We start from the raw sequence: 52,274 nt of genomic DNA on the forward strand, positions 1-52,274 counted from the left end.
ATATTAACGGTATCGAATCTTTCTGGAGTTTCGCAAAAAGACGTTTGGCAAAATTCAATGGCGTGCCTGAGCATACTTTTTATCTTCACTTGAAAAAAACCGAATTTCGTTTTAATCATCGACATGATAAGCTCTATCTTCAAATTCTTAAATTATTACGTCTAAACCCGCTTTAACTTCCTAAGACCCTTAATTATTAGATTCTGACTGATTTCCAATATGTGGATTTCCAGTAACGATCATCTAATCTGGATATCGTTACTCCTCTGGATCTGGAAGCATGAATAAATTTTTTATTTTCAAGATAAATACCTACATGATTTGATCTTTTATTAGTTCTAAAGAAAATTAAATCACCTGGTTTAAGATCATTTTTATTTATTATTTTTCCTAACTTCGATTGCTGGGTTGCTGTTCTTGGTAATTCCTTACCTAATCCTTTTTTATAAACAATATGAACGAATCCTGAACAATCGATTCCGTCTTGACTTAGCCCCCCAAGCTGGTAGCGCACTCCCTGCCATTTTTTATAATTTTCATACAAAATATTTTTTACAGAGTGTGAATTTATTTTGCCATCATTTTGGATGTGAGAAGGCTGTCTATTAAAATTTGCCTCCTTTTTTCCTATTGATCCACAACCAGCTACTAAACATGCGTAAATAAATAAAATGACAATGTTCTTAGCAGACATGTTTTTAATTTATGCTTACATGATACATTAATAAAAAGTATATCAAGGAATAATATAAATGGAAAGTATTGTTTATATTAAAATTTCATGAAACTTTTCTTATCTGAAAATTTTTATGGATAAATTAGTTCTAGAGATTAAATATTTTTTTACATAATACTATATGGTAGAAAAAAAGTAGGAGCCAGACATTTCCATCATCTTTTTTACTCATTTGGATCTATAAAAAGCCACAAACATAATATTGTAGAAGCCTTACGGTTGAATGAAAAAGTCACTCAATAGGGAAATTGGCTTTGTGCGGAATTTGAGCAAAAATTACTGGTAAATGTAATAGGTGCGGCTGTGCAGGAGATAGCACAATTTGAGGAGAAGTTGCGTTGTTCATCCCCGGTCGCTGAATTCACATATGCTGTGATCAAGGTAAGAAGGATACCGAGAAGGGGATTAATGTTAAAACTAGAACGAGCGTTGATCGATTGATGAACTTATTACATTTCAAACTAAAACTGACTTTGTCGGCTTCACCTTACCGTATGATTGAACTGTCTGCGGCTCGCCTTTGCGCCATTTGTGATTTATAAATGGAGCGGTTATTTGAGTACTTTGCGAGAAATTATATTAGTGGTTGCACAAAAAGCGGTTATTGATCGCATAAAAAAGAGAGGAATTTCTCGACTCTTTTAGGGTTAGTAACAGACAATCTTCTCTTTTATTGGATTAATTTTTTTCAATTTATTATAGCTGGACCATTTCAATCTCATGGTTTAGCTGTTGAAGCATTAAGAGAGGGTCATTAGATTGTGTAATAGGTCTACCAATTACCAAATAATCAGCACCATTTTGTATCGCTTCCTGGGGTGTTGCTACGCGAGCCTGGTCATTTTTATTACTATTCAGAGAACGAATTCCTGGCGTTACCAAGCAAAAATCTTTTGAAATGATTTTTCTAAGCTGCGGGGCTTCCATGGCTGAGCAAACTACACCATCCAGACCACAATCGCTGGCAAGTAAAGCAAGGCGTTGTACAATATCGATGGGTTCTTCATTCAAGCCTATCTCATAGAGATCGTTCTTATTTAAGTTGGTAAGTAATGTTACCGCGATGAGCTTTGTTTTTTTTGTGGAGAGTGCTTCTTGAGCAGCAATAAGCATTTTTCTCCCTCCCAACGCGTGAACATTAACCATCCATACGCCCAGATCTGACGCAGCTCGACAAGCATTTGCTACCGTATTCGGAATATCATGATATTTTAAATCAAGAAAAATATCAAAACCGTAACTCATCAATTGTTCAATTAATTGCGGGCCAGCACTAGTAAAAAGTTCTTTACCAATTTTTATTCTACATAAATTCTTATCCAACTTGGATGCAAACTCAAGCGCCTGTTTTTTATCAGAAAAATCAAGCGCAACAATAATACGTGGATTATTCATGTGGTTACGTTAGGAGCATTATAATTTTTTTCTTAATCTTTTGATTAAACAAAAGAAATATCCCAAAATAATACCTAATGCAAAAAATGCTAATAGAGCTACTATTAGTGGAGCTTGCCATTCAAAGCCAAAATAATAATGAATAGTTATTATTTCAGTATTTTTTGCAGCAAAGCTAACCAGGAATAAGAAAAGTATTATATTTAAAAGCCAAATAAAAAAATACATAAGCTTTACATTATATAAAATATGAAGATGCTCTCTTCGACCAATAATTGCTATTAGTTCAAAAAGAGCATCCTCTATATTTTAAATGGATTTATTATGCTCTATCTTTTTCTTTAAAATCAACGCGTTCACGCATTTTTTTTCCAGCTTTAAAATGTGGAACATATTTTTCAGGCACATGAACCTTCTCTCCTGACTTTGGGTTGCGGCCAACACGAGCTGGCCTGTAATTTAAATCAAAACTGCCAAACCCGCGAATTTCGATACGCTCCCCTCTAGAGAGGCTATTAGCCATCGCATCAAGTATCATTTTGACGGCTAATTCAGTATCTTTTGCCAAGAGCTGAGGGTATCGAGCAGCAAGCTTGGAAATCAATTCAGATTTCGTCATCGATGTCCTTTATTGTTCTTCAGAGTTTTTGCTATCCATTTTAGCTTTGAGCAATGCTCCCAGATTGGTAGTACCTGTACTGGCAGGAGTTTTAGTGGTCACCATCTGTAATGCACTATTTTCTTCATATTGATCTTTTGCTTTTATGGAAAGATTGATATTACGATTCTTACGATCAATATTGATAATCATCGCTTCAATCTGATCCCCTTCTTTGAGCTGAGTCCGTATATCTTCAATTTTGTCACGAGATACTTCAGAAGAACGCAAATAGCCTTCAACTTCTTCAGTTAAAGCGATGACTGCACCTTTGGCATCAATTGATTTTACAGTACCCTTGACAATACTATTTTTATCGTGTGCTGCGACAAATATAGTAAAAGGATCTCCTTCTAACTGTTTTATTCCCAGGGAAATACGTTCTTTCTCAACATCAATTGATAATACAACGGCTTCTACCTCATCACCTTTTTTATAATTTAGTATGGCTTCTTCACCTGGTTGAGTCCAAGAAAGATCGGATAAATGAACTAGGCCGTCAATATTGCCCGGTAAGCCGATGAATACCCCAAAATCAGTGATAGATTTTATTTGACCCGTGACCTTATCACCTTTTTCATGGCTCATTGCGAATTCTTCCCAAGGGTTGGGTTTGCATTGTTTCATTCCAAGAGAGATACGGCGGCGCTCCTCATCTATCTCAATAATCATGACCTCAACTTCATCACCTAATTGTACTATTTTGGAAGGATAGACATTTTTGTTGGTCCAATCCATTTCAGAAACATGCACTAAACCTTCAATTCCCTGTTCAATTTCTACAAAGGCACCATAGTCTGTGAGATTAGTTACTTTACCAAAGAGGCGTGTGCCTGGAGGATAACGTCTTGAGAGACCGACCCATGGATCTTCGGTTAATTGCTTCATGCCTAAGGAAACTCGGTTTTTTTCTTGATCAAATTTAAGCACCTTGGCTGTTACTTCGTCGCCAACATTAATGATCTCTGAAGGATGTTTTACACGACGCCAAGCTAAATCTGTGATATGAAGGAGTCCGTCTATTCCACCTAGATCAACAAACGCACCATAATCAGTAATATTTTTAACAATACCATGCACGATAGCGCCTTCTTGCAAGTTTGCCAATAAAGATTCTCGATCTGCTCCTTGAGTTTCTTCTAGCACTGCGCGTCGAGATATAACCACATTATTGCGTTTACGGTCGAGTTTAATGACTTTAAATTCCATTTCCTTATTTTCATAAGGAGTAGTGTCCTTGACGGGTCGGATATCTACTAATGAACCAGGTAAGAAAGCACGAATACCGTTGACCATGGCAGTTAATCCACCTTTTACTTTACCATTGACCATGCCATTTACTATAGTACCTTTTTCCATAGCTTCTTCCAGGTCATGCCAAGCATTTAATCGTCTAGCTTTATCTCTGGACAAGCGCGTTTCACCAAAACCGTCCTCGAGCGCATCAATAGCAACACTGACAAAATCTCCTACTTTAACCTCAATCTCGCCTCTGTCATTTTTAAATTCCTCAATAGGAATATAACTTTCGGATTTGAGGCCTGCATTGACCACTACAAAATTATAGTCAACTCGCGCAACTTCTGCGGTGATGACCTCACCTACACGCATTTCTTTACGTGTAAGGCTTTCTTCGAAGAGTTTGGCAAAATTTTCTGAGGAAGGGGTTACGTTGGAAGCAATAGTCATTATAGAAAAATACCCGATTTTAATTTCATCCCATAAATGAGATGGTTAGTTAGTTAAAAGTTAATCAAAAATTACTTGAATTTAAAATGTGGTCTTATTTAAAAAATAAAACCTCTTCTCATTAAATTTAGTTCTTGCAAGCCGCATTGTGCAACCGCAGTACTTCATTAACAGCCTCCTCAATACTGAGAAAAGTTGTATCTAACAATTTTGCATCAACTTGTTGCTTTAGAGGAGAAATATCTCGATTGCTATCACGCGTATCGCGTTCATAAATATCCTGCAATATGGATTGCATGTTAGCATTTATTCCTTTCTCTATCAACTGCTTATAGCGTCGTCGTGCTCGCTCTTCTGCACTGGCAGTAAGAAAAATTTTAAGGGAAGCATCTGGAAACACAGCTGATCCCATATCTCTGCCATCTGTTACTAATCCAGGTGATTGACGAAATGCACATTGACGCTGCAGTAATGCTGATCTTACTGCGGGTTGGCCAGCAATTATAGAGGCCAGTTTACTGCATTGTTCGCTACGTATAGCATCTGAGACATCTTCTCCATTTAATAGAATAGATGAGCCATCGAAAGTTGCATCTAAATGTGAAGCAATATTTGCTATGGCCGACTCATTCGCACAATCAGTATTTGATCGTATTGCTACCAACGCCACTAGACGATAAAGTGCGCCACTGTCAAGATAATGGTATGCGAGTTTTTGAGCAACCATTTGTGCGACTGTACCTTTTCCAGAAGCTGAGGGACCATCGATAGTAATGACTGGAATAATGTCACTTTCCATAAAAACCTCTTGAGTAAAAATATGAGAACTCGTAGTGTCAGGAATGCACAATCACCGCAAATTTTTCAAAATAATCTGGGAAGGTCTTAGCGACACAGCCCGGATCATTGATGCGTAGAGGGACACCTAGCGATACAAGAGAAAAACACATCGCCATCCGATGGTCATCGTAGGTATCAATGATTGCATGAGGAGTCAAGGCGGTAGCAGGTGGTGTAATCCGTATAAAATCCTTGTCTTCCTCAACCAGCGCGCCAACTTTACGCAATTCCTTTGCCATCGCTGAAATACGGTCAGTTTCCTTGACCCGCCAACTCGCAATATTTCTGAGTGTAGTCGTTCCTTTTGCAAACAAAGCTGTTGTGGCTAATGTCATGGCTGCATCGGGGATATGATTGCAATCGAGATCAATAGCTTGCAGAGGCTGACGAGAAGTGTTACTAATTGGCGAAGAAGACTCAATCCAATTTTTCCCTTTTCTGATATGAGCACCCATTTTTTCTAACGCATCAGCAAAATGAATATCACCCTGCAAACTCTCTGTACCCACACCTTCCACGCGCACGGGTCCCCCACCAATCGCTCCAGCAGCCAAAAAATAGGATGCTGAGGAAGCATCTCCTTCTACAATTATTTCACCTGGACTCTTGTATGCTTGTGGGGCAGGTACTGTAAATTGTTGCCAATTTTCTTGTATGACTTGGACACCAAATCGTGCCATTTGAGCCAGAGTAAGTTCAACATAAGGTCTTGAGATAAGTATGCCATTAACCATAATTGTGGTAGTTTTACCGGTTAAGGGTAACGCCATCAGGAGTCCGCTGAGAAATTGACTCGAAACATCTCCCTTGATTGAAATGGCTTTGGTTTGTATCTCAGCCGGCTTAATCTCTAAGGGAGGAAAACCTTCATTACCAAGATAAGCAATATTGGCATTTAATTGACGTAGCGCATTTACTAAATCCGCAATAGGGCGTTCATGCATGCGGGTTACGCCAGATAATCGATAATGCCCCTCCATTATGGCAAGCACCGCCACGAGAGGGCGAAAAGCAGTACCAGCATTACCTAAAAATAAATCAGCTTGTTTGACTGGGAATTTTCCTTCAGCACCTTCCACGCTGTAATCATTTTTATTAATTTGATTGATTTTAACTCCGAGCGTTTCAAGTGCCTTCAGCATTTGTGCTGTATCATCGGAAATCAGCAGATTCCGAACTAGGGTTTTACCGTTTGCTAATGCTGCAAGTAAAAGGATCCGATTAGAGATGCTTTTAGAACCTGGCAGTTGAATGATGCCACGTGCAGCATTAGCAACAGGAAGATCAAGCCAATCCATAAATTTTCCGAAAAGTAAATATACTATAGGTCTTCATGCCTTTTTTATTCATGTCTTTTTTATAATGGCAGATTAGATGAGCAGGTCAGGGTAGTTTAGGATAAACAAAAGATATGATATAGAAGCAGAACGTAAATTTGTAGTGCCTGCTATAATAATAAATTTTCTAGTGATACGACTAGCTAAAAACTAGATAGCTAGGATTCATATTTAATTAAATTATAATTGATAGGTAATGGGACTGAGCAATGGAAGATGATTCTTTAAATTCACTAATTATTTCTGTACTGGCTATTCCATTTGTCATTGCAATCCAGCTCTGGGTAAAAGATCGGAGAGATCGCCGACGCAATAGCGATGGTGAAGTAGAGTTTAAGACCACGCGTGAAGCACTCTTTTCATTTTTGATAGAAGGAATAGCGGTAGTTGGAGGATTGGCCATTCTTATTGCTGCAACATCTGGAATTGCTAAGTATATTATTAATATTTATGGCTAATTGAGCCTCAAAAAGCCTATTAAGGCTATATAGTGCGAATACTGTAATTGAAAGAAAATTTCATTACAGTATTCACTTTTTAATGTGAGAAATAAAGAGATATTAAAGGATAAATGTAGAAGATAATAAGTTTGATGAGCGTACAGTTGGACTCTTATGCACGTTTTTTCTTACTTGAAGACGGTGATGCTTTAACTTCACTTGTATTTTCTATTTTTTCTTTGGAAGCCTTCTGCTCAAATTCAAACTCTATTTTACCTCCTTTTCCGATTACTAAATAAGCCGAGAATGGTCGTCCTTTCTTGGAAATAAATTTAGTTAACAAATCAGTTTTCCCTGTCTGTAGCAATTTAACGATTTGCTCCTGTTCAATAGCTCGGCTGAGAATGATTTTTCCGGTTTTAAAGTCGCATGTGTGCGTTGCACCTACTGCCTTTTCGCAGACATAATATAATCCGTGCTCATAAACAGAATTGCTGCATTTGGGGCATTTGCCAAGAGGGTGTTGGTTGGAAAAATCAATTGCATCAGCTTCTTCCATATCGTTGCTACCAAACTCAAATTTCATCTCGAAGGTATCATTAAGCTTAATGATAGCGTTAAATAAACGTCCCATTTTGCTGCGAAACCCTTGCAATGGACCAATTTCACCTTTTGAAATGAGAGCTTCCATTTCTTCTATTTCAAATTGCCGTCCAGCCAGAATTTTCCATAGAGCAAAATCACACTGTTGGCATTGAAACTTCTTGTATGTTTCTTGTATCACTCCCCCACATTTGGGGCAGGGAACTTTGAGTGTTGCAAAATCGCCACTAATCGTTTTTCCACGATGATTTTTCGCTTGCTCGACAATATGCTTCGTCATGTCAGCAATTTTAGCCATGAAAGCTTCACGCTTTAGTTTACCTTGCTCGATCTGACGTAATTTGAATTCCCAATCACCTGTTAGTTCCGGAGAGATCAACTCAGGTATTTTTAGCCCGCGCAATAAGGTAACAAGCGAAAATGCTTTGGCACTCGGATATAATTCTCGTCCCATGCGCTGTATATAATTTTCTGAGACGAGGCCTTCAATGATGGCTGCACGCGTGGCCGGTGTGCCAAGCCCTTTTGCACTCATTGCTGCTCGTAATTCTTCGTCTTCAACTAGTTTCCCCGCTCCTTCCATAGCAGATAACAGAGTTGATTCATTGAATCTCGCTGGTGGCCGAGTTTGATTGAAAATGACCTTGATTTCCTCAGTAGTAGCTGATTTATCCGCGCTGATCGCAGGTAAAACAGTGCCATCATTCTTATCATCATGTATAAGAGATTTGCCGTAAACCACTTGCCATCCAGAATTAATCATAATTCTACCTTCTGTTTTAAAGGGCTCCCCTTCAACGCGCGTAATACGAGTTGTTACAAGAAATTCTGCAGCTGGATAGAAGATTGCAAGAAAACGTTTGGTTACCAGATCGTAAAGCTTTGTTTCCACATCATTTAATTTTTTTGGCTCAAGTGAAGTTGGAATAATGGCAAAGTGATCGGAAACTTTCGTGTTGTTAAAAATACGCTTATTAGGTTTTACCCAATCAGAATCCAGAATTTGCTTGGCGAATTGGCCGTATTGAGTGGTTGCCAGTGCATGTAGGGTATCTTTAACAGGCGCAATGTAATCTTCCGGAAGTGCACGTGAATCAGTGCGTGGATAAGTTAATACTTTATGTTTTTCGTAGAGCGCCTGTGCCAGCCCTAATGTTGTTTTAGCAGAAAAACCAAAGCGACTATTGGCATCTCGTTGCAAGCTTGTGAGGTCATATAATAACGGACAGGTTTCTTTTGCTGGCTTGCTTTCTTCGCTAACTATGCCTGGTTTGCCTTGACATTTGATCTTGATCGCTTCTGCTTTATTTTTCTCCCATATACGTTCTGCTCTGGCTTCACTATTTTCTTTATCTTTTGAAAATTTTTCATCAAACCATTTTCCTTTGTAGTGATCATGATTACTAGAAAAAATAGCGTGGATCTCCCAGTAATCTTTGGGCACAAATTTTTTGATGGCTTCTTCCCGTTCAACCAATATGGCTAACGTTGGGGTCTGAACACGTCCCACAGTGGTTTTATGGAAGCCACCTTCTTGAGAATTAAACGCCGTCATTGCACGGGTACCATTAATCCCAACTAACCAATCTGATTCAGAACGACTGACAGCGGCTTCTGCTAATGGCTGCACTTCACTATCATCAAGTAATTTAGAGAAAGCCTCTCGAATGGCAGCAGGTGTCATGGATTGCAACCATAGGCGTTTAACGGGTTTTTTTATACCCGCGTAGCGAGTGATGTAACGAAAAATTAATTCTCCTTCTCGTCCAGCATCACAAGCATTAATTAGCGTATCCACATCTTTTCGTTTGATCAATTTTATCAATAATTTCAATCTATTAGCTGTTTTTTCGATGGGAGCAAGATCAAAATAAGGAGGGATAACTGGCAAATGATCAAAGCTCCATTTGCCGCGCTTGACCTCATAATCTTCCGGTACAGTCAGCTCAAGCAAATGGCCAACTGCAGAGGATAAAATGTATTCGTCACTTTCAAAATAATCAGTTTCTTTAGTGAAACTACCTAATGCACGGGCAATATCTGTTGCCACGGAAGGCTTCTCGGCGATGATCAATTTTTTGCTCATGAATTTTGGCTAGATAATGATATTTTTTATTAATTACAAAATTGAAATGTTCAGATTATTCAGGAAGTCAAAGGTATAATTTTTGTACATCTAACACTCTTTATTTTAAGGGCAGGTATTACCCATTAATAAAGAGTTTATATAAAGTCGAACAGAGTAATTGTTTTGCAACAATTAATTAATGCCGGTATCGCGGATTACTCGCTATGAATAATGTCTCCAGAACATTGGGGTCGGTTAATTGATTTTGTATCCATAGATCAAGCAAAACGACAAGTTTAATCTTTTCCAGACTGGAATTATTTCCATTCATTTTAAGGACACGGTCAATTAATAATTCCCGTTGTAGTGGATTAAGAATACCTGCCTGCTCAAGAAAAAGAATAAATCCAAGTCCTTCCTTATCAATTGCTTCCATTTCAGAAGGCATGAACCATCGTAGTGATTTGCTTTGAGCAAGCGTTGCAGGATAGTGATCATTATCACCTTTTGTAAGATCTGATAACCAATTAAGTGCTTGGTTAATTTCATCCTCTCCAAAGCCAGCTATAGTTAATTTATGCGTTAAGGTTGCAGAATCTGGGCAACCTCCTCTGTCGAAATAATTTTCGAACAAGTAAATTAAAATTTCGTACATATAGACGCTCTCTTTCGCTGGATGCACATTAGCAGATTTTTTGTTGGATAAATTTTATCAATGGCATTAACGAACTCTCTGATAACGGCCGCCAGGTAAGCTGGCAACCATTCCATTTAGCTCTAGTGTCAATAGCATGGCGGATACTGCTTCGACCGTCAAGCCACTTCGCATACATAAGGTATCGATATCGATCACGTCATAGCCCAAGTGGGGCAGCAATAGTGAATCCTCTTGCGAACCACTAAAATCAAGTGCTATGTTGGTATTTTCATGGGATAACGCAGTCTGACAGTTAAGTTCATCCAGGATATCCTGAATATTTTCTATCAATTTGGCCCCTTGCTTAATCAATGCATGACAGCCTTTGGACAAAGGTGAATGTATGGAACCGGGTATGGCCATCACCTCGCGCCCCTGTTCTAATGCTTGTTTTGCAGTAATAAGTGAGCCACTGTGCAAAGTGGCTTCAACGACTAAACAGCCAAGACTCATACCGCTGATAATTCTGTTGCGACGAGGAAAATTTTTGCCCAATGCAGGCATTCCCAGGGGAAATTCCGAAATGATTGCACCTTCTTTTGCCAGCTGGTGTGCTAGCTCTCGGTTTCTTGCAGGATAAACAATATCGAGCCCCGTCCCTACCACAGCAATGCTCGCTGAAATCCCGCGTAGGCCACCTTGATGTGCGGCAGTATCAATTCCTTGAGCCATTCCGCTAATGATGCAAAATCCGGCATTACTTGCAGCTTCAGCAAAGGCACTCGCATTGATGATGCCTTGGGGCGTCGCATTACGACTTCCAACGACAGCAAGGGCAGATGAATTGAGAAGTTTGCGTTGCCCTTTTAAGTAAAGCAAAGGAGGAGGATCGGCAATATTAAGCAGTAGCTTTGGATAATCATGATCTGCAAGGGTAATGATGTGGTTAGAAGGGTCTTCCAACCATTTAAGTGCACCATCAACTTTACTCTTGTCTGCACGTCGGCCGAGGTTATGAGCGGCTTGCTTTTTTACGATACGTTCCAGTTGATAGGTATCCGCTGAAAGAATTTCTCTTGGGCTACCAAAGGCAATAAGTAGCTTTCGAATGGATTCACTACTTAAGTTATCTATTAAAATAAGATTAAGCCAGGATTCAACATCTGGCGGAGCTTTCATGGTAAAGAATAATGCTTATCGTGATATAAAAAAGATAATAAATACAGCTTATCATGGAAATAAGAAAGGCTATTGTGTATAAAAAGTCTGCGAATAATTTTCACTCATTTTGATACGAACAATTTTAGTCTTATATATGGCCTATCAGGGCGTTTTTACTGCATCCAATACTTTGATTGCTTGAGAACTTTGAGTAATTAATGCATAAGATACTTTATCAAATACACGAAAAATAACTACTAAGCCAATGCGTTCATCGGGTAATGCTATCATTTCGTCGGAAGGAGATTTTACTTCACTTTTCCGATAAACGGCGAGGACATGACCTTCCTTTAACCCGTCATGAGTGCCTCGATTAAGCGTGATAATAGCATTTTCACCGATCTCAGTTAATCCACCATAGACAGAGATAATACGTCCCTTGATAGCAAAATGTGGTGCATGAGGCATATAGTAGATGTCTTTATCAGGAGGGGAAGGAAGCAAGCGATCGCCTTTTAATATTTCTTGGGCAGAATGTGTTACCGTAACAGAGCTGATCTTAGCAAAATTTTTTACTTCAACATCCCCTAAATAAATTGCTTCATACCCAAGGATGCGATTATTATCATCCGGATCCATCAATGCCTTACTCGTACGAAAAACTTGCCATAAGGAACCTTTATCATGAGGCAAATCCTGTACATAGATGATTTCTCCCGTGCTCAATATTACTCGGTTGTCACTAGAGCCTAATATAAGGGGGGCTTTATCTAGAGCGTGTCTTTCAATAACTAATGGCTGACTCAGAAATGGTTTGATTTTGTGGATAGGAATAGTTGGGATACCATGCACTCCTAATTTTTCTATTCGCATTTTAGGAGATAATTTTATGATTGCTTTTTCCTCGGAAAGTTTTAATTGAATCCCTCTGGCTGTTTTTTCGAGGACAATGATATCGCCTGGATATATCATATGTGGATTTTTCATGGAATCCCGATTCTGATGCCATATTTCTGGCCACCGCCAGGGATCTTTTAAAAAGCGAGAGGCAATACCCCATAACGTATCACCTTGAACAACAACATAGCGATCAGGCGCATTATGATGTAGCTGAATTTCTGCTGCCTTAACGGTCTCATCAGAAAAAACGAATATAAGTAAAATCGCGGATATAATCACACGCATAGATTTAGCCTGGGTTTCTCATTTGGGCGACGGAATAGTGTATGGTTGCGCAAGTGCAGGGTAAGGCGCAACATCGCAGAAGGGTTGTTCCATTCCAAGGAACTGCAACGCAGCCATATAATCCGCACCGGAAGGGAAACACCCGAAAGAGAAGAATAAAACTTATCAGAAAGATTTTTATATTCATAATATTAATACTAGAACGAGCGATCAACTGAGGAATCCAGGTTTCGTTTCTAATAGTTAAAGAGGTCTTTATTAAGATGCAAATCTTTAAATTGAATTGAACAGCATTCAAAGCTTACGATCTAACAGCAGAATTTATTAAACCGAATTAGGCTAGTTTGCTATGGCAATTCTGAAAATATTACAATATCCGGATGAAAGGCTGCATAAGGTTGCAGTTCCTGTATCGACCATTACCGATGAAATTCATATGCTCGTTCAAAATATGACGGAAACGATGTATACCGCAGTGGGAATTGGTCTGGCGGCGACTCAGGTTAATGTGCATCAACGTGTGATTGTTATTGATGTTTCCGAAACTCGTGATCAACTTCATGTTTTCATTAATCCGGAAATTATTGCAAGCGAAGGAGAATTTGATTATCAGGAAGGATGCTTGTCACTGCCTGGAATTTTTGAGAAAGTAAAACGAGCTGAAAATATTTCTGTTAGAGCAATGAATCTGAATGGCGATCTGTTTGAACTGGATGCTAGCGGTTTATTGGCAATATGTATTCAGCATGAAATGGATCATTTGATGGGTAAGGTATTTATTGAATACCTCTCACAACTAAAGCAGTCACGAATTCGATCAAAATTAAGAAAGCGACAACGTGATGCTAAATCCTAGTTTACTGGGTTTTGCCTGAATCTTTTTCTTTCCAAGCAATAAATAGGTTGATCTGAAGTTTTTTCCATGAGAATTATTTTTGCTGGTACACCAGTTTTTGCCGCCAAAGCATTGCTTTCTTTGCTGAGCGCTGAATATCAGATCGTATTAGTATTGACTCAACCAGACCGTCCAGCAGGGCGCGGGATGAAAACTCAGGTGAGTGATGTAAAAAAAGTTGCACAAGCACATGATATTCCTTTGTTGCAGCCGCTTACATTAAAAGCGGAAACTGTTCATACTCAATTAAAAGTATTTAATGCGGATGTGATGGTGGTCGCGGCGTATGGATTAATTCTACCCAAAGAGGTTTTAAAAATTCCACGTTATGGTTGCTTGAACATTCACGCTTCCCTCTTACCTCGCTGGCGAGGTGCAGCGCCAATCCAACGAGCGATATTAGCAGGTGACCAGGAAACGGGTATTACCATTATGCAAATGGACGAGGGGCTTGATACCGGTGATATGTTGCTGCAGCGTGACATTCCTGTTGACGCTGTGGATACGGCACAAACCCTTCATGATAAGCTTGCTGATTTAGGCGCGCAGAGTATTGTCGAAGCATTAGGATTAATGCAGCTTGGTAAATTGAGCGCAACTCCCCAGGATGAAACACTGGCTAGCTATGCTGCAAAGATCCAAAAAAAAGAAGCAGAAATTGACTGGCGAATGGATGCGGATCAAATTGATCGGAGTATTCGTGCTTTTAACCCTTACCCGGGAGCTTATACGTACTTTCAAGGTAGTTTATTGAAAATATGGCAAGCTAAAGCTGTAAAAAATAATTCTGGTAAAGCAGGAGAAATCATTATGACCGGTAGTGAGGGGGTCGTAGTAGCTTGTGGAAGAGGAGCGCTGATTCTAGAGGTTGTGCAAAAACCTGGAGGAAAAAAAATGCCTATCGCAGAATTTCTGGTGGGGCATTCTTTACAGCCAGGCCAGCTTTTTTCTACCGTGGCGGATGGCTAATTCGGAATATGATTAAAGCTCAGCACCTCGCTGTCATTGCTATAAGACGTGTTCTTGCAGGTAAAAATCTAACGGAAGTTTTACAGGAAATATGGCAATCGAATCCGCTTCTTTCTCATCAACAGCAAGGCGCCATTCAGGATTTGAGCTATGGAGTGCTGCGTTATTACGGGCAACTTAATGCATTACTTAATTTATTATTAGATAATACGCTACAAGATCTTAAACTGCGTTACTTACTATTGGTAAGTTTATATCAGCTGCAATACAGCAAAGCACCTTCCTATGCAATTGTTGATCATGCTGTTTCTACTGCCCGTATTTTAAGTAATAAACGAGGCGCACCAGGATTAGTTAACGCTGTCTTGCGGAATTTTATACGTAATAGCTCTGCATTATGTGAGCAAGTTAGTAGTGATATTGGGAAATATTCCCATCCACAATGGTGGATTAATAAACTACGTAAACAATACCCCAACCATTATAAAACTATTCTGAATGCAAGCAATCAGCATCCTGCAATGACCTTACGCGTTAATGTCCGGAAAATTGGAGTTAAAGCCTACCAAGAAATGCTGGAGGAGCACGGTATTAAAGCTGATTTAATATGGGATGCCGCATTGAAGTTGGCGCAGCCATTGTCAATAGAGAAACTTCCAGGATTTAAGGATGGTTTGATGTCAATACAAGATGCAGGCGCTCAGTTGGCTGCACCTTTACTGGATGTGCATGAAGGTATGCACGTGTTAGATGCTTGTGCAGCACCAGGGGGGAAAAGCACTCATTTAATGGAATTAGCCCAAATAAAATTGACTGCGATTGATAGTAATGCGCAGAGACTTAAACGTGTAGCAGAAAATTTTGAGCGTCTCGGGAATGAACCTCATCGTCTGGTATGTGGTGATGCGCTTTATCCTTCAGAATGGTGGGATGGCCAAGCATTTGACCGAATTCTGGCTGATGTACCCTGTAGCGCATCGGGCGTAGTCAGTCGTCATCCTGATATTAAATGGTTGCGACGACAAACCGATCTATCCCTATTTGCAAGCAACCAAGAGAATATTCTCAACGCTTTATGGAAAATTCTGAAAAGAGAAGGAAAATTGCTGTATATAACTTGCTCTATTTTTCATGAAGAAAATTTGATTTTAATTAAGGAATTTCTAAAATCGCATCAAGATGCTCGTTTATTACCTCTTTCGCATTCTGATATGGTTAATGGGCAGTTGCTGCCAAGTTCTTTACATGACGGTTTTTTCTATGCCTTGCTTTGTAAGACTTGATAGAACACTACGACTTAAAATATTGTTGCAGATGATGGCGACAATATTGCTGATTTCATTGATATTATTAGCAGTACCAGCTCGGGGCGAAGGGGGAGGGGGAATAGAGATAAAATCGGTTACGCTGGAAGCAGTCGATAAAGGTTACCAAATAAATCTTGATGCTGATATCACACTCAACAATACTTTAGAGCAGGCCTTAGAAAAAGGCATCATACTTTATTTTGTATCCAAATTCACACTCATAGATAGTCATTGGTATTGGCTAGATGAAGAGGTGGCTCGCAGTAAGCAGCGTGTAGAGTTGAGTTATCATGCGCTCACTCGGCAATATCGTTTGAGTGGTAATCGAATGATGCCACAAGGCTTTGACACGCTGCAAGAAGCACTCCAGACATTGGGAAAACAGCATAATATTCCTATTGAAATGAAGTCTACGCTGAAACAGAATGTAGAATACATCGCCACATTGCAAGTATGGCTGGATATTTCTCGATTAGCCAAACCATTTCAATTGGAATGGTTTAGTTCAAAAGATTGGAATTTAAGTTCAGAAAAAAAGGAATGGCGTATTAAATTGCCTGCGCCCCCTAAGAACCTACTATAAAGAGCATCTATGAAGTACCTCATCATCATAGTTACGGGGCTTAGCGTAGTCATGCTGTTTTTACTGGCAACAGCCGGTGCTAATACTGAATTTCTTGAGCGTGTTTACCGCTGGCTGATTGGCTTTAATGTAATTTTTGTATTATTTTTGCTGGTAGTTGTGGGGCTCTTGCTATGGAGGCTAAACAGGAGGCTAAAAGCAGGCGTATTTGGCTCTAAACTTGCAGTTCGCTTACTGATGGTTTTTTCACTGATGGCCATCCTTCCAGGGGTTCTGGTGTATGGTATTTCGGTCCAGTTTTTAGGGAAAAGTATCGAATCCTGGTTTGATGTCAAAGTCGATGAGGCATTAGAGGGCGGATTAAATTTAGGGCAAACCATGCTTGACAATTTACTTGAAGAGCTCGAGAAAAAAGCCAAGGCTACTGCATTAACATTATCTGAATCACCTATAATGCCATTGTCAGCATTGAATCAGCTATTGGTTCAGTCGCAGATACAAGAAGCCACGTTGTTTAACCAGGATGGTAAAGCAATTGCTTTTTCTAGCATAGATGACATGGCACTGTTTCCAGAAATACCCAACGCCGCCGCTATGCGGCATATCCGCATGCAGAAGAGCTATAGTGCAGTGGAATCTATTCCTGGTAATGGGCTATATTTGCGAGTACTCGTTCCTGTGAATGTATTAAATCTTGATGATGATATCCGTGTATTGCAGGTTTTGCAGCAAGTGCCCCGATTACTTGCGGAGAATGCCGAGATTGTTCAAACAGGGTATCGCAATTACCAAGAGTTAACATTATCTCGTCATGGGTTGACTCGACTTTATGGCATAACACTAACATTAGCATTATTTTTAGCGCTTTTTTCTGCTCTTGCTGCCGCCTTCCTTATTAGTGAAAAATTAAGCGCACCGTTGGGTATGTTAGCTGAGGGAACAAGAGCTGTAGCACAAGGGGATTTTAGTAGACGCCATTCTGTACAAAGTAACGACGAACTTGGCATACTGACAGAATCCTTTAATCTTATGACTGAGCAGCTTGAAGTAGCGCGTGCTACCACGCAACGGAATCAGCAGGAGATTGAAAATGCCCGGGCTTATCTTGAAAGTATACTGGCAAACCTTTCTTCTGGCGTGATGGTACTTGATGAAAAGTTACGCATCAGTACTGTCAATCATAGTGCTGAGCAAATTCTACAGACTCCGTTAACCAATCTGGTAGGGTTAACGATTGAAGAGTGTGCCGAAAAAGAACCGAAATTGCGTGTACTCGCAACAGAAATACGGATAGGATTCAATTCCGCGGAAATGGGAGAGTGGCAACGTCAAGTGTTACATTTTAGTGAAAATAAAGATCAGGTTTTGCTTCTTCGAGGGTCACACCTGCCTCAAGTGGCCGGAGGAGGTGTTGTGGTATTTGATGATATCACCAGCTTACTACAAGTTCAGCGCACGGTTGCATGGGGTGAGGTTGCCCGTCGACTTGCTCATGAAATCAAAAATCCTTTAACACCTATCCAACTTTCCGCAGAACGTATGCAGCATAAATTAATGGAAAAATTAACTGGGCAGGATGCAAAAATTTTACAGCGCTCTACTGAAACAATTGTCAATCAGGTCGAAGCACTTAAGAAGATGGTCAATGAATTTAGCGAATATGCGCGTATACCTGAACTGGAATTATACCAGCTCGATTTTAATAGGTTGATACGTGAAGTACTTGCGTTATATGAGACTGCAAATACTCACTCAAGTCGCAGTCACGGCCCAAAAATTAATTTAGAATTGAGCGCTGAGCCTTCATTAATTCGCGGAGATCCAACAAGGTTAAGGCAAGTTATACATAATTTGCTGCAAAATGCTCAGGATGCTTTAGTTGATGTAGTAGAGCCTACGATCACCGTGCGAACCGAAACGCTTTCTAATAGTGTTCAGTTCAGTGTAAGCGATAATGGCAAGGGATTTGCAGAACAGATTAAAGCACAGGCATTTGAACCCTATGTAACGACCAAAGTAAAAGGCACGGGTCTCGGGCTGCCAATTGTCAAGAAAATTATTAATGAACATAATGGTACAATCCAAATCGAAAACATCAAACCGCACGGAGCTAAGATCATCATTGTATTACCAAGATTATTATCTGATCACCCCATATCCATTCCTCTTCAAGTAACATGATAGAGAAAATAGTATTTGCGTTGTTGACTTGATAATAATGCTACAAAGCGTTAGTTGCATTCCAGTTCTGGGGAGGGTAATTACAATATAATGGCCAACAATACGATTCTTGTTGTTGATGATGAAGTTGGCATACGCGAGCTCTTATCCGAAATCTTAAATGATGAAGGGTATCAGGTAGCTTTGGCAGAAAATGCAGAACAAGCTCGCAATTGGCGTAATCAAATTCGCCCCGACTTGGTACTTCTGGATATCTGGATGCCAGATACAGATGGTATAACATTACTTAAAGATTGGGCCAATAGTGGATTGCTTACCATGCCAGTGATAATGATGTCTGGACACGGTACCATTGATACTGCAGTCGAAGCAACGCGTATTGGAGCTGTGGGTTACCTTGAAAAACCCATACCTTTGCAAAAATTACTTAGTACTGTTGGACAAGCTTTGCGTGGCGGGCAAAGTAAGCCAATTCCGACTTTTTCCCTGGCGAGTCTGGGTCGGGGAGTTTTAATTACAGAATTAAAAAAGAAACTCGAGCAAATAATTAATTTGAAAGTGCCTGTGCTGCTCATGGGGGAGCCAGGTGTAGGAATAGAGTATTGTGCACATTTCTTGCATCATATCAATACTCCATGGGTTGAGCCGGAATCATTTTCTTTTCTCGCAGAAAATCCACTCAATTTACTCGAGCAAGCAAAGGATGGTTTATTATTTCTTAGAGAAATTGGCGATCTCAATAAATTAGAACAAAAAGGGTTGCTTCTGCTCTTGAATAAATTAGAAAAATATAATGTGCGCCTAGTATGTGCCACGACTTTGCCCTTGGCAGAATTAACCGCGCAAGGTATTTATAATCCTAAGTTATACGAGGTATTAAGCAGTCTTTGTATCAGTGTCCCCTCTCTTAGAATGCATCGTGAAGACATTCCCGAGCTAGCTAATCAAATACTCTCAAATTATATTGAATCAGGTGAAGCACCCTTCATTCACTTTAGTACAGCTGCATTGAATACACTACGCAACTATGATTGGCCGGGTAATTTGGCTCAATTGACAAGTGTGGTACATTCGCTAGCTTTAACTTGTACCAGTAGTGAAATTTCAGCAGAGCTTGTGCAACAGACTTTAGCCCCTCCTTTATCGACAGCTATATCAATTGCGCCGGATATACCTTTAAATGTGTCTTTGCGTGAAGCACGAGATTTATTTGAGAAAAATTATTTTGAAAAACTGATTGACCAAGAAGGCGGTAATATGACGCGTGTTGCCGAGCGTGCAGGCTTGGAGCGCACGCATCTTTATCGTAAGATAAAGGCGCTGGGTATTAAGTTGCGCAACCAGAATAGTTGAAATAACAACAAAAACTATGTTTGAGTAATCAATAAATCGATGTTGTAGAGCACTTCGTCTTAGGAGATAATATTGGTTTTTGCCAACTTTTGTTGTCATGTGGCGCGGAAGATGGATATTCTATTTTTTGATTTTTTTAAGGGATAGTGAAGATGGGAGCATTTGAGGATTTTAACGCGCCAGTATTCAAGAATTTGACGAGTGCTATTCGTGCCTTGGCGATGGACGCAGTAGAAAAAGCTAAATCGGGTCATCCCGGCATGCCAATGGGTATGGCGGAAATTGCGGAAGTGCTTTGGATTCATCATTTGCGTCATAATCCAAATAACCCCGGATGGGCTGACCGTGACCGCTTCGTTTTATCCAATGGGCATGGTTCCATGTTGATTTATGCGCTCTTACATTTGACTGGTTATGATGTGTCAATTGAAGATATTAAGAATTTTCGACAACTTCATTCCAAAACTCCCGGACATCCAGAATATGGCTATACGCCAGGAGTAGAAACAACAACAGGGCCTTTAGGTCAGGGTATTACCAATGCGGTTGGTATGGCACTGGCTGAAAAAATTCTTGCGCAGGAATTCAATCGTCCTGGTTTTGATATTGTTAATCACTATACCTATGTGTTTCTTGGTGATGGCTGCTTAATGGAAGGTATTTCACATGAGGCCTGTTCTCTGGCGGGCACACTCGGGTTGGGTAAGCTCATCTGTTTTTATGATGATAACGGTATTTCAATTGATGGACATGTGGAAGGCTGGTTTACTGACGATACACCTAAACGCTTTGAAGCATACGGATGGCATGTTGTGCCAAATGTAAATGGTCATGATCCAGATGCCATTGAAGCTGCTATCGAAGCCGCTAAAAATATCCCAAACAAACCTTCTATGATTTGCTGTAAAACTGTTATTGGAATGGGCTCTCCCAATAAAGCCGATACACATGCAGTTCATGGCGCAGCATTAGGGGAAGAGGAAATCGCGGCTACACGACCTCATATTGGGTGGCATCATCTTCCCTTTGAGATTCCTCAAGAAGTCTATGATGCATGGGATGCTCGCGCAAAAGGTCAAAAGCTAGAAAGTGAATGGAATAACAAGTTTGCAGAGTATGAAAAGAAATATCCTGAAGAAGCAACCGAATTTAAACGCCGTATGGCTGGGGAATTACCAGCTAACTGGCCAGAGCATGTTAACAATGTTATAAATCGCGTTAACGCAAAAGAAGAGACGATTGCGACGAGAAAAGCATCACAGAATGCAATTGAAGGATTAGCCCCTAATTTACCGGAATTGATTGGCGGGTCGGCAGATTTAGCTGGTTCAAATCTGACGCAATGGTCTGGCTCAAAAGAAGTAAGCGCAGAAACCGGCGGGAATTATATTTACTATGGTGTGCGTGAATTTGGTATGAGCGCTATTATGAACGGTTTATCGTTACATGGCGGTATCATTCCTTACGGTGCCACATTTCTGATGTTCTCAGAATATGCCCGCAATGCTTTACGCATGGCAGCTTTAATGAAAATCCGTAACATTTTCGTATTTACTCACGATTCAATTGGTCTGGGTGAAGATGGTCCGACACATCAGCCGATAGAGCAAACGGCAACGTTACGCTTGATACCTAATATGGATGTATGGCGACCCTGTGATACAGTTGAATCAACTGTAGCCTGGGCACGTGCAATTGAACGCACAAATGGACCAACGACACTTATTTTCAGTCGTCAAAATTTGCCATTTCAGAAAAGAGATGCGGCAACTATCAAACTCATCGATAAAGGAGCTTATATCTTATCTGAAGCCGCTGATGGCAACCCACAAGCAATTATTATCGCAACCGGATCAGAAGTGGCACTGGCCATGGCTGCGCAGAAAGCATTAGCTGCCGAAGGTATTCAGGTACGAGTAGTATCTATGCCATGCACTAACCTGTTTGATCGCCAAGACCAAACCTATAAGGAAAGTGTACTACCAACAGGCATTAACCGAGTTGCAGTAGAAGCGGGTGTGGCAGATTACTGGTATAAATATGTCGGGTTTGAGGGAGAAATCATTGGCATCGACACTTTCGGGGAATCAGCTCCTGCTGAAGTGCTATTTAAATACTTTGGTTTCACTGTCGAGAACGTCATTGAGGCTGTGAAAAGAATAATATAAATCGTGTCGCCCATTTAGTAGACAGAAGAGACACACTTAGTTATGGTTTTTTTTTGTTTTGAGGAGCTTATGTAATGACAATAAAAGTAGGAATCAATGGGTTTGGTCGTATTGGCCGCATGGTGTTTCGTGCATCTGTTGAAAAATTCAACGATATCGAAGTGGTGGCTATCAACGATTTGCTTGAGCCAGACTATCTGGCTTACATGCTGACACATGATTCTGTGCATGGTCGTTTTAACGGCAGTGTTTCAGTGGAAGGGAATACTTTAGTAGTAAATGGTAAACGAATACGCTTAACTGCGATTAAAGATCCTGCTGAGCTAAAATGGAACGAGGCAGGGGTTGATGTGGTAGTGGAGTCAACCGGGCTTTTCCTTACTAAAGAAACTTGCGAAAAGCATCTTGCAGCAGGCGCCAAGAAAGTTATTATGACCGCACCATCCAAAGATGATACGCCCATGTTTGTCTATGGTGTTAATGATAAATCTTATAATGGACAATCGATTGTTTCCAATGCTTCTTGTACCACCAACTGCCTTGCACCAATCGCGAAAGTGTTGAATGATACCTGGGGAATCAAGCGTGGATTAATGACTACTGTTCATGCGGCAACGGCTACTCAAAAAACAGTAGATGGTCCTTCTAATAAGGATTGGCGAGGAGGGCGGGGAATTCTTGAAAATATTATTCCTTCTTCTACAGGAGCGGCTAAAGCAGTGGGTGCCGTTATTCCGGAACTAAACAAGAAACTCACCGGAATGGCCTTTAGAGTACCCACGTCTGATGTATCTGTGGTAGATCTTACTGTGGAATTAAATAAAGAAGCTACTTATGATGATATCTGCAATGTCATGAAAACTGCTTCAGAAGGTCCACTGAAAGGTGTGCTTGGCTATACTGCCGACAAGGTAGTCTCTACCGATTTTCGCGGTGAAAGCTGTACCTCTGTTTTCGATGCTGAAGCAGGAATATCATTAGACAAAAACTTTGTTAAAGTCGTTGCCTGGTACGATAATGAGTGGGGATACTCCTGTAAAGTGCTAGAGATGGTTCGCGTAATTGCCAGCAAATAAGCATTCGAAGAATCAAGGCAAGCATACGATTTACTCCGAGTAAAGGTTCAAAATTTTAAACTTCTTAATGAGATGTTAAAAGAACAAGGTTATGAATTTACTCGGAGCTATTTTTTTCTTATTTCATCTTGACTAGTGTATTTCTTTGAGTAAGTAAAACAATCAATACTGCAAGTTATCCCTATTAATATTTAGTATATATATTGGAGTTAATGTGTCTGTTATCAAACTCACCGATCTGGATTTGAAAGACAAACGCGTTTTTATACGCGCTGATCTTAATGTACCCATCAAAGATGGCAAAGTTACATCCGATGCGCGCATCACAGCATCAATGGCCACTATAAAATATTGTTTAGATCGTGGCGCAAGAGTTATGGTAACCTCCCACTTGGGTCGTCCGGAAGAAGGCGTGTGGAGTGAGGAGAATTCGCTAAAACCTGTTGCCGATAATATTGCAGAACGTCTGGGTAAACCGGTCCGTTTGATCAAGGATTGGGTGAATGGTGGGTTTGATGTTGCGCAAGGCGAGTTGGTTATTCTCGAAAACTGCCGTTTTAATAAAGGCGAGAAAAAGAACGATGATGCTACTGCCCAGAGTTATGCTAAATTATGTGACATATTTGTCATGGACGCTTTTGGTACCGCGCATCGAGCAGAAGCATCCACGCATGGGATCGCAAAATATGCTCCCGTTGCCTGTGCCGGCATACTTTTGACAGAAGAACTGGAAGCCTTGACTAAAGCTTTACACAACCCAGCACGACCTATGGTTGCGATTGTTGGAGGTTCAAAAGTATCCACCAAGCTGACAGTACTTGAATCACTTTCTGAAAAAGTAGATCAACTGGTGGTAGGGGGTGGCATTGCAAATACTTTCCTTAAAGCTGCTGGAAAAAATATTGGTAAATCCTTATGCGAGGATGATTTAATTCCAACGGCAAAGATGTTGATAGAAAAAATGAAAAAGCGAGGTGCAATCATTCCAATTGCTGTAGATGTCGTGGTTGGTAAGAAATTTGATGCTAATGAGACAGCTGTATTAAAAGATGCTGATGATGTATCAGATGATGACATGGTTTTCGATATTGGACCAAAAAGCGCGCAAGAATTGGCTGATATCATAATGAAGGCAGGGACGGTTGTTTGGAATGGACCAGTCGGTGTATTTGAATTTGATCAGTTCGGTGCAGGCACACATACCATCGCAAAAGCAATTGCTGACACCAAGGCTTTTACATTGGCTGGAGGTGGCGATACTATTGCTGCAATTCAGAAATATGGAATATACGATAAAGTGTCATATATTTCGACAGCAGGGGGGGCTTTTCTTGAATTCCTGGAAGGGAAAAAGCTTCCAGCGGTTGAGATTCTTGAATTGCGTGCACGTTAAAATTTAATCTGAAAATTCTTTTGGAATGATTAGAAGAACAAAAATCGTTGCTACGCTGGGACCTGCTTGTAGCGATTCTACTGTTCTGCGACGTATGATTCTTGCAGGTGTTGATGTCGTGAGAATAAATTTTTCACACGGTACTCGCGAAGAACATATCGCTTACGCTGACCTGACTCGTAATCTTGCACGCGCTACTGGTTATAAGGTTGGGATATTAGCTGATTTGCAAGGGCCAAAAATTCGTATTGGTAAATTTGATCATGGGAAAATCTGGCTCAAAGCAGGTGATGAATTCATACTGGACGCTGACTGTGAATTAGGCAATGAAGAGAGAGTAGGACTTGACTACAAGGAATTACCTAATGACGTGGAAGTTGGTGCGACATTATTATTAGATGATGGCCGCATTGTTCTTAATGTCACTAAGGTGGTAGGAAATGAAATATATTGCCAAGTCAAGCAAGGAGGGGTGCTGTCAAATAATAAAGGCATTAATCGAAAAGGGGGTGGATTAAGCGCACCTGCACTGACTACTAAAGATAAACAGGATATCCAGACCGCTGCAGCATTGAAAGCAGATTATTTGGCGGTATCTTTTCCTCGCACAGGTGAAGACATCCGTCAAGCACGAACCTTAATGCAAGAGGCTGGGGGTAATAGCCTGATTATGGCGAAGATTGAACGCTCTGAAGCTATCTTGGCATTAGATGACATCTTAGACGCATCAGATGCGATCATGGTTGCGCGTGGTGATCTGGCCGTTGAAGTGGGAGATGCTGCCGTACCGGCATTGCAAAAGCGGATGATACGATCTGCTCGTGCTAAAAATAAACTCGTGGTAACTGCAACACAGATGATGGAATCCATGATCATTAATCCGATTCCCACTCGTGCGGAAGTTTCAGATGTAGCCAATGCGGTATTGGATGGAACGGATGCGGTTATGCTATCTGCGGAATCTGCAGCAGGACAGTACCCGACCGAGGCAGTAGAAGCCATGGCAAGAGTATGTCTGGAGGCAGAAAAAGAATACATAGTAAATCAGAGCCTTGAGCGTTCTCCCGAAACTCAACTTGTCAGTATTGAAGAGGCTATTGCTCGGGCAGCGATGTATACTGCCACCGGTCTCAAAATTCGTGCTATTGCAGCACTTACTCAAAGTGGTGTAACAGCATTACTTATGTCACGAAGAAGCTCAAAAGTGCCCATATTTGCCCTTAGTCCCCAAGAAGATACCCTTGGTAAGATGACTCTATTTCGAGGCGTTTACCCCATAGAATTTGGTCAGGGTTTATTTGATCCAGAAGTTATTTTAGGTCTGGCAGAAGATGAGTTATTCAAGCGTGGAGCAGTCCGTGATGGTGACCTGATAGTGATGACTATAGGAGAGCCTGTTGGCAAAGCGGGAGGGACTAATACCATGAAAATTGTTCGTGTAGGTGATCACAGAAAATTAAGAGATGTACAAAGTATTGAAACCAATTCAGTATCGATAACTTCTTAAGTTTTCTTATCGTAAGTCAATTTAAAAGATTAATAATACCCTTTATCGAGATACTTGCTTCGTATCAACTAATTTTTTTAATAAATCCGATACAAAATTTAAAATGAAGGAGACTTAAATGGCACTTGTATCATTACGACAACTGTTGGATCATGCAGCAGAAAATGGATATGGACTACCGGCATTTAATGTGAATAATCTCGAACAAATTCACGCGATTATGCAGGCAGCGGATGAATGCAATAGCCCAGTGATCATGCAAGGCTCAGCTGGTGCGCGTAAATATGCTGGAGAGCCTTTTTTGCGTCATTTGATTGAAGCCGCGGTGGAAGCCTACCCGCATATTCCTATTGTGATGCACCAAGACCATGGCGCTTCACCTGCAGTGTGTGTAAATGCAATTCGTAGCGGCTTTTCTAGCGTTATGATGGATGGCTCTCTTGAAGAAGATGCCAAAACACCTTCATCCTATGAATATAATGTTGATGTTACCGCAAGAGTTGTTGCAATGGCTCATGCCGTCGGCGTTTCTGTTGAAGGTGAATTAGGCTGCCTTGGATCACTTGAATCCGGGATGGGCGAAGCAGAGGATGGTCATGGTGCGGAAGGTGTGCTGTCGCATGATCAACTACTGACCGATCCAGAGCAAGCTGCTGACTTTGTGAAAAAAACTAACGTGGATGCGCTTGCTATTGCCATTGGTACGTCACATGGCGCATATAAATTCACACGCAAACCAACCGGAGATATTCTGGCTATTGAGCGTATCAAGGAAATCCACAAACGGATTCCTAATACTCATTTAGTCATGCATGGCTCAAGCTCTGTCCCTCAAGAATGGCTTGAAATTATTCGGGAATATGGCGGCGAAATGAAAGAAACTTACGGTGTGCCTGTCGAGGAAATTCAGGAAGGTATTAAAAATGGTGTGCGTAAGGTCAATATTGATACAGACATTCGGTTAGCTATGACTGGAGCCATCCGTCGTCATTTGGCTAAAAACAAGAGTGAATTCGATCCAAGAAAATATCTAAAAGATGCGACTGCCGCAGCTAAAGAAATTTGTAAAGCACGATTTGAAGCATTTGGTAGCGCAGGGCAGGCAGGTAAAATCAAACCTATCTCGCTAGAAGGAATGGCTAATAGATATGCAAAAGGTGAACTAAAACCTATCATTGCTTAATCAGTAGAGACAGGGATAAAAAGGCTGCTCGAAATGGGTTGATGATCTTCCCAAACACCAGCAGCCTTAATTTTTTGCTATGCTTTTTTAACTATATTTTCTTAATATTGATATAAGGGTGGCTCTAAAAATTCAAAGTTCTAACCAGGACAAGGCGAGAACAAAAAATGTTGATGCGACATATAACTGAATATACCTGATAGGTAAAGGAAACATTTTTTGTGAATACCGAAGTATTGTGACGAGACGGGGTAAGCAGGCAATCCACGAAGCAGATGCTCGCAGACATGAATTTTCAGAGGTACCTATAAAAGCAAAATGCGGTGTAGCAGCTCAGCATCTCAACAAGCTTCCCAGAAAAGGGGAGTGTCGTAGAAAAGTTGCAAGGCTTCCTTTATTTCTGTATTCATTCGCTGAAGTTGCTGCATATTCCAACCTAGAATAATTCCAACCGCTTCCCGCGATACTAATGTCTTTGTCTTCGAAACTGGAATTTCTTTAAGCCGTCTTTGAGTATTTATACTGTCATTAATGATGCCAAGGATATCTTGTAGCTCAGATAATGAATGGATATATTTTTTAACCTCGACAGGGACGAAAAGCGCTTGAAAAAATTCCACGGTATAACGTTGTTTTTTTATGCTGATACGAAGCGAATGGAGTGATGTGAGATCAAATTCTTCAACTTTACTCATAGTATCAATAATGTGCTTATGGCAATTGATCAACACAGATTTCGTGAAATTAATCAATGTCATGTTAGTAACTGCTTTTTTCAAGGTTCTCGGTTGGGCTGGATATTTAAATGCTTCTTCAAGATATAAATTTAACTGCAAAATCAATTTGGTATAACGTTTCGATTTGATACTATTGCGTGCAGCTTTATTGTGTTTTTTGCGTAATATTTCACATGTTTTTATGAGCGCAGCTACTCCTGCATGTTCTTCAAAATTCTGCTGAATTTTGGGAAGCTGTTCTGTAACAAAAACATCCCAGTCACGTGCTGGATTCAATTGGTGCATTAACCATTTAAGCTCATGTATGAGTGATACCTCATTTGGGATAGCAGCAGCAAAAACATCAAAAGCTGTGCGGAGCCGACGCAGCGCAATACGCATCTGATGGAGATATTCAACATCACTACGCGCTATCACGCCATGTTCATTTCTGGTCAATTGATCAAGGCAGTTTTGTGCAATCAGAATAAAAGCTGTCGTTAAGCCCATATCAGCTTTAAGCTCGACAGGCAAGGCTTTAACAGGAGGATTTTTATGTCCCGTATAAAGCATATAGCCTCGTTCAGCCTTACTTATGTTTTCCAGTCTGAGTGGGAAAGGAAGTATCTGGACAAGCGTAAGGGCAAGCCGGAATAGTTGAGTGGGCTTGCCCGACTTTAATTCAAGTTCGATTTCAGTAAAAGATTCCTTGGTGTGGTCGATGATAATTTTGCCATGATCAAAGCAGAACTCGATTTGACTACCTTCTTCCGTTTGCAGGAGATACATATGCCGGGTAAATCGCGTAATGAATACCTGCCGTAGTTGCTTCCTTAACTCAGCATCCTTCAATAATTTGATCATTCCAGGATCGCCTAATTGAGTGAAATCAAGCTGATTACTGGGAACGGATACTTCCCATTCATTGCGCTCATGTAATCCAGATGCAACACTCCCTTCTGTCTTAATGGTTTGTAACCAGTTTTTGCCCATTTGACGTAGGCGTAGCGCACAATTTTGCCGTTTTAAAGCTAAGTCAGGTGTATCGAAATAAATGGTATAAAGCTTTTGTTTAGTTGGCCGGGAAATACCCAAAGTCTTTAGTAGCGGTAAGTGCTGCAAATGTTTAATGCAGCTTCTGGGTAGCGATAGCTTGAGCTCGATTTCTTTAGGCATAAATACAGGTCCAGTCGATCTAGCTTTGTTTGGCGGCAGCGAGCTTAGTAAGTAATGCCTCTTGCGCACTAAAACGCCTACTCGGGCGAACGGATTTACGTTTGTAACGCCCACTGGCATCCATTTCCCACGCGTTAGTGTTATCTCTAAGATAAGGTTTTAATCCTTCAGTAATCACGCGTTTTTTTAGGCGCGGCTCTAAAATTGGAAAGCAGATTTCAATCCTGCGGAAAAAATTACGATCCATCCAATCAGCACTCGATAAATAGATATTATGATTGTTATTGTTACAAAAATAAAAAATACGCGTGTGTTCAAGAAAACGTCCAATAATGGAGCGCACTGTAATATTCTCTGATATGCCAGGTACGCCTGGACGCAAGGCACAGGCACCTCGTACAATAAGCTGAATTTCTACGCCAGCTTGCGAAGCAGCATAGAGGGCCTGAATGATATTAGGCTCCAATAATGCATTCATTTTGGCAATGATCCCAGCAGGTTTACCTGCTTTCGCATTCTCCATTTCGCTGGTGATAGCAGCTAGAATTTGGCTATGAAGAGTAAAAGGGGATTGCCATAGATATTTCAATTTGCTGGCTTTGCCAAGGCTAGTCAGTTGTAAAAATACTTCATTGACGTCAGCACAGATTTCTTCATGACAGGTGAGCAAGCCGAAATCAGTATAAAGCCGGGCGGTACCCGGATGATAATTACCGGTACTAAGATGGGTGTAGCGACAGAGTTTACCTTCTTCACGTCGCACAATCATTGCCATCTTGGAATGAGTCTTATGACCGACAACACCATAAACCACATGGGCGCCGACTTCTTCGAGGCGGCTAGCCCAATTGATATTAGCTTCTTCATCAAATCGCGCCAATAACTCGACAACCACAGTCACTTCCTTTCCCCGGCTGGCTGCGGCAATGAGCGCTTCCATGACAGTAGAGTCTGAGCCTGTGCGATAGACCGTTTGTTTGACCGCTACGACATTCGGATCCACTGATGCTTGCTGGATAAACTGGATGACTGGTTGAAATGACTGATAGGGATGATGCAATAAAATGTCATTCTTGCGAATTAACTGGAAAATATCGGAAGTTTTCTTTTTCTGAGTGGAAAACGGCAAACCAGGAATGAACAGAGGAAATTTCAGGTCGGGGCGATCAATTTGTGCAGGAACTTGCATAAGACGTACCAGATTGACCGGTCCATTAACCTGATATAAATCATCCAGAGTCAGGCCAAACTGGCTAAGTAGAAATTCTGTCATATGTGGTGAGCAGTTATCCGCCACTTCGAGGCGTACCGCATTACCAAGATGCCGTTGAGGTAATTCGCCTTGCAAAGCCAGGCGCAAATCTTTGATTTCTTCTTCGTCCACGAACAAATCGCTATTGCGAGTGACGCGAAATTGGAAACAACCAATCGCTTGCATGCCTGCAAACAGCTCGCCGACATGCGCATGAAGAATCGAAGATAAGAAGATAAAATTATATTCTTCGGTACTGACTTCTTTCGGGAGTCGTATAATACGCGGAAGAATACGTGGCGCTTGAACTATTGCCATACCTGAATTTCGCCCAAAGGCATCTTTTCCTTCTAGTTCTACCGCAAAATTCAGACTTTTATTCAATACGCGTGGAAAAGGATGGGAAGGATCCAGGCCGATCGGTGTGAGCATGGGCATAAGCTCACGAAAGAAAAAAGCTTTAATCCACTCTTGCTGGCAATCATTCCAATTATTTCTGCGAAGGAAACGAATCCCGTGTAGTGCTAACTCAGGGAAAATAGATTCATTAAGTAACTTATACTGTTCATCTACAATTTGATGTATTTTTTCGGAAACCAGCTTGAAGGTCTGGCGAGGTAGCATGCCATCTGGCCCAAAACCTGGTGTATCCAGCTTGATTTGTTCTTTTAATCCAGCGACTCGTACTTCAAAAAATTCATCGAAGTTGCTGCTCACAATACATAAAAACTTCAATCTCTCCAGTAAGGGTGTATCTTTGTTTCGAGCTTGAGCAAGCACACGCCGGTTAAACTCGATTTGGCTAAGCTCTCGGTTGAGGAATGGAGTGGAGCTAGTCACATCACTCATAATGGCTGAATCTGGCATTTCCGGCTTATCTTGTTTAATGGTTGCAATCCATGATCTGTTAAGATAAAAAATTATGCTTTTCTTTCCAGTTTACTTATCAGGTTGAACATACCCTGCTGGCTGATCAGCACCCTCACCAAAAAAATAAGCCTCCATTTGCGCTATGAGATACTTACGTGCTTTGATATCAGCAAGATTGAGACGATATTCATTAACAAGCATAGTCTGGTGCTGGATCCATTGGCTCCATGCTTCTTTAGATACACTCTCATAAATTCGTTTCCCCAACTCACCTGGAAGAGTTGGAAAATCCAACCCTTCCGCTTCACGACCCAGCTTGATGCATTTCACGATTCTTGTCATATTGTTACCCAAACAAGTTAATTGAAGAAATATTTTTCTCAATTATAAGTCATATTAAAACAAATGGTTGCCATGCCACTTCCTCCAACTTATATTTCTTTCATGAATACTTTTGAGCGACGCTGATAATTGTAAAGATTCTGCTTGCTCTCAGGCAGCCTATCAGGTGTAGTCTCTGTGAAACCTCTTTCAATGAACCAGTGGGCTGTACGCGTGGTTAAGACAAATAGCTTGAGATAACCTTGCGCTAAGGCCTGCTGTTCGATATGTTTAAGTAACGTACTGGCACAGCCAGTCCTGCGATAGTGCGGATGAACAGCAAGGCAAGCCAGCTCGCAGGCGCCTTCATTTGGGAAAGGATAAAGTGCAGCACAGGCAATGATCATGTTATCGTGTTCCAGAACGGTAAAATGATCAATCTCAATCTCTAATAATTCGCGATTGCGTCTAACCAGCACACCTTCATTTTCTAATGGCTCAATTAATTGCAAAATGCCGCCTATATCTTCTATTTCAGCTTTGCGTATAGTTTGCAGAGGCCCTTGTGTGATCATGCTGCCAATACCCTCATGGGTAAATAATTCCTGCAACAAAGCACCTTCTATATGACGGCTAATCAGATGAACTCGCGCAACACTATTCTCGCACGCATGTATTGCGCAGGGGAGATATAACTGAATATCATCTGTTGAATCGATGGGTGTGATAAATTTTTTTTGTACTGTTTTTGCTTCCGCAACAGTCAATTCACGCCATAAAGTGCTACTCTGGGCCGTAGATCCGCGCATGACACCAAGTGGGTTCATCAGAAATATAAGTTTTTCTGCCTGAAGCGCAATAGCGACTTCGGTAGCAACATTTTCCAGTGTGAGATTGAAGATTTCTCCACTGGGTGAGTAACCAAGTGGGGAGAGTAAAACGATTTCTCCCTTTTCCAAACGTGAGCGGATAACTGAGGTGTTAATTTTTCGTACTTCCCCGCTATACATAAGATCAATGCCTTCAAGCACACCGATAGGGCGGGCTATCACAAAATTACCGCTAGCAACATGGATAGCAGCATTAGCCATGGGTGAATTGGGTAATCCCATAGACATCAAAGCTTCGATTTCAACACGAACTTTCCCGACTGCTTCTTTAACACATTGAAGCGTGGGATTATCTGTCACGCGTATTCCGTTTACATACATTGCTTCCAAATTATGCTGTTGTAATCGGGATTCAATTTGTGGTCGTGCGCCATGCACCAGAATTAACTGGATTCCCAAGCTTGCTAACAGGTTGAAATCGTGAACCAGTTCAACAAAATTTCCATCAGCTACAATTTCACCCCCGAATGCAACCACAAAGGTTTTACTGCGAAATACGTTAATATAAGGTGCAACGGAACGGAACCAAGTGACAAAATCAGCATTTTGTGCCATGTTCAAGTAATGTTGTTATGAGTTTAATGATCACTTAGAGCTTTTTCATGAGAGCAAGCTGATCAGTAGTAGATATTTTATTAGAAGAAAAGCAATTTCATGTATTTTGAAACTATACTCATAGCATTTTAAAATCCGATTGTTATCATTCCTCATTCAGCTTTCTTTCTTCAGGTAAAAATATGAATACCACATTTTGGAGGGGGATGAGAATGAAAAGCTTTTGTCTATGGATACAAAATTTATTCAATAATCCCCCCATAAAGTCTGCATAGTGGCTATCGCAGCGAGTGCAGCAGTCTCAGTTCGTAAGGTGCGCTGACCTAAGCAAATTGATTCAAAACCCATCATATGAGCCGCTTTTTCTTCTTCTATGGTAAAGCCCCCTTCCGGCCCAACAAGCAGTAACAGGGGGGTATCCATGCTTGGCAGCAAGAATTTTGATAAGCGCTTATTTGCTATGGGTGAAAGCATAAGTTTATAAATGGATTGATTCTCTATGCTATTTAGTTTACTTTCAAATTGTTGATTGAACCAATCTGATAGTGTTAGTAAAGGGTGTAGTTTTGGAATACGGTTTCGACCACATTGCTCACAGGCAGCAATGATGACTTGATGCCAATGCAATAGCCGTTTATTTGCACGTTCTTCTGAAAGCCGTACAACACTGCGATTTGCCGTAACAGGCTGGATACAGCTAACACCGAGTTCTACTGATTTTTGTATGATCCAATCCATTTTCTCATTAGAGCAAACCGCTTGCGTCAAATTGATAGAAAGCGGTGATTCACGTTCGATTGCGTGAAATTGTGAGAGAATCACTGTGTTGGCTGATTTAGCAAGATGATGGATTGATCCAGAGAATTCGCCCCCTTCTCCATTGAATAAAATCACTTTGTCGCCTTGCTTAAGACGTAGCACGCGCGTGGCATGATGGCCTGTATTTATAGGCAAAGTAATAATTTGACCCGGTAGCATAGCGCCAGGGTAATAAAAGCGTGCAGTCATAGTGAATAAGGGCCTGAGAGCAGCCGAGTTGTGATTCCATGATAATATAGCAAAGACAAACCAGACCTACGATAAGGAGAATAAAATATGGCAAGTCTTGAAACACCTGTTTGTGATTTTGGCTGGAAAGCAATTGATTTTGATTTGCCTGGAGTAGATGGCAAACGTTATAGCCTGGCTGCTGCAAAAGGTGAGAATGGGTTGCTGGTGATGTTTATTTGCAATCATTGCCCTTATGTCAAAGCAGTACGCGATCGTATTATACGGGACGTAAAAGAGTTGGCGGGATATGGTATTAGTGCAATCGCTATCATGTCGAATGATCCTCAGGATTATCCAGAAGATTCTTTTGATAACATGGTTAAAGTGGCTAAAGAGTATACCTATCCTTTTCCCTACGTATGGGATGAAACCCAGGAAATTGCCAAAGCCTATGGGGCAGTTTGTACACCGGATTTTTTTGGTTTTAATAATCGCCTGGAACTACAGTATCGTGGACGGTTAGATGCCTCTCGCAAAGAGGCGGCGCCAAATGATGCGCGCCGTGACTTATTCGAGGCAATGGTACAAGTGGCTCAAACAGGTCAGGGCCCTAAAGATCAAATACCGAGTATCGGCTGCTCGATTAAATGGCGAGCTGATTAAATATGCTGGAACAACTCATTGCGGTCGTAAAAGACGTTGCACAAGAGGAGATTATGCCTCGATACATGCAAGTGGTGCGCCAGCGTAAAGCGGATGGTAGCTTTTATACTGAAGCTGATTTAGTCGCACAGAAAGTTTTGCTGGATAAACTCCAGAGAATTCATCCTGCTGCAGTAATGGGTGAAGAAATGTCCATACAGCAACAACACGCACTGTGGGAAGCGGGAGATGCCGGGCTCTGGAGCGTTGATCCAATCGACGGCACCTCCAATTTTTTTAATGGCCTTCCCTATTTTGGAGTTTCCGTCGCATTGATGCGCAAGGGACGAAGTATTTTGGGTGTGGTCTACAACCCTGTCACAAAAGAATTGTTTTACGCAGAGAAAGGTAAAGGTGCTTATCTTAATGGCATTCGATTACCGTTGAGAAATCGTCAGACTCATTTACGAAATGCCATAGCTAACGTCGATCTTAAACGCCTTGATCGTAAACTGGCTGCGAAGATAGCTGCCTCTCCTCCCTATGCGTCACAGCGTAACTTTGGTGCATGTACTCTAGAATGGTGTTATACCGCTGCGGGTTACTTTGATTTGTATCTCCACGGTGGCCAGAAACCATGGGATTACGCTGCCGGCTGTCTGATTCTGGAAGAATCAGGTGGCTCTATGTGCAGCTTTGAGCAGGATGATTATTGGGCAGGATCACCCTGGCAACGCTCAGTAATTGCTGCGCTTGATCCTGCATTATTTAGGCAATGGCGTGATTGGGTAAGAGCACACTATCAAAATGACGGGATTTCTGCAGTGTAGGATGTTTTATCCTAAATTCCTCAGTTGAAATTTTTTAAATTGCTCAAGAACCCTACTGATTAAGGCACTTTGAGAGATGCATGGCCTCACCAATCGGTGAGATTTTAGTAAAATAATCTAAATTTTCTCAAAGTATTGTCACACCTTGCTTTCAGCTTGTTTACTGTAACTTAGGAGCAGTTAATCTTTTTGGCCGGGAACGGTTGATTGAATTAGATTACAGCTATTTTCATCCTAAATTCCAACAGAGGAACTTAGGTTTATAGTTATTAAAAACTCAAAAGAACAGATTGCCTCTATGAAAATTCTTATTCTGGGAGCTGGGCGAGTTGGTTCTACTGTTGCCGAGAGCCTGGTAAGTGAGGCAAATGACATCACGGTGGTCGATATTGCCGAAAATCAGCTAGCCTTACTGCAGGATCGCTTTGATTTAAGAACAGTTGCCGGAAATGCTTCTCATCCTTCAGTACTTAAACGAGCAGGGGCTGAAGATACTGATATGGTATTGGCTGTCACCGAAAGTGATGAAATCAATCTTGTGGCATGTAAGATTGCCGCCAGCTTATTCAATATTCCTACCAAAATTGCACGAATTCGTGCAATTGATTTTCTAAAGCATCCTGATATTTTTTCACAAAAGAATTTTTGTGTTAATTATGCGATCTATCCAGAGCAAATATTAACTGAATATATCGAGAAATTAATCGAATTTCCAGAAGCATTACAGGTACTTGATTTTGCTTCTGGTAAAGTGAGTCTGGTCGCTGTGAGGGCACTACAAGGTAGGCCATTAGTAGGACATCAACTACAGACATTACGGAAGCATATTCCCAATATCGATACCCGAGTTGCAGCGATATTTCGCAAAGATCGCCCTATTATTCCCGAAGGAAGTAGCACCATCGAGGAGGGCGATGAAGTCTTTTTCATAGCGGCTACTCAGGATATTCGTGTTGTGATGAGTGAGCTCCGCAGCATGGATAAGCCGGTCAAACGGATCATGATTGGGGGAGGCGGGAAAATTGGCAGGCGTCTGGCGGAAGCCCTGGAAAAAGAATATCAAATCAGAATCATCGAACGTGATGGCAAGATATGCGAGCTTCTGTCTCAGGAACTACATTACGCGCTGGTGCTGCATGGAGATATTACGGATGAAGAATTACTGGAGGATGAGAGTGTAGCTGAAATGGATGTATTTTGCGCATTAACCAATGACGATGAAAATAATATCATGGCATCGCTGTTAGCTAAGCGTCTGGGTGCACGAAAGGTCATTGCTTTAATTAACAGAAGTGTATATGTGGATTTAGTTCAAAGCAGTGGAATTGATATCGCAATTTCACCTGCACAAGTGACGATTGGCTCATTACTTGCCTATGTCCGGCAGGGAGACGTCGCTGCAGTCCATAGTTTGCGCCGTGGAGCAGCTGAGGCGCTTGAGTTGGTCGCGCACGGTGACTCCCAATCATCCAATATAGTCGGACGCAAAATCGAGGATATCAAATTACCTAAAGGTGCGACGATCGGTGCCATCGTGCGTGGCTTACCATCCCAGAATAAGCGATGGTTGAGTATAGGCGCTATTGACGAAAGTAATAATGTCAAAGTTTGGGATAAAGCACGCGTCATTATTGCTCACCACGATACAGTCATCGAGTCAGAAGATCATGTAATCCTGTTTGTCATCAATAAAAAGATGATTCGACAAATTGAAAGGTTATTTCAGGTTAGTGCATCCTTTTTATAATTGACCGATCCATGAATCAATTTTTGTCGGTTACCAATGTACTGAGCAAGATCATACTGGTATTCGGATTTACGATGCTGGTACCTTACGGTGTCGCATACTGGTCAGAAGATGGCTCATCAGTTGTTTTTGGTGAGGCTATTCTGATGACAATGAGTTGTGGCGCAATTATCGGATTAATGACCCGCCGTTACAAGCGTGAACTACAGATTCGCGATGGTTTTTTATTGGTTGTTCTAGTTTGGCTCCTGCTTCCACTTTTTGGCATGCTGCCTTTATTACGTTTTTTTCCTGACATCAGTTTTGCTAAAGCATACTATGAGGCAACATCTGGTCTGACAGCTTCTGGAGGAACAGTCTTAACCGGTCTCGATATCCTGCCTCATTCAATTAATTTGTGGCGTGGTGAAATGGTATGGTTAGGAGGTATGGGGTTGATTGTATTGGCTGTTGCTATTCTGCCTATGCTCGGGGTAGGGGGTAGACAGATATTTAAAGCAGAGATACCCGGCCCCATGAAAGAATCTAAATTGACACCTCGTATTGCTGAGACCGCGAAAGGATTATGGTTAGTGTATGTATTGCTCACCTTGATTTGCATGATTGCATACAAGCTGGCGGGGATGAACTGGTTCGATGCAGTCATGCATGCATTCACGACTTTGGGGTTAGGAGGATTTTCTTCTCACGATGGAAGTTATGGATATTGGAACTCGCCAATAATTGAATTGGTTGCGATCATATTCATGATAATCAGCGGAATAAATTTTGCAACCCACTTTATGGTCTGGCGAGCCAAAAGCTTCTCATCTTATTATCATGATCCTGAGATCAAACCTTATTTTGTAATTGTATTAGCGAGCTGTATAGGGCTTGCTGGCTATTTATGGTTAACAGGAGTGTATACTGATCCGTTAACAGCGCTGCGCTATGCTTCCTTTAATGTTGTCTCCGTTGCGACTACTACCGGTTACAGCAATACTGATTATAGCTTGTGGCCGATATTTGCTCCGCTATGGATGCTATTTTTATCCGGTTTTTGTACTTCCTCTGGATCAACTGGAGGGGGAATTAAAATGATCCGTGTGAGGATTTTGTATCAGCAGTTTTTTCGTGAATTGATCACAATTATGCATCCGCAAGCAGTTTCGCCTGTTAAGTTAGGTAAAAATATAGTCGCCAATCGAATTATCTTTGCAGTATTCGTATTTTTATTTGTTTATTTAGCAAGTATGATTCTCTTGACTTTGGTGCTGACGTTAAGTGGTCTGGATGAAATAACAGCCTTCTCGGCTGCCGTCGCAAATATCAATAATCTGGGGCCCGGGCTTAATCAAATTGGACCAGCGACAACCTATGCTTCTTTGACAGATTTCCAGATCTCGCTCTGTAGCTTTGCTATGCTACTGGGAAGACTAGAGTTTTATACTTTTTTAATCGTATTTACGGCTGCTTTCTGGAAAAAATAGATTACTCACTATTATGTCAATATTTTGGTAATATTATGTTAAAAATATACACATGAGTAAGTTTTGCATATAGTATTATTACAGGAATGATGGTTATATTGCAAATTTAGGTAATAATTTACAAGATTTATATATACTTAGAGAACTTCAGAAAGAATCGCTTGTTGCCTCGTTTCAAGTTCACATCGTAGTGCTGTGTATCTACGCATTTTTCAAAAGCTATCCTTAGGCATATATTATTCGGGCAACTAACATTTATTTTTAACTGCCAATTACTTTTAGTAATTTATGAGATTAGCCATCTCCTTTTGAAGATTATTTGGATAGCTTTGATTTATGGATGAAACTAATCTTAGCTTGAAAAATTGAATAGCTATGAGAACGATACTTGCATAACTCGATTCTTAATATTTTAACTTTTGACCTACTCCATACATTCACTGTAAGTAGTTATGGTCTTTTAGAGATAACTAAATCTAAGTTGGTAATTTGGTGTAATTTGGAAAATAGTGCGCTATACACAAACTATGAATAACGAAAAAAAATATGATATCAATATATTGGTCCGCACAACATACTTGCCAGAACAATCAGACGAAGAAGCGGATCGCCATGTATTTTCTTATACTATTACTATTTCCAATACAGGAAATGTGGCATCCCAATTAATAAGTCGCCATTGGATCATTACGAGTGGTGATGGTAATATTCATGAGGTACGAGGTTTAGGTGTGGTAGGAGAACAACCCCTTATTAAACCTGGCGATACTTTCGAATATACCAGCGGTACAACGATCCCTTCTCTAGCTGGCACAATGAAGGGAAGTTATCAAATGGTTGCTGAGGATGGCTTTCATTTTACCGTAGATATTCCTGAATTCATTTTGAGTGTTCCAAGAGTGCTTCATTAAATATTTAACAAATCAGATTAACCTTAGACTTCTACGATTAAGATACTTTCAAAGATGCTAGTTAGATCATTCCTAATAGCTTCATAATTTGACAGAGAAATGAGTTGTAGACTGTCTGTATATGCATCCTGGCACACTATTTCTTATACCAGCTCCATTAGGAGAGGCAGAGTTTGCTGATATCATTCCTGCAAATGTTCAGCAGCGTATTACTTGTCTCAAATATTTTATTGTTGAGCATCCAAAGACTGCTAGATATTTCCTGAAGCAGGTTGAAGGGATGCGGCCTTTACAAGAAATTGAGATGCAGGTATTAAATGAGCATACCCGGTTTAATGAGCTAGGTCGACTACTTGAACCTTTACTTGCAGGAAATGATATAGGACTGTTATCTGAAGCAGGTTGTCCAGCGGTTGCTGATCCGGGGGCAAATCTTGTACGGGTTGCACATCAAAAGCATGTGCCTATTGTTCCGCTTGTGGGACCATCCTCTATTTTATTAGCGTTGATGGCCTCTGGACTGAATGGGCAAAACTTTCACTTTCATGGCTATTTACCCATAAAGTACGAACTGCGTCTCAAAACAATTACCCAATTAGAGCAAGAATCAGCACGATTTAATCAAACCCAAATCTTTATAGAAACACCATATCGGAATCAGAAATTGCTGGAGTTGCTCATCCAGAACTGTAATGAAGAAACTGATTTATGTATTGCCAGTAATCTTACTTTAAAAGATGAATATATTGCTACCAAAAAAATCAAGGAATGGAGAAGCTATTTACCCCAGATCAACAGGAGACCGACAGTTTTTTTATTGCACAGATAATTTGAAGGGGTTCTCTTTTCTCTTATCAGCTAACGAGAATAAATACGAATTCTGCTGTTACCATCATTTTATAAATCACAGTTAATTATTTGCATAGACTAAACATCATTTATATTATTCTTAATCCTGGTAACAGCATTTTCCTGATAAAGCCTATCAGCTATATTGATATTGCTTCATTTATCTTTTTTTTGAATAAACTCAATTTTATACCCATCTGGATCTTCAATAAATGCAATAACAGTAGAACCGTGTTTCATTGGACCAGCCTCACGCGTTACTTTTCCTCCTAAGTTTTTTACTTTTTCACACATTTCGTATGCATTGTCTACTTCTATTGCAATATGGCCAAATGCTGTTCCAAGTTCATATTTTTCTATACCCCAATTATAAGTTAATTCTAAAACAGCATTTTCTGATTCATTCTGATAGCCTACAAATGTCAGCGTGAATTTTCCATCCGGGTATTCTTTCTGGCGCAAAACTTTCATACCCAGAATTTTGGTATAAAAATGAATAGATTTTTCGAGATTTCCTACTCTCAGCATCGTGTGAAGTATGCGCATTATATTTTCACCATCTCAAAATCTTCTTTACGTGCGCCACATTCAGGGCAAGTCCAATTAATTGGTACATCTTCCCATCGCGTTCCAGGAGGAATTCCTTCTTGGGGTGCACCTTCGGCTTCATCATAGATATAACCACAGATCAAACACATGTATCGGTGATAAATCTGATTTTCATCGGTATGCATGATAGATCGAAACGTCCTTTTAAGTTAAAATTATATTTTACGGTATTATTGCATGTCACAACCACCCCCCAAAGTATTATCATTTGCTGCAAGCGATCCAAGCGGCGGAGCAGGTATACAGGCTGATATTCTCACATTAGCAAGTATAGGATGTCATCCACTTTCAGTTATTACCGCGGTAACCATCCAGGACACTGTTGGCAATGAAAATATAATGGCGCTAGATTCTGAGTGGATTACAGATCAGGCTCGTATCGTGCTAGAAGATATGCCAGTAGATGCTTTTAAAATAGGCCTGCTCGGCAGTGTAGAAACTGTCGTTGCCATTGCGGAAATAATTGCTGATTATCCTGATATTCCAGTGGTTCTTGATCCAGTGCTTGCTTCTGGTCGTGGTGATCCACTTGCTAATGAACAGATAATTACAGCCATACGTGATTTATTAATTCCACAAACCACCATTATTACGCCCAATAGTCTAGAAGCAAGGCGGCTGATACTTGAGAATGAGGACGAATTAGAGATTATTGATTTAAAGCAAAGTGCGGATCGGTTATTACAGATAGGTTGCGAATATGCCTTGATCACGGGTACTCATGAAAATACAGGGAAGGTAATTAATACATTGTATGATATCAACGGGGTTATCCGATCTGATGAATGGCAGCGTTTGCCCGGGTCTTATCATGGATCGGGATGCACGCTCTCGTCAGCAATTGCCGCCTCTCTCGCACATGGATTGCCTATCGCTGAAAGTGTTTATGAAGCACAAGACTATACTTGGCATGCACTTAAATCAGGGTTCCGTCCCGGGATGGGGCAATATTTACCAGATAGATTCTTCTGGGCGTCTGATGAGAATGATTTAGAAGAAAAAAAAAGCTGATTTTAATGATGTCTCACCACATTAATGGCTTATATGCCATTACACCTGATATTACGGATACAACACAACTGTGTGAGATGACGCTTCAGGTGCTCGCAGCTGGCGTTCAATATGTTCAATATCGGAATAAAATCGCCGATTACAGATTGCGTTTGGCTCAGGCAAATGCGTTATCCAAGCTTTGTAAGCAATATGGTACTCACTTAATTATTAATGATCATTATGATCTGGCTATAGAAGTCGACGCTGACGGCATACATATAGGAAAAGAAGATATTGCTATTACTGATGCCAGAGACTATCTAGGGCAAAACAAAATTATTGGCGTGTCCTGTTATAATCAGCTGGAGTTAGCGCTTGGGGCAGAAAGAATGGGCGCTGATTATGTGGCATTTGGTGCCTTTTTTTGCTCAAAAACTAAAACTAATGCGGTAAGAGCATCAACTGACCTACTGTCTGAAGCAAAGAAGAAATTGAATATTCCCATCGTTGCGATTGGTGGCATTACTCTGGCTAATGCTTCCTCATTAATCGATCATGGAAGCAATTCTATTGCTGTATGTCATGGGCTATTTGGTACGCAGGATATTCAATTTATTGCAAAAAAATTTAACCAGCTATTTTTTAGGGCTGAACAAACTTTTTCTTCATCATCTTAATGACGAGTAAGTAAATGACCTCACTTAATCAACAATTATATGAATCATCTCAAAAATATATTCCTGGAGGTGTTAACTCGCCTGTACGGGCTTTTAAATCTGTTGGTGGTACGCCTATTTTTTTTAAACGTGGTAAAGGTGCTTATTTTTGGGATGCGGATGAAAAATCTTATATAGATTATGTCGGCTCATGGGGACCGCTGATTCTTGGTCATGCTCATCCCAACGTGGTCAAAGCAGTTCAAGAAGCAGCACAGAATGGATTATCCTTTGGCGCTCCTACCGAAACAGAACTAGAAATTGCTGAGCTGCTTTGCAAATTGCTTCCTTCGATAGAACAAGTGCGATTGGTGAGTTCAGGTACTGAAGCCGGGATGAGTGCCATTCGCTTAGCACGTGGCTATACTGGTAGAAGCCATATCATTAAATTTGAGGGGTGTTATCACGGTCATGATGATGCCTTATTGGTAAAAGCGGGTTCTGGAGCATTGACATTTGGTCATCCTAGCTCAGCAGGTGTTCCAGCTGAAACTGCAGCACATACGATCGTACTAAATTATAACGATATTGCTGGCTTAGAAAGAGCCTTTGATGAATTTGGTAAGGAAATTGCTGCCGCTATCGTTGAGCCTGTCGCAGGGAATATGAACCTGGTGAAAGCAGAGCCGGATTTTTTACTAGCTTTAAGAAGACTATGCACACAACATGGTAGCGTCCTGATTTTTGACGAAGTCATGACAGGTTTTCGTGTTGGTCTGGAATGTGCTCAGGGACTTTATCAGATAAAACCTGATCTTACGATACTCGGTAAAGTGATAGGGGGAGGTATGCCTCTGGCTGCATTTGGAGGACGACGGGAAATTATGCAGTGCCTGGCCCCACTCGGTGCGGTATACCAAGCGGGCACTTTATCTGGTAATCCTGTTGCGGTTGCAGCTGGACTAGCAACGCTTCGCGAAGTGCAAGCGCCCGGTTTTTATGAGACACTCTCAGCTAAAACTCAACAGCTGACTCAAGGTTTGACAGCCGTTGCAAACAAATGTGGCGTAAATTTTTGCGCCGAGTCTGTTGGTGGTATGTTTGGTTTATATTTTTGTAAAAAACCGCCAAAAAGTTTTGCAGAGGTAATGGCGTGTGATAGAGCAGCGTTTAATCGCTTTTTTCATGCGATGTTACAAGCGGGAGTTTATTTTGCGCCATCTGCCTATGAGGCCGGTTTCGTTTCTGCTATGCATAATAGCGAAGAGATTGATAATACGTTGCTTGCAGCTGAACGTATTTTTAGCTCTTGGGTATAAAAATGTTAAATTACCACCGATGATAACGGTGGTAATTTCCAATTTTCAATGAGAGGCTATGCCTCTTTTTTAACAGCGGAATCTCACTCTACTTACTGTAACGTTGCAATATATTCAGCTACAGCTTTTATTTGCTGAGCACTCATGCGTAGTACGACTTTTTGCATGGAATGATTGATATCATTAGTACGACCTCCACGATAAAATGCATCTAATTGAGAAATGGTATAGGTTGGGTGCTGGCCTGCGAGTTTTGGATAATGAGGAGGGATACCTGCTCCGTTAGGGGAATGACAGCTGGAACAAGCTGGCACATTATTTTCTAAATTACCGCCGTCATATATTCTTTTACCGACTTCTAGTAATGATTCATCACTATTACTCGTCGTTGCAGGCGTGGTTTTTTGTTGGGCATAGTAAGCGGCGATATTCTGCATATCATCTGCAGAGAGTGCTGCCACCATAGAAGCCATCACCTGACTATCGCGTTTTGCAGGTGAATCACCTTCTACCTTGAAATCCATTAATTGCTTGGCGATATACTCCGGATGCTGGCCAGCAAGAGTGGGGTTGTTTGGGATAACGCTATTGCCATCGGCGTTATGGCAGCCAGCGCAAACACCCGTAGCAATTTCTTTGCCTTTTTCAGAATCACCATGAATGCTAGGTGTATCGGCTAAAATTTGATTTGAAAATATAAATGCAAAAATGACAGCAGTATTTTTAATGACTTTCATATTTTGAAGAATTGATGATTTTAAGGTTTTCATAAAAAGAAAAGAGCCAAATTAACTTCGCATTCTAACAAGGTTTACTCATAGCAGTAAACGGTTATAGCTGATAATCCATCAGAATAAAAATATTTTTTACTTATATCTGCGCTGGTTAAAAGAAATTTTCGAATATTGTATTGTTTAGATAGGATTGAATTAAAAAGAGCGCATGACACAAAAGATAAAGATATCCAAAAAATAAAATTGTTATCTTCAGGAGTAGCGTGCAAAATATAACTATATTTGGTATCGATTTGCATCGTATCAGAGCAAATATTATATAAATAAAGTAATGTGAGATTTAAAGGTAATTAATGAGTTGCTGAATTTAATATAGGGTACCTCTAAAAATTTTCAGCGTTCTAAACAAGACAAGGCGAGCAAAGAAAAACATTGGCGCAGCCTCCTATAACTGATAGCTAAGGAAGAAGAAACATTCTTTGAACTACGAAGTATTGTGACGAAACAAGTAAGCAGAGCATCCTCCAAAGCGAATGCTCGCAAATATGAGTTTCAGAAGTGCTCTATACTTTACTGACCTAAGCTAAGCAGTATAGTCCGTGACATAGTACTATTTCATCCAGCATATTACGTGAGCAGTTGGTAGCAATGCAATAGATCGAGAAAATAAAAAGTAAAGGTATTTGTATTTCAAGCGTAAATGTAAATATTAGCAAGTTAAAATTTGAGCTAGTAAAATTCATCATTTTTAATCACCCGAAAACGAAAGAAGTGGAAGAGAAAACCCATACCCTTATTCAGCAATTTTTGATAGTGAGTACCAAAATGGATGACCTAATGGCAACAACAAGCTCTAAAATATAAGAAATGTAGAATTTTATTATGTAATAGTTGGATTATTGAGAAATATTGTGACGGTTCAGATAAAAACCCCTGAGGAAATTGAAAAAATGCGGATAGCCGGTAGATTGGCGTCCGAGGTTCTTGACTACATTACCCCTTATGTTGTTACAGGCAGAACAACTGGCGAACTTGATAAGCTTTGCCATGACTATATGGTTAATGTCCAAAAAACTATACCTGCCCCCCTTCATTATGCTCCCCCTGGATACAGCCCTTTTCCAAAATCAATCTGTACTTCAATTAACCACCAGGTTTGTCATGGCATTCCAGGAGATAAAAAATTGAAAGAGGGAGATATCGTCAATATTGATGTGACGGTAATCTATAATGGATATCATGGGGATACCAGTCGCATGTATTATGTTGGGCAGCCTTCGATACAAGCAAAGCGCTTATGTGAGGTGACTTTTGAATCGATGTGGCGAGGAATAGAAGAAATCAGACCTGGTAAACATTTAGGTGATATTGGTTATGCCATTCAACGCATGGCTGAAGGTGCAGGTTATAGCGTAGTAAGAGAATTTTGTGGTCATGGTATTGGTGCAAAATTTCATGAAGATCCCCAGGTTCTTCATTATGGGCGTCGCGGTGCAGGTTTGATGCTTGAGGCCGGCATGATTTTTACCGTTGAACCTATGATCAATGCGGGGAAAGCTGCTATTCGCGCGCTACCAGATGGGTGGACGGTGATAACGAAAGATCGCAGCTTATCAGCCCAATGGGAACATACAGTATTAGTTACTGAGAATAGTTATGAAATATTAACAGTATCAACAGGTTCTCCGCCAAAACCGACTTCTTATCGTTTTGCTACCTGAATATCTTGCTCTAATATTTCAGATGAAAATTTTTGATAACGGATTCCAATAATGTTGCGTCATAACAATCGCGCTGCTAGCCAAATTCGCCCAGTCAGGATTACACGTCGTTATACCAAGTATGCTGAAGGAGCCGTTCTCATTGAATGTGGTGATACCAGAGTTATATGTACGGCAAGTGTAGCCGGCAAAGTCCCTCCCTTTCTTAAGGGAACAGGGCAGGGATGGTTAACTGCTGAGTATGGTATGTTACCCTGCTCAACGAATGAGCGCATGCAGCGAGAGGCTGCAAAAGGAAAACAATCCGGGCGCACCATGGAAATTCAACGCTTGATAGGACGAGCATTACGCTCAATCATTAATTTGCAAACTTTAGGAGAACTAACCATTCAGATTGATTGTGATGTCATCCAGGCCGATGGAGGAACGAGGACGGCAAGTATCACGGGTGCATTTGTCGCATTATACGATGCAATCGAATCTCTGCTGACACAGCGCTTGATCGTGAGTAATCCAATACGGGATCATGTTGCAGCTATTTCAGTGGGCATACATGATGGTTCACCTTTGATAGATCTGGATTATTCTGAAGATTCTACTTGCGATACTGATATGAATGTTGTAATGACAGGAAGTCTTGGTTTGGTGGAAATACAAGGAACCGCCGAAGGTGCAGCATTTACCCGGAAAGAGTTGGATGCTATGTTAGACTTGGCTCAGCAGGGAATACAAGAGCTGATTGCCTTGCAAAAAGAAGTACTCGCAGCAGATAATTAAAACATGCAAGAGCTTATCATTGCAAGTAGTAACTCAGGCAAGTTGAGAGAAATACAACAATTACTAGCACCACTTGGAATCGAGGCCATAGCGCAATCAAATTTGGCAGTAACTGAAATCGAAGAGCCTTATGGCACTTTTGTTGAGAATGCGCTTGCCAAAGCACGTCACGCTAGCCGAGTGACTGGTTTACCTGCGCTTGCCGATGATTCTGGTATTTGTATCAATATTCTGGGTGGTGCGCCCGGTGTATTTTCGGCCCGCTATGCAGGGGAGCCTAAGTCAGACGAGCGTAACAACCAGAAACTAATTGGTATATTGAGAAATCAACCCGATCGCAGTGCCTATTACTACTGTATTATCGTGTTGGTAAGGCACGCTAACGATCCACAGCCCATTATTGTCGATGGTAGCTGGCATGGTGAGATCATGCTGGAACCTCGGGGGACAGGGGGGTTTGGATATGATCCGTATTTTTTCTTACCTGAATTGAATAAAACTGCGGCACAGCTTCCAATGGAGCAGAAGAACCAGATCAGTCATCGTGGAAAAGCACTCAAGAAGTTAAGCGAGTTTCTTGCGACGACTAAACGCTGATTATTTTTTTATCGAAAACGGGTATGTGATTGATCATGGCAACGGCTATTTCCGTATCATCTATATTTAGTACGCACTCGCCCAAGCTGTCAGCTTTACCGACGTTGAGTCTTTATATTCACATACCATGGTGCGTAAAAAAATGCCCGTATTGTGATTTTAATTCGCATGAAATTGGTAAAAAGGGGAGTTCATTGCTGGAAGATGAGTATGTCTCGGCGCTTATCCGTGATTTGGAAATGGCGTTACCTCAAATCTGGGGACGACCTGTCACTAGCGTATTCCTGGGGGGGGGAACGCCTAGTTTGTTAAGTGCTCAGGCAGTGGACAAACTGCTTACCCATGTCAGAATGCTTTTGCCATTAGAGCTTTCTGCTGAAATTACGCTGGAAGCCAACCCTGGCACATTCGAGGCCCAAAAGTTTGCAGATTTCCGTGCTGCGGGGATCAATCGCCTATCCATCGGCATTCAAAGTTTCAATCCCAGACACTTGCAAGCATTAGGGCGAATACATGGTGATAAGGAAGCGCATCATGCAATCGAAATTGCATTAAAAAATTTTGATAACGTGAACCTAGATCTGATGTACGCATTACCAGATCAAACCCTGGAAGAAGCCAGTCATGATATTGCGCTTGCATGTGCCTCAGGGGTTCCGCACATTTCAGCTTACCATCTGACCTTGGAGCCAAATACCTTATTTTATCGCTTTCCGCCTTCGTTGCCAGATGATGATCTCGCTGCTGAGATGCAATTGATGATTGAACAGACAGTATCCAGTTGGGGTTATGCCAACTACGAGATTTCGGCATTCGCCAAACCTAATTATCAATCATGTCACAATTTGAATTACTGGCAATTTGGCGATTATTTGGGGATCGGTGCGGGGGCGCACAGTAAAATCAGCTTCCAGCATAAGATAATACGACAAATGCGCTATAAGCAACCCAAGCAGTATCTTGCAAAGCTCTTAACGAAAGACAGCGTGGGTGATCCGATACAATCTGAACACGAAATTCAGGCGGAAGACCGTGTATTTGAATTCATGATGAATGCGCTTCGTTTAACTAGTGGCTTTCAGGTCGATAGCTTGCAGGCGCGGACGGGCATGCCTATTACCACTATTCAACAACAACTGGAAGAAGCAGAGCAGCGTAATTTGATCAGCTGGGATCATTATCGCATCATGCCAACGCTAACAGGTAGACGTTTTTTAAACGATTTACTGCAGATTTTTTTAAAGTGTAAAGAATAGAAACCACAACCAAGCTACTCTCGGCTATGGCTGGAGTGGAGTACTCGGTACAATTGCTTTAAATACGGGAAATAATGCACTTCAATGGAGTGGCGCGGGTGTCGGATAAATTGTTGTTCTAAACATTTACCTTCAATGGATGCTTGTTCACGCCAGTTAATTGGAAGTTGTATTTTGTTAGCAATCAGTCGGGCAGCCAGCCTGGCCTGGATCTCAGCAAGCGGCCAGATACACCCTTGAGGTTGTATCAATCCGATAAAAATCAGAGTGGAGTGCTCTGGATGAAACATGCGAAGATAAAGCGGAATACGGGTGACATCTTCCCAGTTAATGAAAGAGGAATCAAAAAAAGGAAAACTAATCTTATAACCTGTGGCAGCGATAATGACGTCGTATCCAGCAGCAGAACCATCCTCAAAAAATACGGTTTGGCCTGAAATTTCTTTAATCCCCTGACGAGGATGTACTTTCCCATGCCGTATTTTGTCTAATAGTTCAGAGTTGATGGTGGGGTGAGCTCTAGTTGGTAGAAAATCTGGCTCGGGTAATTGGTAATCACAGTAGCGTCCAATCTGGAGACGTAGAGAAATTTTCTGTAACTTATCACGGATGCTTTGGGGCAACCATTGAAGCGAAGCAGCGAAAGCATCGGTAGGTTGCCCCATAACAAACTTAGGAATAATATACTGTGGAGAACGGAGACTGATATCCACTCGCGCAGCAACACGGCTGGTTTCAACAGCACAATCACAGCCAGAATTGCCCGCACCCACTACCAATACTTGTTTGCCTTCGAACCCCTGATTAGACTTGTAATCATGGCTATGCTGATATTCTCCCGTAAAGTCACTTTTCCAAGCAGGGTGACGTGGTGCCGAATGGTGGCCATTAGCGATCAATAGATAATCAAAATCTGCCCAGGTACCATCGCTCAGAAACAGTCGCCAGCCTTCTTTTTCGGTTTTTTCTACCTGTAGCACCGCAGTATTAAAGCGGATATATTTCTCCAGTTGAAAATGCTTGGTATAGGCTTGAAAATATGCCAGTACCTGCTGATGACTTGGATAATCAGGATACTCATCAGGCATGGGGAAGTCGCTGAACTGCGACATTGATTTGCTAGAAATAATATGCGTTGTTTCGCAAATACTGCTATGACTCTTGTTGGCCGTAAAAACCCAATTGCCACCAATCTGGTCATTTTTCTCGAAGCAAGTAATGTCTTCCAGGCCAGCTTCAACCAAATTTTTTATGGTAGTAAGGCCTGAACAGCCTGCGCCGATTATCGCGATTCTCATAGACAATTAGTGGTAGTATGAGCGTAACCTGGAAGAAAGGCTACAATTGTTTACAGTAAATAAATAGGTAAATTAACGACTATCAACGCATCCGATTCTCCTCTGATCGGATCATTAGAAGATCTGGCAGCTTGACCAAACACAGCATTGGAATTCGACCCATCATGTAGAATGTTATCAAGTTCGTCGCTCACCATCATTTATCTATTTTTAAAGGAAGAAAACTGCCGGCGGTTTCTTCATACTCCAGCAGCACAATTAAACATTTTCAACCAGCGCAATACGGTCTGAAAAAAATAGCCCTGCCGGAGGGTCCAGAAGTACTGTGAAATACGGCATCAAAAATGCTGAAAAGTTGAGCAACCTGTTTTACTCAATATCATCGAATAGTATTTATGGCTGTGCTATCGACGATAGCATTTATCTTATCCAGTGCTTCTCTACCTAACAGCATTGGTGTTGAGAAATGGGAACGATCAATAAGATTGACCATGATATTGTAAAGTTTTCCATCAAAATAGATGGGCATTTTTACCATTGGGCGTAAATTATATTTTTTCGATATTTCCTTGTTTGCACGATTCTTGATTTTGACAATTCGCGTAACGGGTAAATCATATTCTGGTGTTTCCTTGATATCGGGATGAGAAACCTTAAATTTCACATAGTCTTTACCATTTTTTTTGTATATATAAATATCTTTTGCAGAAAGCGAAGAGGTCACAGCGCCTGTATCTAATTTAGCAGCTAATGGAATTTCATCAGGGTAGAGGACAACAGGCTCGATATAGCCATAAACAAACTTATCCCTAGTTGGAGATAGAAAGGCAATCAACCCGAATAAAAATAGCATTAAACTCAACGGAATAAGAATATAAAAGCTATTGATCAGTCTTGGTATTTTCATAAATGATAATCACCCCATAACTCAATATTTGATGATAATTTTATCGATACCTTATTTTTAAATTAACATTTCTAAAACAAAATCACAACTGTATAGGATTGCTAAAGGTTTAAAAGACTAGTTAATGCGTGTTGTATGTCAATGGTATGTCTGCATTAACCAGACAATGTAGCCCATTAAGACCAGACAAAGAGTGAAAGCAGAAAAAGCAATTTGGCGATATTTTTTGATCAGTCGCTTCTGGGGATAAACAGATATGATAAAAGGTCGCTGTGAGATATGATGTGGTTCCCTGTAACTGGACAACCTGAAAGAAAGTTAAGCTCTGACATGTATAGTTAATCGAGTTCAGGCAACCCGATCAATTCCTGGATCATTATAGTAGATTTCATGAGGCGTAAGACTGTCAAGGCTTTGATGAAATCGTTCTTGATGGTACCATTCAAACCATGTGGATAAATTCTGCTTTATCTCCTTCAGATTATTGAATTCTCGGGTATATAAAAGCTCATATTTAACTGTCCGCCAAAGCCGTTCAATAAAAATATTGTCATAGTAGCAACCCTTGCCATCCATGCTGATCTGAATAGGATGATCTTTTAGTATGGAGGTAAATGCTTCGCTGGTGAACTGTATGCCCTGGTCGGTATTCATGATCTGTGGACAGCCATAATCCTGAATGGCTGCCTCCAGCGCCTGAGTACAAAAATCAGTATCCAGGGTATTGGATAAGCGCCAGCTCAACACCTTACGCGAATACCAGTCGATGATGGCAACCAGATAGCCAAAGCCCTTCTCCATGGGGACATAGGTTATGTCGGTAGC

46 protein-coding genes and 2 pseudogenes are annotated in these 52,274 nt (G+C 40.9%); 26 read left to right on the plus strand and 22 right to left on the minus strand.

Features of this window, described 5'->3' with window-relative positions; translation table 11 throughout:
- Positions 1-176 (plus strand): annotated as a pseudogene (locus BM283_RS10230) (IS1595 family transposase); the annotation flags it as partial.
- A 20-nt stretch (positions 177-196) separates the two neighbouring features.
- Here the strand turns inward: BM283_RS10230 and BM283_RS10235 are convergent.
- The 7 genes from BM283_RS10235 to aroA form a co-directional block, all read right to left on the minus strand.
- Positions 197-694 carry a C40 family peptidase gene (locus tag BM283_RS10235; protein WP_090692708.1) on the minus strand — a complete coding sequence of 166 codons (498 nt, stop codon included), beginning with the start codon at positions 692-694 and terminating at the stop codon, positions 197-199.
- A 738-nt stretch (positions 695-1,432) separates the two neighbouring features.
- Positions 1,433-2,131, minus strand: coding sequence for an orotidine-5'-phosphate decarboxylase (pyrF, locus tag BM283_RS10240; protein ID WP_090692711.1), 699 nt, complete (start codon positions 2,129-2,131; stop codon positions 1,433-1,435).
- Between the two features lie 18 nt (positions 2,132-2,149).
- Positions 2,150-2,359: a lipopolysaccharide assembly protein LapA domain-containing protein gene (locus BM283_RS10245; protein WP_090692713.1), complete on the minus strand. Its 210-nt coding sequence runs from the start codon at positions 2,357-2,359 to the stop codon at positions 2,150-2,152.
- A 94-nt stretch (positions 2,360-2,453) separates the two neighbouring features.
- Complete coding sequence (locus BM283_RS10250; RefSeq protein ID WP_090692715.1) at positions 2,454-2,750, minus strand: integration host factor subunit beta; 297 nt, start codon at positions 2,748-2,750, stop codon at positions 2,454-2,456.
- A gap of 9 nt (positions 2,751-2,759) precedes the next feature.
- Positions 2,760-4,478 carry a 30S ribosomal protein S1 gene (rpsA, locus tag BM283_RS10255; protein ID WP_090692717.1) on the minus strand — a complete coding sequence of 573 codons (1,719 nt, stop codon included), beginning with the start codon at positions 4,476-4,478 and terminating at the stop codon, positions 2,760-2,762.
- A gap of 127 nt (positions 4,479-4,605) precedes the next feature.
- Positions 4,606-5,277: a (d)CMP kinase gene (gene cmk / locus BM283_RS10260; RefSeq protein ID WP_090692719.1), complete on the minus strand. Its 672-nt coding sequence runs from the start codon at positions 5,275-5,277 to the stop codon at positions 4,606-4,608.
- A gap of 37 nt (positions 5,278-5,314) precedes the next feature.
- Entirely contained in the window at positions 5,315-6,616 is a 1,302-nt protein-coding gene (gene aroA / locus BM283_RS10265) for a 3-phosphoshikimate 1-carboxyvinyltransferase (RefSeq protein ID WP_090692722.1), read from the minus strand.
- A gap of 248 nt (positions 6,617-6,864) precedes the next feature.
- Here aroA and BM283_RS10270 point away from each other — a divergent pair, with 248 nt between their 5' ends.
- On the plus strand, positions 6,865-7,113 hold the full coding sequence (locus tag BM283_RS10270) for a hypothetical protein (RefSeq protein WP_090692725.1): 249 nt from the start codon (positions 6,865-6,867) through the stop codon (positions 7,111-7,113).
- A gap of 154 nt (positions 7,114-7,267) precedes the next feature.
- On the opposite strand, the gene BM283_RS10275 is transcribed toward BM283_RS10270, so the two are convergent.
- From BM283_RS10275 to BM283_RS10290, 4 genes are all read right to left on the minus strand, one after another.
- Positions 7,268-9,784 (minus strand): DNA topoisomerase III, encoded by a 2,517-nt coding sequence (locus BM283_RS10275; protein ID WP_090692728.1) that lies wholly within the window; start codon positions 9,782-9,784, stop codon positions 7,268-7,270.
- Between the two features lie 178 nt (positions 9,785-9,962).
- A complete protein-coding gene (locus BM283_RS10280; protein ID WP_046850418.1) occupies positions 9,963-10,421 on the minus strand; it encodes a Smg family protein in 459 nt (152 codons plus the stop codon).
- A 66-nt stretch (positions 10,422-10,487) separates the two neighbouring features.
- Positions 10,488-11,582 carry a DNA-processing protein DprA gene (dprA, locus tag BM283_RS10285; protein ID WP_090692729.1) on the minus strand — a complete coding sequence of 365 codons (1,095 nt, stop codon included), beginning with the start codon at positions 11,580-11,582 and terminating at the stop codon, positions 10,488-10,490.
- A 144-nt stretch (positions 11,583-11,726) separates the two neighbouring features.
- Complete coding sequence (locus BM283_RS10290) at positions 11,727-12,749, minus strand: LysM peptidoglycan-binding domain-containing protein (protein WP_090692730.1); 1,023 nt, start codon at positions 12,747-12,749, stop codon at positions 11,727-11,729.
- Between the two features lie 349 nt (positions 12,750-13,098).
- On the opposite strand from BM283_RS10290, the gene def reads away from it, so the two are divergent.
- The 11 genes from def to fba all read left to right on the plus strand — a co-directional run bounded on the left by def (position 13,099) and on the right by fba (position 27,364).
- A complete protein-coding gene (gene def, locus BM283_RS10295) occupies positions 13,099-13,605 on the plus strand; it encodes a peptide deformylase (protein ID WP_090692733.1) in 507 nt (168 codons plus the stop codon).
- Between the two features lie 66 nt (positions 13,606-13,671).
- Positions 13,672-14,613: a methionyl-tRNA formyltransferase gene (fmt, locus tag BM283_RS10300; RefSeq protein WP_090692736.1), complete on the plus strand. Its 942-nt coding sequence runs from the start codon at positions 13,672-13,674 to the stop codon at positions 14,611-14,613.
- A gap of 8 nt (positions 14,614-14,621) precedes the next feature.
- Positions 14,622-15,896, plus strand: coding sequence for a 16S rRNA (cytosine(967)-C(5))-methyltransferase RsmB (gene rsmB, locus BM283_RS10305; protein WP_090692737.1), 1,275 nt, complete (start codon positions 14,622-14,624; stop codon positions 15,894-15,896).
- Positions 15,897-15,930: 34 nt separating this feature from the next.
- Entirely contained in the window at positions 15,931-16,503 is a 573-nt protein-coding gene (locus BM283_RS10310; RefSeq protein ID WP_254776323.1) for a DUF4390 domain-containing protein, read from the plus strand.
- A 9-nt stretch (positions 16,504-16,512) separates the two neighbouring features.
- Positions 16,513-18,684: a sensor histidine kinase gene (locus tag BM283_RS10315; protein WP_090692742.1), complete on the plus strand. Its 2,172-nt coding sequence runs from the start codon at positions 16,513-16,515 to the stop codon at positions 18,682-18,684.
- Positions 18,685-18,774: 90 nt separating this feature from the next.
- Positions 18,775-20,037: a sigma-54-dependent transcriptional regulator gene (locus tag BM283_RS10320; protein ID WP_090692744.1), complete on the plus strand. Its 1,263-nt coding sequence runs from the start codon at positions 18,775-18,777 to the stop codon at positions 20,035-20,037.
- A gap of 152 nt (positions 20,038-20,189) precedes the next feature.
- On the plus strand, positions 20,190-22,205 hold the full coding sequence (tkt, locus tag BM283_RS10325; RefSeq protein WP_090692746.1) for a transketolase: 2,016 nt from the start codon (positions 20,190-20,192) through the stop codon (positions 22,203-22,205).
- A gap of 74 nt (positions 22,206-22,279) precedes the next feature.
- Entirely contained in the window at positions 22,280-23,281 is a 1,002-nt protein-coding gene (gene gap / locus BM283_RS10330) for a type I glyceraldehyde-3-phosphate dehydrogenase (RefSeq protein WP_090692748.1), read from the plus strand.
- A gap of 214 nt (positions 23,282-23,495) precedes the next feature.
- Complete coding sequence (locus BM283_RS10335; protein WP_090692751.1) at positions 23,496-24,674, plus strand: phosphoglycerate kinase; 1,179 nt, start codon at positions 23,496-23,498, stop codon at positions 24,672-24,674.
- A 25-nt stretch (positions 24,675-24,699) separates the two neighbouring features.
- Positions 24,700-26,181, plus strand: coding sequence for a pyruvate kinase (gene pyk, locus BM283_RS10340; protein WP_090692752.1), 1,482 nt, complete (start codon positions 24,700-24,702; stop codon positions 26,179-26,181).
- A gap of 118 nt (positions 26,182-26,299) precedes the next feature.
- The gene (gene fba, locus BM283_RS10345; protein ID WP_090692755.1) at positions 26,300-27,364 is read left to right on the plus strand and encodes a class II fructose-bisphosphate aldolase; all 1,065 of its coding nucleotides are present in this window, start codon (positions 26,300-26,302) and stop codon (positions 27,362-27,364) included.
- 341 nt (positions 27,365-27,705) lie between these two features.
- Here fba and BM283_RS10350 read toward each other — a convergent pair whose 3' ends face one another.
- The 5 genes from BM283_RS10350 to BM283_RS10370 form a co-directional block, all read right to left on the minus strand.
- A complete protein-coding gene (locus tag BM283_RS10350) occupies positions 27,706-29,256 on the minus strand; it encodes a CYTH and CHAD domain-containing protein (RefSeq protein ID WP_175492100.1) in 1,551 nt (516 codons plus the stop codon).
- A 19-nt stretch (positions 29,257-29,275) separates the two neighbouring features.
- Entirely contained in the window at positions 29,276-31,375 is a 2,100-nt protein-coding gene (gene ppk1 / locus BM283_RS10355) for a polyphosphate kinase 1 (protein WP_254776324.1), read from the minus strand.
- A gap of 72 nt (positions 31,376-31,447) precedes the next feature.
- Positions 31,448-31,720 carry an oxidative damage protection protein gene (locus BM283_RS10360; protein WP_046851743.1) on the minus strand — a complete coding sequence of 91 codons (273 nt, stop codon included), beginning with the start codon at positions 31,718-31,720 and terminating at the stop codon, positions 31,448-31,450.
- Between the two features lie 89 nt (positions 31,721-31,809).
- Positions 31,810-33,144 carry an amino-acid N-acetyltransferase gene (gene argA / locus BM283_RS10365; RefSeq protein WP_090692764.1) on the minus strand — a complete coding sequence of 445 codons (1,335 nt, stop codon included), beginning with the start codon at positions 33,142-33,144 and terminating at the stop codon, positions 31,810-31,812.
- A gap of 246 nt (positions 33,145-33,390) precedes the next feature.
- On the minus strand, positions 33,391-34,152 hold the full coding sequence (locus BM283_RS10370; RefSeq protein ID WP_090692765.1) for a 16S rRNA (uracil(1498)-N(3))-methyltransferase: 762 nt from the start codon (positions 34,150-34,152) through the stop codon (positions 33,391-33,393).
- An 87-nt stretch (positions 34,153-34,239) separates the two neighbouring features.
- On the opposite strand from BM283_RS10370, the gene BM283_RS10375 reads away from it, so the two are divergent.
- From BM283_RS10375 to BM283_RS10400, 6 genes are all read left to right on the plus strand, one after another.
- The gene (locus tag BM283_RS10375; RefSeq protein ID WP_090692768.1) at positions 34,240-34,797 is read left to right on the plus strand and encodes a thioredoxin family protein; all 558 of its coding nucleotides are present in this window, start codon (positions 34,240-34,242) and stop codon (positions 34,795-34,797) included.
- 2 nt (positions 34,798-34,799) lie between these two features.
- Positions 34,800-35,606, plus strand: coding sequence for an inositol monophosphatase family protein (locus BM283_RS10380; RefSeq protein WP_090692769.1), 807 nt, complete (start codon positions 34,800-34,802; stop codon positions 35,604-35,606).
- A 298-nt stretch (positions 35,607-35,904) separates the two neighbouring features.
- Positions 35,905-37,353: a Trk system potassium transporter TrkA gene (gene trkA / locus BM283_RS10385; RefSeq protein ID WP_090692772.1), complete on the plus strand. Its 1,449-nt coding sequence runs from the start codon at positions 35,905-35,907 to the stop codon at positions 37,351-37,353.
- A gap of 11 nt (positions 37,354-37,364) precedes the next feature.
- The gene (locus BM283_RS10390) at positions 37,365-38,822 is read left to right on the plus strand and encodes a TrkH family potassium uptake protein (RefSeq protein ID WP_090692773.1); all 1,458 of its coding nucleotides are present in this window, start codon (positions 37,365-37,367) and stop codon (positions 38,820-38,822) included.
- A gap of 527 nt (positions 38,823-39,349) precedes the next feature.
- Positions 39,350-39,733, plus strand: a complete 384-nt coding sequence (gene apaG, locus BM283_RS10395; protein ID WP_090692776.1) for a Co2+/Mg2+ efflux protein ApaG — start codon at positions 39,350-39,352, stop codon at positions 39,731-39,733.
- A 121-nt stretch (positions 39,734-39,854) separates the two neighbouring features.
- Complete coding sequence (locus BM283_RS10400) at positions 39,855-40,562, plus strand: SAM-dependent methyltransferase (protein WP_090692778.1); 708 nt, start codon at positions 39,855-39,857, stop codon at positions 40,560-40,562.
- 176 nt (positions 40,563-40,738) lie between these two features.
- On the opposite strand, the gene gloA is transcribed toward BM283_RS10400, so the two are convergent.
- Entirely contained in the window at positions 40,739-41,128 is a 390-nt protein-coding gene (gloA, locus tag BM283_RS10405) for a lactoylglutathione lyase (RefSeq protein WP_090692781.1), read from the minus strand.
- Positions 41,128-41,316, minus strand: a complete 189-nt coding sequence (locus BM283_RS10410) for a rubredoxin (protein WP_074667258.1) — start codon at positions 41,314-41,316, stop codon at positions 41,128-41,130. The genes gloA and BM283_RS10410 overlap by 1 nt, the downstream gene beginning before the upstream one ends.
- 52 nt (positions 41,317-41,368) lie before the next feature.
- Between BM283_RS10410 and BM283_RS10415 the strand changes: the two genes are divergently transcribed.
- Genes BM283_RS10415 through hemL form a run of 3 tightly spaced genes read left to right on the plus strand, consistent with a single transcriptional unit; the run spans position 41,369 to position 44,159 of the window.
- Positions 41,369-42,202 carry a bifunctional hydroxymethylpyrimidine kinase/phosphomethylpyrimidine kinase gene (locus tag BM283_RS10415; RefSeq protein WP_090692783.1) on the plus strand — a complete coding sequence of 278 codons (834 nt, stop codon included), beginning with the start codon at positions 41,369-41,371 and terminating at the stop codon, positions 42,200-42,202.
- Positions 42,203-42,210: 8 nt separating this feature from the next.
- Positions 42,211-42,861: a thiamine phosphate synthase gene (gene thiE, locus BM283_RS10420; protein WP_368086428.1), complete on the plus strand. Its 651-nt coding sequence runs from the start codon at positions 42,211-42,213 to the stop codon at positions 42,859-42,861.
- A gap of 14 nt (positions 42,862-42,875) precedes the next feature.
- The gene (hemL, locus tag BM283_RS10425) at positions 42,876-44,159 is read left to right on the plus strand and encodes a glutamate-1-semialdehyde 2,1-aminomutase (RefSeq protein ID WP_090692788.1); all 1,284 of its coding nucleotides are present in this window, start codon (positions 42,876-42,878) and stop codon (positions 44,157-44,159) included.
- 92 nt (positions 44,160-44,251) lie between these two features.
- On the opposite strand, the gene BM283_RS10430 is transcribed toward hemL, so the two are convergent.
- Positions 44,252-44,929: a c-type cytochrome gene (locus tag BM283_RS10430; RefSeq protein WP_254776325.1), complete on the minus strand. Its 678-nt coding sequence runs from the start codon at positions 44,927-44,929 to the stop codon at positions 44,252-44,254.
- A gap of 875 nt (positions 44,930-45,804) precedes the next feature.
- On the opposite strand from BM283_RS10430, the gene map reads away from it, so the two are divergent.
- From map to hemW, 4 genes are read left to right on the plus strand one after another with little or no spacing between them, the layout of a single operon-like run.
- On the plus strand, positions 45,805-46,614 hold the full coding sequence (map, locus tag BM283_RS10435) for a type I methionyl aminopeptidase (protein WP_090692792.1): 810 nt from the start codon (positions 45,805-45,807) through the stop codon (positions 46,612-46,614).
- Positions 46,615-46,665: 51 nt separating this feature from the next.
- Positions 46,666-47,391 carry a ribonuclease PH gene (rph, locus tag BM283_RS10440; RefSeq protein ID WP_090692795.1) on the plus strand — a complete coding sequence of 242 codons (726 nt, stop codon included), beginning with the start codon at positions 46,666-46,668 and terminating at the stop codon, positions 47,389-47,391.
- 3 nt (positions 47,392-47,394) lie between these two features.
- Positions 47,395-47,988, plus strand: a complete 594-nt coding sequence (gene rdgB, locus BM283_RS10445) for an RdgB/HAM1 family non-canonical purine NTP pyrophosphatase (protein WP_090692797.1) — start codon at positions 47,395-47,397, stop codon at positions 47,986-47,988.
- A 35-nt stretch (positions 47,989-48,023) separates the two neighbouring features.
- A complete protein-coding gene (gene hemW, locus BM283_RS10450) occupies positions 48,024-49,244 on the plus strand; it encodes a radical SAM family heme chaperone HemW (RefSeq protein WP_090692799.1) in 1,221 nt (406 codons plus the stop codon).
- Positions 49,245-49,258: 14 nt separating this feature from the next.
- Here the strand turns inward: hemW and BM283_RS10455 are convergent, their stop codons facing one another.
- The 3 genes and pseudogenes from BM283_RS10455 to BM283_RS10465 all read right to left on the minus strand — a co-directional run.
- On the minus strand, positions 49,259-50,542 hold the full coding sequence (locus BM283_RS10455; RefSeq protein ID WP_090692802.1) for a flavin-containing monooxygenase: 1,284 nt from the start codon (positions 50,540-50,542) through the stop codon (positions 49,259-49,261).
- Between the two features lie 379 nt (positions 50,543-50,921).
- Positions 50,922-51,449 (minus strand): ATP-dependent zinc protease family protein, encoded by a 528-nt coding sequence (locus BM283_RS10460; RefSeq protein WP_090692804.1) that lies wholly within the window; start codon positions 51,447-51,449, stop codon positions 50,922-50,924.
- A 381-nt stretch (positions 51,450-51,830) separates the two neighbouring features.
- A pseudogene (locus BM283_RS10465) lies at positions 51,831-52,274 on the minus strand (IS3 family transposase); the annotation flags it as partial.

This window comes from Nitrosomonas sp. Nm34, from assembly GCF_900113925.1.
Lineage (GTDB): Bacteria > Pseudomonadota > Gammaproteobacteria > Burkholderiales > Nitrosomonadaceae > Nitrosomonas.

Coding starts and splice junctions, on each gene's coding strand:
- BM283_RS10235 (WP_090692708.1), bottom strand. CDS start 694: ATGTCTGCTAAGAACATTGTCATTTTATTTATTTACGCATGTTTAGTA.
- BM283_RS10430 (WP_254776325.1), bottom strand. CDS start 44,929: ATGAAAACCTTAAAATCATCAATTCTTCAAAATATGAAAGTCATTAAA.
- BM283_RS10350 (WP_175492100.1), bottom strand. CDS start 29,256: ATGCCTAAAGAAATCGAGCTCAAGCTATCGCTACCCAGAAGCTGCATT.
- cmk (WP_090692719.1), bottom strand. CDS start 5,277: ATGGAAAGTGACATTATTCCAGTCATTACTATCGATGGTCCCTCAGCT.
- BM283_RS10390 (WP_090692773.1), top strand. CDS start 37,365: ATGAATCAATTTTTGTCGGTTACCAATGTACTGAGCAAGATCATACTG.
- rph (WP_090692795.1), top strand. CDS start 46,666: ATGTTGCGTCATAACAATCGCGCTGCTAGCCAAATTCGCCCAGTCAGG.
- aroA (WP_090692722.1), bottom strand. CDS start 6,616: ATGGATTGGCTTGATCTTCCTGTTGCTAATGCTGCACGTGGCATCATT.
- BM283_RS10370 (WP_090692765.1), bottom strand. CDS start 34,152: ATGACTGCACGCTTTTATTACCCTGGCGCTATGCTACCGGGTCAAATT.
- BM283_RS10270 (WP_090692725.1), top strand. CDS start 6,865: ATGGAAGATGATTCTTTAAATTCACTAATTATTTCTGTACTGGCTATT.
- rpsA (WP_090692717.1), bottom strand. CDS start 4,478: ATGACTATTGCTTCCAACGTAACCCCTTCCTCAGAAAATTTTGCCAAA.
- BM283_RS10310 (WP_254776323.1), top strand. CDS start 15,931: ATGGCGACAATATTGCTGATTTCATTGATATTATTAGCAGTACCAGCT.
- BM283_RS10375 (WP_090692768.1), top strand. CDS start 34,240: ATGGCAAGTCTTGAAACACCTGTTTGTGATTTTGGCTGGAAAGCAATT.
- trkA (WP_090692772.1), top strand. CDS start 35,905: ATGAAAATTCTTATTCTGGGAGCTGGGCGAGTTGGTTCTACTGTTGCC.
- gap (WP_090692748.1), top strand. CDS start 22,280: ATGACAATAAAAGTAGGAATCAATGGGTTTGGTCGTATTGGCCGCATG.
- tkt (WP_090692746.1), top strand. CDS start 20,190: ATGGGAGCATTTGAGGATTTTAACGCGCCAGTATTCAAGAATTTGACG.
- BM283_RS10320 (WP_090692744.1), top strand. CDS start 18,775: ATGGCCAACAATACGATTCTTGTTGTTGATGATGAAGTTGGCATACGC.
- thiE (WP_368086428.1), top strand. CDS start 42,211: ATGTCTCACCACATTAATGGCTTATATGCCATTACACCTGATATTACG.
- BM283_RS10250 (WP_090692715.1), bottom strand. CDS start 2,750: ATGACGAAATCTGAATTGATTTCCAAGCTTGCTGCTCGATACCCTCAG.
- BM283_RS10410 (WP_074667258.1), bottom strand. CDS start 41,316: ATGCATACCGATGAAAATCAGATTTATCACCGATACATGTGTTTGATC.
- BM283_RS10275 (WP_090692728.1), bottom strand. CDS start 9,784: ATGAGCAAAAAATTGATCATCGCCGAGAAGCCTTCCGTGGCAACAGAT.
- fmt (WP_090692736.1), top strand. CDS start 13,672: ATGAGAATTATTTTTGCTGGTACACCAGTTTTTGCCGCCAAAGCATTG.
- BM283_RS10280 (WP_046850418.1), bottom strand. CDS start 10,421: ATGTACGAAATTTTAATTTACTTGTTCGAAAATTATTTCGACAGAGGA.
- BM283_RS10415 (WP_090692783.1), top strand. CDS start 41,369: ATGTCACAACCACCCCCCAAAGTATTATCATTTGCTGCAAGCGATCCA.
- BM283_RS10290 (WP_090692730.1), bottom strand. CDS start 12,749: ATGCGTGTGATTATATCCGCGATTTTACTTATATTCGTTTTTTCTGAT.
- argA (WP_090692764.1), bottom strand. CDS start 33,144: ATGGCACAAAATGCTGATTTTGTCACTTGGTTCCGTTCCGTTGCACCT.
- gloA (WP_090692781.1), bottom strand. CDS start 41,128: ATGCGCATACTTCACACGATGCTGAGAGTAGGAAATCTCGAAAAATCT.
- BM283_RS10460 (WP_090692804.1), bottom strand. CDS start 51,449: ATGAAAATACCAAGACTGATCAATAGCTTTTATATTCTTATTCCGTTG.
- rsmB (WP_090692737.1), top strand. CDS start 14,622: ATGATTAAAGCTCAGCACCTCGCTGTCATTGCTATAAGACGTGTTCTT.
- def (WP_090692733.1), top strand. CDS start 13,099: ATGGCAATTCTGAAAATATTACAATATCCGGATGAAAGGCTGCATAAG.
- BM283_RS10400 (WP_090692778.1), top strand. CDS start 39,855: ATGCATCCTGGCACACTATTTCTTATACCAGCTCCATTAGGAGAGGCA.
- hemL (WP_090692788.1), top strand. CDS start 42,876: ATGACCTCACTTAATCAACAATTATATGAATCATCTCAAAAATATATT.
- hemW (WP_090692799.1), top strand. CDS start 48,024: ATGGCAACGGCTATTTCCGTATCATCTATATTTAGTACGCACTCGCCC.
- BM283_RS10360 (WP_046851743.1), bottom strand. CDS start 31,720: ATGACAAGAATCGTGAAATGCATCAAGCTGGGTCGTGAAGCGGAAGGG.
- BM283_RS10455 (WP_090692802.1), bottom strand. CDS start 50,542: ATGAGAATCGCGATAATCGGCGCAGGCTGTTCAGGCCTTACTACCATA.
- apaG (WP_090692776.1), top strand. CDS start 39,350: ATGAATAACGAAAAAAAATATGATATCAATATATTGGTCCGCACAACA.
- BM283_RS10245 (WP_090692713.1), bottom strand. CDS start 2,359: ATGTATTTTTTTATTTGGCTTTTAAATATAATACTTTTCTTATTCCTG.
- pyk (WP_090692752.1), top strand. CDS start 24,700: ATGATTAGAAGAACAAAAATCGTTGCTACGCTGGGACCTGCTTGTAGC.
- pyrF (WP_090692711.1), bottom strand. CDS start 2,131: ATGAATAATCCACGTATTATTGTTGCGCTTGATTTTTCTGATAAAAAA.
- dprA (WP_090692729.1), bottom strand. CDS start 11,582: ATGAAAGCTCCGCCAGATGTTGAATCCTGGCTTAATCTTATTTTAATA.
- ppk1 (WP_254776324.1), bottom strand. CDS start 31,375: ATGCCAGATTCAGCCATTATGAGTGATGTGACTAGCTCCACTCCATTC.
- BM283_RS10380 (WP_090692769.1), top strand. CDS start 34,800: ATGCTGGAACAACTCATTGCGGTCGTAAAAGACGTTGCACAAGAGGAG.
- fba (WP_090692755.1), top strand. CDS start 26,300: ATGGCACTTGTATCATTACGACAACTGTTGGATCATGCAGCAGAAAAT.
- BM283_RS10315 (WP_090692742.1), top strand. CDS start 16,513: ATGAAGTACCTCATCATCATAGTTACGGGGCTTAGCGTAGTCATGCTG.
- rdgB (WP_090692797.1), top strand. CDS start 47,395: ATGCAAGAGCTTATCATTGCAAGTAGTAACTCAGGCAAGTTGAGAGAA.